Origin of the sequence: Caballeronia udeis, from assembly GCF_001544555.2 — a bacterium.
GTDB classification, from domain to species: Bacteria; Pseudomonadota; Gammaproteobacteria; order Burkholderiales; family Burkholderiaceae; genus Caballeronia; species Caballeronia udeis.
Genome location: NZ_FCOK02000059.1, coordinates 1 through 57,671, shown reverse-complemented (window position 1 = coordinate 57,671; position 57,671 = coordinate 1). Strand labels below are relative to the sequence as shown.

General features: G+C 59.7%; 52 protein-coding genes. 34 read left to right on the top strand and 18 right to left on the bottom strand.

Annotated features, from left to right (window positions below):
• Positions 1 to 37 precede the first annotated feature (37 nt).
• The 4 genes from AWB69_RS31830 to AWB69_RS31815 form a co-directional block, all read right to left on the bottom strand.
• Positions 38 to 682 carry an N-carbamoylsarcosine amidohydrolase gene (locus AWB69_RS31830; protein WP_062090799.1) on the bottom strand — a complete coding sequence of 215 codons (645 nt, stop codon included), beginning with the start codon at positions 680 to 682 and terminating at the stop codon, positions 38 to 40.
• 25 nt (positions 683 to 707) lie between these two features.
• Positions 708 to 1,742 carry a M29 family metallopeptidase gene (locus tag AWB69_RS31825; protein ID WP_062090798.1) on the bottom strand — a complete coding sequence of 345 codons (1,035 nt, stop codon included), beginning with the start codon at positions 1,740 to 1,742 and terminating at the stop codon, positions 708 to 710.
• A 54-nt stretch (positions 1,743 to 1,796) separates the two neighbouring features.
• On the bottom strand, positions 1,797 to 2,624 hold the full coding sequence (locus tag AWB69_RS31820; RefSeq protein ID WP_062090797.1) for an alpha/beta fold hydrolase: 828 nt from the start codon (positions 2,622 to 2,624) through the stop codon (positions 1,797 to 1,799).
• 73 nt (positions 2,625 to 2,697) lie between these two features.
• Positions 2,698 to 3,450 carry a maleate cis-trans isomerase family protein gene (locus AWB69_RS31815; protein WP_062090796.1) on the bottom strand — a complete coding sequence of 251 codons (753 nt, stop codon included), beginning with the start codon at positions 3,448 to 3,450 and terminating at the stop codon, positions 2,698 to 2,700.
• A gap of 307 nt (positions 3,451 to 3,757) precedes the next feature.
• Here AWB69_RS31815 and AWB69_RS31810 point away from each other — a divergent pair, with 307 nt between their 5' ends.
• The 12 genes from AWB69_RS31810 (at position 3,758) to AWB69_RS31755 (ending at position 15,665) form a co-directional block, all read left to right on the top strand.
• Positions 3,758 to 4,918 (top strand): FAD-dependent monooxygenase, encoded by a 1,161-nt coding sequence (locus tag AWB69_RS31810; protein ID WP_062090795.1) that lies wholly within the window; start codon positions 3,758 to 3,760, stop codon positions 4,916 to 4,918.
• Between the two features lie 71 nt (positions 4,919 to 4,989).
• Positions 4,990 to 5,493, top strand: a complete 504-nt coding sequence (locus AWB69_RS31805; RefSeq protein ID WP_062090794.1) for a (2Fe-2S)-binding protein — start codon at positions 4,990 to 4,992, stop codon at positions 5,491 to 5,493.
• 37 nt (positions 5,494 to 5,530) lie between these two features.
• Positions 5,531 to 8,323 (top strand): cytochrome c, encoded by a 2,793-nt coding sequence (locus AWB69_RS31800; RefSeq protein ID WP_231937303.1) that lies wholly within the window; start codon positions 5,531 to 5,533, stop codon positions 8,321 to 8,323.
• A 98-nt stretch (positions 8,324 to 8,421) separates the two neighbouring features.
• Positions 8,422 to 8,904, top strand: coding sequence for a MarR family winged helix-turn-helix transcriptional regulator (locus AWB69_RS31795; RefSeq protein ID WP_062090793.1), 483 nt, complete (start codon positions 8,422 to 8,424; stop codon positions 8,902 to 8,904).
• Positions 8,905 to 9,302: 398 nt separating this feature from the next.
• Positions 9,303 to 11,225: an ABC transporter permease gene (locus AWB69_RS31790; RefSeq protein WP_062090792.1), complete on the top strand. Its 1,923-nt coding sequence runs from the start codon at positions 9,303 to 9,305 to the stop codon at positions 11,223 to 11,225.
• Positions 11,222 to 12,007: an ABC transporter ATP-binding protein gene (locus tag AWB69_RS31785; RefSeq protein WP_062090791.1), complete on the top strand. Its 786-nt coding sequence runs from the start codon at positions 11,222 to 11,224 to the stop codon at positions 12,005 to 12,007. The genes AWB69_RS31790 and AWB69_RS31785 overlap by 4 nt, the downstream gene beginning before the upstream one ends.
• On the top strand, positions 12,007 to 12,735 hold the full coding sequence (locus tag AWB69_RS31780) for an ABC transporter ATP-binding protein (RefSeq protein WP_062090790.1): 729 nt from the start codon (positions 12,007 to 12,009) through the stop codon (positions 12,733 to 12,735). Before AWB69_RS31785 ends, AWB69_RS31780 begins: the two co-directional genes overlap by 1 nt.
• 126 nt (positions 12,736 to 12,861) lie before the next feature.
• Positions 12,862 to 14,079, top strand: coding sequence for an ABC transporter substrate-binding protein (locus AWB69_RS31775; RefSeq protein ID WP_062090789.1), 1,218 nt, complete (start codon positions 12,862 to 12,864; stop codon positions 14,077 to 14,079).
• 189 nt (positions 14,080 to 14,268) lie between these two features.
• Entirely contained in the window at positions 14,269 to 14,580 is a 312-nt protein-coding gene (locus AWB69_RS31770) for a plasmid mobilization protein (protein WP_062090788.1), read from the top strand.
• A gap of 64 nt (positions 14,581 to 14,644) precedes the next feature.
• Complete coding sequence (locus AWB69_RS31765) at positions 14,645 to 14,935, top strand: nucleotidyltransferase family protein (protein WP_062090787.1); 291 nt, start codon at positions 14,645 to 14,647, stop codon at positions 14,933 to 14,935.
• Positions 14,936 to 15,006: 71 nt separating this feature from the next.
• Positions 15,007 to 15,327 (top strand): toxin-antitoxin system TumE family protein, encoded by a 321-nt coding sequence (locus tag AWB69_RS31760; protein WP_231937302.1) that lies wholly within the window; start codon positions 15,007 to 15,009, stop codon positions 15,325 to 15,327.
• Positions 15,324 to 15,665 (top strand): HVO_A0114 family putative DNA-binding protein, encoded by a 342-nt coding sequence (locus AWB69_RS31755; protein WP_062090786.1) that lies wholly within the window; start codon positions 15,324 to 15,326, stop codon positions 15,663 to 15,665. Before AWB69_RS31760 ends, AWB69_RS31755 begins: the two co-directional genes overlap by 4 nt.
• A 171-nt stretch (positions 15,666 to 15,836) precedes the next feature.
• On the opposite strand, the gene AWB69_RS31750 is transcribed toward AWB69_RS31755, so the two are convergent.
• Positions 15,837 to 16,400, bottom strand: a complete 564-nt coding sequence (locus AWB69_RS31750) for a lipid-binding SYLF domain-containing protein (protein WP_062090785.1) — start codon at positions 16,398 to 16,400, stop codon at positions 15,837 to 15,839.
• A gap of 647 nt (positions 16,401 to 17,047) precedes the next feature.
• Here AWB69_RS31750 and AWB69_RS31745 point away from each other — a divergent pair.
• From AWB69_RS31745 to AWB69_RS31725, 5 genes are all read left to right on the top strand, one after another.
• Positions 17,048 to 18,121: a LysR family transcriptional regulator gene (locus AWB69_RS31745; protein WP_062090784.1), complete on the top strand. Its 1,074-nt coding sequence runs from the start codon at positions 17,048 to 17,050 to the stop codon at positions 18,119 to 18,121.
• 98 nt (positions 18,122 to 18,219) lie between these two features.
• Positions 18,220 to 18,855, top strand: a complete 636-nt coding sequence (locus AWB69_RS31740) for a DUF4286 family protein (RefSeq protein WP_156529031.1) — start codon at positions 18,220 to 18,222, stop codon at positions 18,853 to 18,855.
• A 35-nt stretch (positions 18,856 to 18,890) separates the two neighbouring features.
• Positions 18,891 to 20,198 carry an MFS transporter gene (locus AWB69_RS31735; RefSeq protein WP_062090782.1) on the top strand — a complete coding sequence of 436 codons (1,308 nt, stop codon included), beginning with the start codon at positions 18,891 to 18,893 and terminating at the stop codon, positions 20,196 to 20,198.
• Positions 20,199 to 20,258: 60 nt separating this feature from the next.
• Entirely contained in the window at positions 20,259 to 20,960 is a 702-nt protein-coding gene (locus AWB69_RS31730) for a DUF2848 domain-containing protein (protein ID WP_062090781.1), read from the top strand.
• 19 nt (positions 20,961 to 20,979) lie between these two features.
• Complete coding sequence (locus AWB69_RS31725; RefSeq protein ID WP_062090780.1) at positions 20,980 to 22,332, top strand: amidase; 1,353 nt, start codon at positions 20,980 to 20,982, stop codon at positions 22,330 to 22,332.
• A 440-nt stretch (positions 22,333 to 22,772) separates the two neighbouring features.
• Here the strand turns inward: AWB69_RS31725 and AWB69_RS31720 are convergent, their stop codons facing one another.
• From AWB69_RS31720 to AWB69_RS31710, 3 genes are all read right to left on the bottom strand, one after another.
• Positions 22,773 to 23,927 carry a YncE family protein gene (locus AWB69_RS31720; protein ID WP_156529030.1) on the bottom strand — a complete coding sequence of 385 codons (1,155 nt, stop codon included), beginning with the start codon at positions 23,925 to 23,927 and terminating at the stop codon, positions 22,773 to 22,775.
• A gap of 410 nt (positions 23,928 to 24,337) precedes the next feature.
• Complete coding sequence (locus AWB69_RS31715) at positions 24,338 to 26,704, bottom strand: DNA polymerase II (RefSeq protein ID WP_062090778.1); 2,367 nt, start codon at positions 26,702 to 26,704, stop codon at positions 24,338 to 24,340.
• Between the two features lie 96 nt (positions 26,705 to 26,800).
• Complete coding sequence (locus AWB69_RS31710; RefSeq protein ID WP_062090777.1) at positions 26,801 to 28,165, bottom strand: LLM class flavin-dependent oxidoreductase; 1,365 nt, start codon at positions 28,163 to 28,165, stop codon at positions 26,801 to 26,803.
• Positions 28,166 to 28,548: 383 nt separating this feature from the next.
• Between AWB69_RS31710 and AWB69_RS31705 the strand changes: the two genes are divergently transcribed.
• On the top strand, positions 28,549 to 29,847 hold the full coding sequence (locus tag AWB69_RS31705) for an acyl-CoA dehydrogenase family protein (protein ID WP_082913669.1): 1,299 nt from the start codon (positions 28,549 to 28,551) through the stop codon (positions 29,845 to 29,847).
• A gap of 142 nt (positions 29,848 to 29,989) precedes the next feature.
• Here AWB69_RS31705 and AWB69_RS31700 read toward each other — a convergent pair whose 3' ends face one another.
• Positions 29,990 to 30,193, bottom strand: coding sequence for a cold-shock protein (locus AWB69_RS31700; RefSeq protein WP_031356584.1), 204 nt, complete (start codon positions 30,191 to 30,193; stop codon positions 29,990 to 29,992).
• Between the two features lie 95 nt (positions 30,194 to 30,288).
• Here AWB69_RS31700 and AWB69_RS49735 point away from each other — a divergent pair, with 95 nt between their 5' ends.
• Positions 30,289 to 30,471 (top strand): hypothetical protein, encoded by a 183-nt coding sequence (locus AWB69_RS49735; protein ID WP_156529029.1) that lies wholly within the window; start codon positions 30,289 to 30,291, stop codon positions 30,469 to 30,471.
• 437 nt (positions 30,472 to 30,908) lie between these two features.
• On the opposite strand, the gene AWB69_RS31690 is transcribed toward AWB69_RS49735, so the two are convergent.
• Together AWB69_RS31690 and AWB69_RS31685 are read right to left on the bottom strand one after the other, a co-directional pair.
• Complete coding sequence (locus tag AWB69_RS31690) at positions 30,909 to 32,294, bottom strand: MmgE/PrpD family protein (RefSeq protein WP_062090803.1); 1,386 nt, start codon at positions 32,292 to 32,294, stop codon at positions 30,909 to 30,911.
• A 74-nt stretch (positions 32,295 to 32,368) separates the two neighbouring features.
• Complete coding sequence (locus AWB69_RS31685; RefSeq protein WP_062090775.1) at positions 32,369 to 33,118, bottom strand: FCD domain-containing protein; 750 nt, start codon at positions 33,116 to 33,118, stop codon at positions 32,369 to 32,371.
• A 193-nt stretch (positions 33,119 to 33,311) separates the two neighbouring features.
• Here AWB69_RS31685 and AWB69_RS31680 point away from each other — a divergent pair, with 193 nt between their 5' ends.
• The 3 genes from AWB69_RS31680 to AWB69_RS31670 all read left to right on the top strand — a co-directional run bounded on the left by AWB69_RS31680 (position 33,312) and on the right by AWB69_RS31670 (position 36,976).
• On the top strand, positions 33,312 to 34,670 hold the full coding sequence (locus AWB69_RS31680) for an MmgE/PrpD family protein (RefSeq protein ID WP_062090774.1): 1,359 nt from the start codon (positions 33,312 to 33,314) through the stop codon (positions 34,668 to 34,670).
• Positions 34,671 to 34,925: 255 nt separating this feature from the next.
• Positions 34,926 to 36,227: an MFS transporter gene (locus AWB69_RS31675; protein WP_082913668.1), complete on the top strand. Its 1,302-nt coding sequence runs from the start codon at positions 34,926 to 34,928 to the stop codon at positions 36,225 to 36,227.
• A complete protein-coding gene (locus AWB69_RS31670) occupies positions 36,224 to 36,976 on the top strand; it encodes an SDR family NAD(P)-dependent oxidoreductase (protein ID WP_062090773.1) in 753 nt (250 codons plus the stop codon). Before AWB69_RS31675 ends, AWB69_RS31670 begins: the two co-directional genes overlap by 4 nt.
• Positions 36,977 to 37,226: 250 nt before the next feature.
• Here the strand turns inward: AWB69_RS31670 and AWB69_RS31665 are convergent, their stop codons facing one another.
• Positions 37,227 to 37,985, bottom strand: coding sequence for a GntR family transcriptional regulator (locus AWB69_RS31665; protein WP_156529028.1), 759 nt, complete (start codon positions 37,983 to 37,985; stop codon positions 37,227 to 37,229).
• A 69-nt stretch (positions 37,986 to 38,054) separates the two neighbouring features.
• On the opposite strand from AWB69_RS31665, the gene AWB69_RS31660 reads away from it, so the two are divergent.
• From AWB69_RS31660 to AWB69_RS31625, 8 genes are all read left to right on the top strand, one after another.
• Positions 38,055 to 38,300 carry a hypothetical protein gene (locus AWB69_RS31660; protein ID WP_156529027.1) on the top strand — a complete coding sequence of 82 codons (246 nt, stop codon included), beginning with the start codon at positions 38,055 to 38,057 and terminating at the stop codon, positions 38,298 to 38,300.
• Positions 38,301 to 38,485: 185 nt separating this feature from the next.
• Positions 38,486 to 40,426, top strand: coding sequence for a sensor histidine kinase (locus AWB69_RS31655; RefSeq protein WP_062090770.1), 1,941 nt, complete (start codon positions 38,486 to 38,488; stop codon positions 40,424 to 40,426).
• Between the two features lie 7 nt (positions 40,427 to 40,433).
• Complete coding sequence (locus AWB69_RS31650) at positions 40,434 to 41,777, top strand: sigma-54-dependent transcriptional regulator (RefSeq protein ID WP_062090769.1); 1,344 nt, start codon at positions 40,434 to 40,436, stop codon at positions 41,775 to 41,777.
• Between the two features lie 383 nt (positions 41,778 to 42,160).
• Positions 42,161 to 43,306 (top strand): porin, encoded by a 1,146-nt coding sequence (locus tag AWB69_RS31645; RefSeq protein ID WP_062090768.1) that lies wholly within the window; start codon positions 42,161 to 42,163, stop codon positions 43,304 to 43,306.
• A 173-nt stretch (positions 43,307 to 43,479) separates the two neighbouring features.
• Positions 43,480 to 44,625: a YncE family protein gene (locus tag AWB69_RS31640; RefSeq protein ID WP_156529026.1), complete on the top strand. Its 1,146-nt coding sequence runs from the start codon at positions 43,480 to 43,482 to the stop codon at positions 44,623 to 44,625.
• A gap of 23 nt (positions 44,626 to 44,648) precedes the next feature.
• Entirely contained in the window at positions 44,649 to 45,419 is a 771-nt protein-coding gene (locus tag AWB69_RS31635) for a molybdate ABC transporter substrate-binding protein (RefSeq protein ID WP_197500367.1), read from the top strand.
• A gap of 81 nt (positions 45,420 to 45,500) precedes the next feature.
• A complete protein-coding gene (locus AWB69_RS31630; RefSeq protein WP_062090765.1) occupies positions 45,501 to 46,547 on the top strand; it encodes a fumarylacetoacetate hydrolase family protein in 1,047 nt (348 codons plus the stop codon).
• 218 nt (positions 46,548 to 46,765) lie between these two features.
• Entirely contained in the window at positions 46,766 to 47,806 is a 1,041-nt protein-coding gene (locus AWB69_RS31625; protein WP_062090764.1) for an alpha/beta fold hydrolase, read from the top strand.
• Between the two features lie 266 nt (positions 47,807 to 48,072).
• Here AWB69_RS31625 and AWB69_RS31620 read toward each other — a convergent pair whose 3' ends face one another.
• A complete protein-coding gene (locus AWB69_RS31620; RefSeq protein ID WP_062090763.1) occupies positions 48,073 to 48,525 on the bottom strand; it encodes a cupin domain-containing protein in 453 nt (150 codons plus the stop codon).
• Positions 48,526 to 48,848: 323 nt separating this feature from the next.
• Complete coding sequence (locus AWB69_RS50910; RefSeq protein WP_075644026.1) at positions 48,849 to 49,097, bottom strand: Arm DNA-binding domain-containing protein; 249 nt, start codon at positions 49,095 to 49,097, stop codon at positions 48,849 to 48,851.
• 174 nt (positions 49,098 to 49,271) lie between these two features.
• On the opposite strand from AWB69_RS50910, the gene AWB69_RS31615 reads away from it, so the two are divergent.
• Positions 49,272 to 50,117 (top strand): protein-L-isoaspartate O-methyltransferase family protein, encoded by an 846-nt coding sequence (locus AWB69_RS31615; RefSeq protein ID WP_062090762.1) that lies wholly within the window; start codon positions 49,272 to 49,274, stop codon positions 50,115 to 50,117.
• A gap of 19 nt (positions 50,118 to 50,136) precedes the next feature.
• Here the strand turns inward: AWB69_RS31615 and AWB69_RS31610 are convergent, their stop codons facing one another.
• Positions 50,137 to 51,543 (bottom strand): FAD/NAD(P)-binding protein, encoded by a 1,407-nt coding sequence (locus AWB69_RS31610; protein WP_197500366.1) that lies wholly within the window; start codon positions 51,541 to 51,543, stop codon positions 50,137 to 50,139.
• 352 nt (positions 51,544 to 51,895) lie between these two features.
• Positions 51,896 to 52,018 (bottom strand): hypothetical protein, encoded by a 123-nt coding sequence (locus tag AWB69_RS50455; RefSeq protein ID WP_269447509.1) that lies wholly within the window; start codon positions 52,016 to 52,018, stop codon positions 51,896 to 51,898.
• Between the two features lie 138 nt (positions 52,019 to 52,156).
• Here AWB69_RS50455 and AWB69_RS31605 point away from each other — a divergent pair, with 138 nt between their 5' ends.
• Both AWB69_RS31605 and AWB69_RS31600 read left to right on the top strand, forming a co-directional pair.
• Complete coding sequence (locus tag AWB69_RS31605) at positions 52,157 to 53,344, top strand: type IV toxin-antitoxin system AbiEi family antitoxin (RefSeq protein ID WP_231937301.1); 1,188 nt, start codon at positions 52,157 to 52,159, stop codon at positions 53,342 to 53,344.
• Positions 53,345 to 54,199 carry a nucleotidyl transferase AbiEii/AbiGii toxin family protein gene (locus tag AWB69_RS31600; RefSeq protein WP_062090759.1) on the top strand — a complete coding sequence of 285 codons (855 nt, stop codon included), beginning with the start codon at positions 53,345 to 53,347 and terminating at the stop codon, positions 54,197 to 54,199.
• Between the two features lie 15 nt (positions 54,200 to 54,214).
• Here the strand turns inward: AWB69_RS31600 and AWB69_RS31595 are convergent, their stop codons facing one another.
• Entirely contained in the window at positions 54,215 to 55,594 is a 1,380-nt protein-coding gene (locus AWB69_RS31595; RefSeq protein WP_062090758.1) for an LLM class flavin-dependent oxidoreductase, read from the bottom strand.
• A 322-nt stretch (positions 55,595 to 55,916) separates the two neighbouring features.
• Between AWB69_RS31595 and AWB69_RS31590 the strand changes: the two genes are divergently transcribed.
• The gene (locus tag AWB69_RS31590) at positions 55,917 to 56,240 is read left to right on the top strand and encodes an HU family DNA-binding protein (RefSeq protein WP_269447508.1); all 324 of its coding nucleotides are present in this window, start codon (positions 55,917 to 55,919) and stop codon (positions 56,238 to 56,240) included.
• A gap of 106 nt (positions 56,241 to 56,346) precedes the next feature.
• Here AWB69_RS31590 and AWB69_RS31585 read toward each other — a convergent pair whose 3' ends face one another.
• Positions 56,347 to 57,525 carry a fumarylacetoacetate hydrolase family protein gene (locus AWB69_RS31585; protein WP_062090756.1) on the bottom strand — a complete coding sequence of 393 codons (1,179 nt, stop codon included), beginning with the start codon at positions 57,523 to 57,525 and terminating at the stop codon, positions 56,347 to 56,349.
• Between the last annotated feature and the right edge of the window lie 146 nt (positions 57,526 to 57,671).

Genomic DNA, 57,671 nt, shown 5'->3' with positions numbered 1-57,671 from the left:
AGGTTTGCTATCGAGCAGGCAGCGGCTGATCGAGCGCTCAGGCCCGGCGTTTTTCTATGGTCGAAAGCGCTTCGTCGAGCGTCATGACAGCGGCATATTTCTGTTGCATGTCGAAGAGATTCGCATCGTGCGGACCGATCGCCCGGTCGCCGACACAATCGGAAATAACCAGCGGACGGAAACCATGCGACATCGCATCCACCACGCTTGCGCGCACGCATCCGCTCGTCACCGCACCGGCCACGATCAACGTCTGCACCGCGCGCTGCGATAACCAGGGCGCGAGTTGCGTGCCGAAGAACGCGGACGGCACGGTCTTGCGCACGACCAGCTCGCCCCGTGCCGGCGTCAACTCAGGCACGATCGCACTGTTCGGATGGTCTTCGGTGAGCGTTGCCATGCCCGGCACTTTCAACGAAAACACGTTGTCGTCGCTGCCGTCGGCCGCGTACACAATGCGGCTGTGCGCAACGGGCCAGCCATGCCGGCGCGCGGCCGCAAGCAGATGCACCGTGCGTTCGATAGCCGGCGCAATGTTGCCGCCGCCGAAGGTCCTGGGGTCCGCGAAGCCCACTACGAAGTCAACAATCAGCAAGCCGATATTGCCTTGCACCGGCAACGGCGTGCCGAATCCCTGCTGTTTGTACACGCCGGATTCGGCGTGGCTCTGGATGTCGCTCATTCAGATTGCTCCAAGGGGTCAATATCTATCGGTCCATCACCACGCCATCGCGGACCACGGCTTCTCCGTCGAGCATCACGTCGCAATGGCGCAGCGGGATGTCGATGTGACACGTGGTCGTGCGCTTGCCGCCTGCTTCGTTGTTCGGCCCAAGCGAAAACAGGAAGTTGCCTTCGAACGCGCGGGCATCCATGCCGATAGTCGCCTCGCGGTCGTAAAGGCCAAGCGTCGACCAGCGCGCGCGAGGCTGTAAACCCCAGCCGATATGCGAGATCGCATAACCTTCCGGATCGTTGAACGAGGCCATGTAGTCGCTTAGCAAGGCCGCGTCCACACCGCCGTCAATGCGCGTGGCGTAACCGTTCTCCACCGTCAGCGTGATCGGATCGTTCACGTACTTTTTCTGCGGCAGCAGGATGTCGCCGCGATCGATCACGATCTGGCCGCTCGCCTGGCCCTCGTTCGGGAACGTGAGTACAAAACCGCTTGGCCAGTGGTCCCAGCGGCCGGGTTCATCGACGAAACCGTACTCGGAAATAGCGGGGAACTCGCCCAGCGGACACACGAGTTCCGTGCCCGCTTTTGACTTGATACGCATTTCACGCGACGCCTTGATCCGCTCGGCCGCCGCCCGCACGCGCGTGCGATCGGCTTCGGTCGGCACGAGGCGCGCGAGCACTTCGGGCGGTTCGACCGCCAGCAGGATCTTCGTGCCGGTCGCGAGGATCTCGTGCTGCTCGGGCGAGAACAACAAGGTCATCAGGTCGAGCACGAGATCGCTCGCCTTCAACGCGGCGATAGCGGCCAGGTTGCCGGTGAGAGGCGTGGTGCCGAGATACGCGAGCGAGTCGCGGCTCAAGGCCTTTTCGCCGTTTACCGGCAGCAGGTCGAGGCGGTTGACGATCGCGCCCATGGACTGGGTGGCGATCAGTGCGCTTGAAAGCGTTTGCGGATGCGTGGACGCGCTGGTGAGGATGGTGACGGTCTGACCGGCTTGCAGCTTCGACAACGTCAGTACCTGCTTCCATGCGGCGATCATTTCGTAATCGCTGATTGGCATGTTGACTCCTGAAGAATGAGTGTCAGTGTCGGCTCGTTGTTCGCGCTTGGCGCGTTAAACGAGCTTTGCGCCGAGGAAATCGCCGAAGGCTTCATAGAAGCCGGCTTCGTTGTCCCACGGAATCATGTGGCCGGCATCGGGCACGCGGGTATGCAGCAGTCCGGGGCAAAGCGTCTGCATCTCCTGCACGTCCTCGTCCAGCACCACGTCGCCGCGCGCGGCGGTGATCAGCAGCGAAGGCACGCGAACGAGCGGCAGGTCGGCGTGGATGTCGTCAGTATGGAAACCCTCGAACGACGTCAGCATGCCGCGTTCATCGCAGGTATGCAGCCATTGTGCGCGCAGGCGCAACTGCTCTTCGGTCCAGGTCGGACAGAAGGCGCGCATGCCGTCGGCGTCGATGCCTTTCAAAGCCAGGCGAATCGAATCGACGTACCACGGCAGCTTCGCCGGATAGGCGCGGCGGCCGGGGCCGGACACGGGCGGATCGACCAGCACCGTTCGCGTCAGGCCCTTCGGCGCGCTGCGTGCAGCACGAATTGCAATGCGGGCACCCATGGAATGGCCGACGAGCGCATAGTGTTCAAGGCCGAGTGCTTCAGCGAGCGCGATGACGTCGGCGGCCTGGGCGTCGAGGCTGTAGTCGAGCGTCGGCGATGCTTCCGACAAACCGCGGCCGCGCACATCGAGCACGTAGGTATCGAACTGGCGGCCAAGCGTCTCGCCGACAAACCCCCAGGTGACGGCGGGGCTGGTAATGCCCGGAATCAGGATCACGGCGGGGCGGCCGGCGCGCACGCCCTCCGTGCCGCCGTAGCGCAGGTAATGCTGGCGGATGCCGTTGGCGTTGACGTTCGCGCCGTAGAGAAAAGTTGAGTTCATCGCGGAGTCCGTGGATGGATCGAAAGCTGTCAGTAATCGATTAATAAGCGATTAACAAGCGACCAATGAGCAATCAATAAGCGCCGGACAGCAGCGCGCCTGCACCCGGGACCACGCACTCGAGATCCAGCTCACGCAGCATGGCGTAGGTCGTGGCAATCGCAGCGGTAATGACCGGCTTGCCTGTCATCGCCTCGACTTGCGGCACTGCGGCAAGCGATGGCATTTGCACGCAGGCCGACAAGACGATGGCATCGACGTCCTGATAGGGCAGGGTTTTCACGATTTCCGGCAACAGGCGCGGGTCGTGGCGGCCGACATCCAGATTGTCGGGAATTTCGAGCGCCCGGTAGGCGACGACTTCAAAACCCTCATTGCGGATGTAGTCCACAACCAGCTCGGTCAGCGGTTTCATATAGGGAGCAACCACCACGATGCGCTTGGCCTTGATGACTTTCAATGCGTCGACAAGCGCGCCCGCGCTGGTGATGACCGGCGCTGCGCCGCCGTTCTCAACCGTACGCTCGTGCAGCCGCTTTTGCGACACGCGGTGGTAGCCGTGTCCCATCGCCATGATTGCTACCAGGCACGCATAACCGAGCACGTCCACGCGCGCGTCGCTGAGTTCCAGCGCGCAACGGTCCGATTCGGCGTCCATGGCCGCCAGTTCCTCCTTGACCACTTTCTTCATGCGCATGCGGCTGGAGTGGAACGTGAAGCGCTCCGGGCGGATGGTCTGGCGGGCGAGCAGCATGGCCGGGATTTCGGTTTCCATCGTCGTGTTCGAGCTCGGCACGATCTGGCCGATGCGCAAGGTCTTCGTCATCTGGTCGACTCCGTATGTCGTTGGCCACCCGTGGCGGCTTGGTTGGATGTGGCAATTTGATTCGATAAAGTCTAGTGTACACATTGGAATTTAACAAGATTCAGAAAACATTTTTTAATGGTGCGCGCATGCTTTATATTGGTGAAAACCCTTATAAAATGCACATATAAAGGGATAAATCACACCTGATCCGACTCATTGCAAATTTTCTTTACTCAAAAAAATTCAATGTGTACACTCGATATAGATTCATTTAACAGGCTCGGCTGAACAACTTTCGGCGAGCGCCAGACATGGAGAGATCATCATGAGCAAACCCCGTATCGCGATTGTTGGCGCGGGCCTTGGTGGAACGGCAGCAGCGGCGCTGATGCAGCGCGCTGGTTATTCGGTTCGCCTGTACGAGCAGGCTCCGGCGTTTTCGCGTCTCGGCGCGGGCATTCACCTCGGTCCCAACGTGATGAAGATCATGCGCCGCATGGATTGCGAGGACGCGCTGAACGTCATGGGTTCGCACCCGGACTACTGGTACAGCCGCGACTGGAAAACGGGCGAAGCCATCGCGCAGATTCCGCTGGGCGAGTTCGCGCTGAAAGAATACGGCGCGTCGTATCTGACCGTGCATCGCGGTGACTTCCATGCGCTGATGACCGAGGCGGTCGCGCCCGGCACGATCGAGTTCAACAAGTGCCTGAGCGGGATTGAAGAGGTGGACAACGAAGTGCGGCTGACCTTTGCCGACGGCAGTGTCGAGACCGCGGACATTGTGATTGGCGCGGACGGCGTGAACTCGAAGATCCGCGACCACCTGCTTGGCGCGGAACCGCCGCGTTATACGGGTTATGTCGCGCATCGCGCTGTATTTCCGGCGTCGCTGCTCGGCACCGATCCTTTCGATCTGTGTGTAAAGTGGTGGTCGGAAGATCGCCACATGATGGTGTATTACGTGACGTCCAAGCGCGATGAAATCTACTACGTGACCGGCGTTCCGCAGGCTGAGTGGCCGGCTGGGCAGTCGGTGGCGCCCAGCAGCCGCGACGAAATGCGCGAAGCGTTCGCGGGCTATCATCCGTCGGTGCAAAAGCTGATCGACGCCACGCCGGAAGTCACGAAGTGGCCGTTGCTGGAACGCGATCCGCTGCCGTTGTGGAGCCGCGGCCGCCTGGTGTTGCTCGGCGACGCATGCCATCCGATGAAACCGCATATGGCGCAGGGCGCGGCCATGGCGATCGAGGATGCAGCCATGCTGACTCGTTGCCTGGACGAAGTGGGCGCAACCGATTACTCGGACGCATTTGCGCTGTATGAAGCGAATCGGGCGGAGCGTGCGTCGAAGGTGCAACTGGTTTCGCACAACAACACGTGGCTGCGCACCAACGAAGATCCGGCATGGGTGTTTGCTTACGACGTGTTCAACGAGCCGTTGAAGTCGCCCTCGGCCAAGCAGGCTTCTGCCGCTGCCGCTTGATATTTCGACCCGGCCGCCGCGGCAGTGCCAGAAAGCACTGCCGCGAGCGGTCTTGATTCGATGACTTGAAAATGAGCGTGTCCGCCTCCGCAACACCGGTTTCCGAGCCGTTGACGCTGACTGTCAACGGCAGCACCCGCACGGTCGATGTGACCCGCGACACGCCCTTGCTGTATGTGCTGCGCAACGACTTCGAACTGAACGGGCCGAAGTACGGCTGTGGCCTCGGTCAGTGCGGGGCCTGCACGGTGCTGCTGGACGGCGGTCCCGCACGTTCATGCGTTGTACCGGTGGCGGCGGCTATTGGACGCGAGACGCTCACGCTCGAAGGGCTTGGGACGCTGGACGCGCTGCACCCGATCCAGCGGGCTTTTATCGACGAACAAGCGGCGCAATGCGGCTACTGTCTCAATGGCATGATCATGAGCGCGAAGGCGCTGCTCGATCGGAACCCAACGCCTGATGACGACGATATCCGTGAAGCGCTGCGCTTCAACCTGTGCCGTTGCGGCACGCACATTGAAATCATGAAGGCAGTGCATCGCGCTGCCGACTATCTGAAACGCGAACAATAACGCTGATTCAATGGGCCCCTGTAATGGACCGCATGTAATGGATGCTGTGCGCGAAGGAAGTCCTGACGGACCCGTGCTGATGCCCGGGCCGATGCTTCACGCGTGCGTGCTGGGAGACGTCGACGGTGCACTGCTCGAGCTTGGGGCGCGGTTGGACGTGCAGGCAGGCGCGCGTTGGGTGGTGGTGGGAAACGTGGCCGCGTTCGTGGCCGAGCGCTTCGAGCTGGCACGCGACGCTGCTTGCCGGCTGGTGTTATCGGCGGGTCCTCAGGATACCGGCGGTTCTGCGTCATTACCGGTGCAACACTCCGGCTTGCAGCAGGAAGCGCATTACGTATGGCCGATTCCGGCCGGCAGGTTCGTCCCGTGCGAGGCGATTGCACGTAACGAAGCCGGCAGCATCGCGATCTGGAGCAGTGCTCCCGCGACACTGGATCTTCTGACGAATCTCGCCGGCGTCACGGGCTTGCCGCCCGACCGATTTACGCTGCATTCACTCGCTGACAATGCTGACCACGCCGATCCGCTGGTCGCCGCGCATGCCGCGCTTGCTGCGGTCGTGTTGATGGCGGAGACCGGCCGGGCGATCTGCGTTGGCGGTTACATGGCGGCATCGAAGGTCAGGGAGGCGGAAGTTTGCGTCGCGGCGTCGCTGGATGGCGAAGGCGCGCTGCTCGACTGGCGCTACATCGCGCGAACGCCGGGTTTAACCGGCGGCGAAGCAGTTGCACAAGATCCCGGTCCTTATTCTTCGTCCCGTTCAACGTCGCTTGTTGACGATCCCGCTGCGCTGATTCCCGGCTCGGCGCATACCTTCGCGCGTGAATCTTTCGTCGATGAAATCGCGTGCGGCCAGCATCGTGATCCGGTTTCGTTTCGTCTCGATCATCTCGATCCGGTGGAGTACGGAGGCGCGAGGGAACTGATCGACACGGTGGCGCAGCGCGCCGCGTGGAACGCCGGTAAGCAGGATCATAAGCAGGATCGCAAGACGCGCCGCGCTGACAACAATGTCGCGCACGGCCGCGGTTTCGCGTTCGACGAGCACGACGCGTCATCCGGCGATAACCCGACGCCCGGCTATTCGGCGTGGATCGTCGATCTCGATGTGAACCGCCTGACTGGCGACGTCGCGCTCAAGCGCGTGGTGGCGGGGCGAGCAAGCGGACGGCGCAGGATTGGCCGGATGAATGGCATTCCGGCCCGGCAGATCGCTGCCGCGGCTTCGCGCGCCCTGGGCCTGCAACTTACCGCACGGCCCTCGCATGACGAGACACCGGGTGCGCAAGCCGTATCGCACGAACTGGCTCCCACGCCGGCGGCATCCGGCGAAGTCGCTACGCAGACCATGGCCGGCGATCGTCTGGAAATCGATGTATCACCCGCCGCCGCGGCTATCGCGAATGCGCTTTACGACGCGACCGGCGTACGTTTCCGGGCGCCGCCGTTCACGCCCGAGCGCGTGCTTGCGGCGCTTGGCGGAACCGCTGCGTACGACGCATCGAACGGCACGATCGGCAACAGACTGCGGCGCGCAAAACGCTCGCTATGGACCGCGGTCGCGGCCGGTGGTCTGGGCAGCCTGATCGGGCTGGCCTGCACGGCGTGGCCCCTGCGTGCGCCGATCGAAGCGATCGCGCGGCCCGCTGCATCGACCTGGTCCGACGCCACCATTGCGCGCGGCCGCCAGATTGCCGAGTTCGGAGATTGCGCGGTCTGCCATACGGCGCCCGGCGGCGCGGTCAATGCAGGTGGTCTTGGCCTTGAAACGCCTTTCGGCATGGTCTACACGACCAACCTGACGCCCGATCCCAGGACGGGCATTGGCAACTGGTCGTTCGCGGCATTTGACCGGGCGATGCGCCAGGGTATTTCACGCGACGGTCGTCATCTATATCCCGCGTTCCCCTACACCGCGTTCACGAAGATGAGCGAGGCCGACATGACCGCGCTGTACGCGTATTTGATGTCGCAGCCGGCGGTTGAAAATACGCCACCCGCTACGCGCCTGCCGTTCCCGCTGAATCAGCGCGCGCTGGTGGCCGGATGGAACGCGCTTTACCTGAAGCAGGGCGAGTTCAAGCCCGACCCGACGCGCTCGGCAATATGGAATCGCGGCGCGTATCTCGTGGATGGCGCCGGACATTGCAGCGCGTGCCATTCGCCACGCAATGCATTCGGGGCGGAGAAGGGCGGGCGTTTGTACCTGACAGGCGGCAGCGCTGAAGGCTGGGTGGCGCCTTCGCTCGTCGCCAATTCGAAAGCGCCGGTGCGCTGGACCGAGCAGGCGCTGTACGACTATCTCAAGACCGGTTTCTCGCATGAGCATGGTGTTGCGGCGGGCCCGATGGCGCCGGTCGTCGCAAGCTTGTCGACACTGCCTGAAGAGGACGTGCGCGCGATGGCGCATTACCTGGCGTCGCTGTCGCCACAGCCGGTTGAAACGCCATCGCCGAAGCCCGCCCACGACGCCGCCACGAGCGCCGTGACCCTGCAGGGACTCGACAGCGGCCGGCGGATTTTTGAGGGCGCATGCGCGGTCTGTCATGCCGCGACTGGCGGCGTCGGCAACTTCGGGGTGCGTCCGCTGCTCTCGCTGAACACCAGCGTGAGCGAAGCCACGCCGGACAACTTGCTGAACGTCATCCAGAATGGCATTGATGCCCCCGCTACCGACGCGCTGGGTTACATGCCGGGCTTCAAGGATTCGTTCGACGACCGTCAGATAGCCGATCTCGTGTCTTATATCCGCGCTACCTTTGCACCGAATGAAACGTCGTGGAAAGACCTGGCCCAGGCGTCGGCGCGCATTCGAAAGAACGCGCATTAGCGGCAGGCTGAATGTTGCTTCGGCTCCTTTGACGAATGGCGCTGCCCGCTGCGGGCGAGCGCCTGTCCCCATTCCACCCTACCGGCATCCGAACTATCATGGCGCCTTCGAAGCTTCCTTCAGGTTTATCGCAAGCTGCACAGGACGTTGTGTCCCGCTATGAGGTGTCGGAGCAGATCGGGCATCTTCTTCGCAAGGCGTATCAGCGCCACCTCGCCATTTTCAGCCAGGCTATCGACGACCCTCAACTGACCGCCGTGCAGTTTGCGGTATTGAGCGCCAGCCGAAGGCTCGGGCCGTCTTCAATGAGCGACCTGGGCAAGGCGACCGCAATCGACGCAGCCACGGTGCGCGGCATAATTGAACGTCTGAGGGCGCGCGATCTGATCGAACTGCAGACGAATCCGGACGACCGCAGGAAGGTCACGGTCCAACTGACGCGAGCCGGTGAAAGCCTGGTCGAACAGATCACGCCTACCGCCTTGCGCATCAGCGAGTTGACCATGGGTGAGCTTAACGAAGCGGAGCGCGTGGCCGTGCTGTATTTGCTGCGCAAGTTGAGCGCGCCAGATTCCGAATAAGCGCGGTCTGTATCCGGTGCGTTTTTCCGGCGCGGGTCATAGTTGTTAATTAGCCGCTTCATCTGGTGCAACGCCATTCGCCACCCCGTCGCATTGCACCAATAGCGGGACCTTCGCACCGGAAAAGCGATTATGACGTGTACGCTGATTTTATAAGGTGCAGCACAACAAGCGATATTGTATGGCTGCTAGATTTCAGTCAGTCGTAAAACCCGGCAAAACAAGGATAAAAGACTCTGATACCTAGTACAAGTCACTAGCTATAAAGTGGGCATGGTCATTGCATGGAAGACTAGAATTAGAGTGTGTACATTTGTATCGGTAAGCAGGGATGGCGCTGTGAAAGGCAGCCTTGCCGACGCGAATACCTTGATGAAATCCGAGCGATAGAGGCGTCGATGCTTTCGAATCTGGCTGTACAACTCATCAACGGACTAGCGGACGCGTGCGCCATGTTTCTTGTCGCGTCCGGTTTGTCGTTGATCTTCGGCGTGACGCGAATCGTCAATTTTGCGCACGGCTCGTTCTACATGCTTGGCGTGTATGTGGCCTGCAGTATCGCCAGCCGGTTCGGTTCGACCGTCGCCGGTTTCTGGCTTTCGATGCTTGCGGCAGCGCTCGTCGTTGCCGTGCTCGGTGCGCTGGTTGAAGTGGTCGTGCTTCGGCGCATCTATCAGGCGCCGGAGTTATTCCACTTGCTGGCAACGTTTGCGCTGGTGCTGATCTTTCGCGACGCCGCGCTGTACATCTGGGGCCCGGAAGATTTGTTCGGACCGCGCGCTCCGCTGCTTGGCGGCGCAGTCACTCTGCTCGGTCACGCGCTGCCCACCTATGACCTTGCATTGATCGTGATCGGTCCCGTGGTGCTGGGCATCCTCTGGTTCGGTCTGACCAAAACGCGCTGGGGCACGCTCGTGCGCGCGGCGACCGGTGACCGGGAAATGCTGGGTGCGCTCGGCATCAACCAGGCGTGGCTGTTCACGGGCGTATTTTTTATCGGCGCATTCCTCGCAGGTCTTGGCGGCGCGCTTCAGGTGCCGCGCATGTCGGCGAACCTGTCGCTTGATATCGATACGATCGGCAATGCGTTCGTCGTGGTGGTGGTCGGCGGCATGGGCTCGATTCCGGGCGCGTTCGTGGCGGCGCTGCTGATCGCGGAGATCAAGGCGCTATGCATTGGCATAGGCGACGTAACCATTGGCGGCGTGGTGTTTTCGCTGAGCAAGTTCACGCTGGTGGCCGAGTTCGTGGTGATGGCCATCGTGCTGGTCGTGCGTCCGTGGGGGTTGCTTGGCCGCGCACAGGCCGCCGTTCGCACCATGGCCGCCGCTGAAACACCGCTACGTCTCGCCGATACGCGGCTGAAGATATTCGCGGGCGTCGTGCTGACGGTGCTTGTGCTGGCACCTCTGCTTTCAGGCGTGTTTCCCTACATGCCGGTGTTGCTGGTCGAGATCCTGATCGCGGTTTTGTTCGCGACGAGCCTGCATTTCATCATGGGGCCGGGCGGCATGCATTCGTTCGGTCATGCCGCGTATTTCGGTTTGGGTGCGTACGGGGCCGCGTTATTCCTGAAGGTCCTGAACCTGCCAATGGAGGCCGCGCTTGTGCTCGGCCCGCTGCTTGCGGGCGTCGGGGCGATCGTGTTCGGGTGGTTCTGCGTGCGTTTGTCGGGCGTTTATCTCGCGATGCTGACGCTGGCCTTCGCGCAGATCGTGTGGTCGATCGTGTTCCAGTGGGACGCGGTGACGGGCGGCAGCAATGGCATTCTCAATCTATGGCCGTCGAGCTGGCTTAGCTCGACAGTGGCGTACTACTACGTGACCCTGGTGTTCGCGGTCCTGGGTGTCTGGCTCCTCAGGCGAATGTTGTTCTCACCGCTCGGTTACGCCATGCGTGCCTCGCGCGATTCCACCTTGCGCGCCGAAGCAATCGGTATTGATGTAAAGCGCGTGCAGTGGGTGGCGTTCATCATCGCGTCATTATTCTGCGGCCTCGCGGGATCGCTGTATGCGTTCTCGAAGGGGTCGATCTCGCCTGAGGTGATCAGCGTCGGGCGTTCGGTCGACGGTCTCGTCATGGTGCTGCTCGGTGGCTTGCAGACGCTCACCGGGCCGATTGTCGGCGCGGCGGTGTTCACATGGCTCCAGGATACGGTCGCGCGTCAGACGGACTACTGGGAGGCTCTGCTGGGCGCGGCGATCCTGGTATTGGTGATCGCGTTCCCGCAGGGGATCGTGGGATTTGTGCGGGACAAGCTGGGTTCGCACAAGAATTCCGATGGCAGCGTGGCCTCGCAACCTGCCAAGGAGGCGCTGTGACCCTTCTGCGCGTCTCTCATCTTGCGAAGTCGTTCGGCGGCGTCAAAGCGGTCGATGACGTTTCCTTCGATCTGCACGCGGGCCAGTTGCTCGCGCTGATCGGTCCGAACGGTGCCGGCAAGTCGACCTGCTTCAACATGCTCAACGGGCAGTTGAGACCGAGTTCGGGCTCCATCCTTTTCGATGACCACGAGATCGCCGGCAAACGTCCACGCGATATCTGGCGTCTTGGCGTTGGCCGGACCTTCCAGATTGCCGCGACTTTCAATTCGATGACGGTGATTGAAAACGTGCAGATGGCGCTTGTTTCGCGGGACCGCCAGCTATTCAACTTGTGGAAACCGGCATCGTCCATTCACGCCGATGAAGCGATTGCGTTGCTCGAACAGGTCGGCATGGCGGCGCATGCGAAGCGCGCTTGCGGCGTGCTGGCTTATGGCGATGTGAAGCGCGTCGAACTGGCCATTGCACTTGCCAACAAACCGAAACTGTTGCTGATGGACGAACCGACGGCGGGCATGGCGCCCAAGGAGCGCAACGACCTGATGGCGCTGACCAAGCAACTGGTGATCGACCACAAGCTCGGTGTGCTGTTCACGGAGCACAGCATGGACGTGGTGTTTGCCTACGCCGACAAGCTGATCGTGCTCGCACGCGGCAAGCTGATTGGCGAGGGGGATGCAGAAACCGTCCGCAACGATCCCCGTGTGCGCGAGGTGTATTTCGGCACGGGGAAATCTTTCACGCCGCGTGCATCGCTCGCGGCCGACGGAGTCGCCTGATGAACGCGGCTACTCAAGACAAGACCATGTTGAATGTCTCCGGCCTGAACGCGTTCTATGGCCGCGCGCAAATCCTGTACGACGTTGAACTCGAAGTGGGTCGCGGCGAAGTGGTCGCGCTGATGGGCCGCAATGGCGAGGGCAAGTCGACCACGATGAAAGCGCTGATGGGCATGCTGCCCTCGCGGCAGGGAGCGATCAATTTCTGCGGGCATGACATTGCCCGGTTGCCGCCGTATCGTATTGCACGGCTCGGCATGGGCTTCGTACCGGAAGACCGGCGCGTGTTCGGCGACCTGACGGTCATGGAGAATCTCGATACCGGCCGTCAGCCGCCGCGCGACGACGCGCCCCGCTGGACGCCGGAAAAGCTGTTTCGCCTGTTCCCGAATCTTGGCGAGATGCCGAATCGTCCCGGCAGCCAGATGAGCGGTGGCGAGCAGCAGATGCTGACTGTTTCGCGTACGCTCATGGGCAATCCCACGCTGGTTTTGCTGGATGAACCATCGGAGGGCGTGGCGCCGATCATCGTTGAACAGATGGCGAACATGATTCTCGAGTTGAAGCGCGAAGGGCTGTCCATCCTGCTGTCCGAGCAGAACATGCATTTCGCCGAACTCGTCAGCGACCGCGCCTACGTGCTCGAAAAAGGGCAGATCCGGTTTAGCGGCACGATAGATGAGCTCGCCCGCGACGAAGCCGTGCGGCGGGCGTACCTAAGTGTTTAAGCTGTCCAAGCTGTTTAATCGCGTTCAGCCAGGCAAAGATCGACCAGGGGTATTCTTCAATCCACCTTAGCCATTAGCCACCTCACTTGGCACTCAACCTAGCCGCTTTACCCGGAGAGAAAAACTATGACCACGCGTGTTGGATCGTTGCTGCGCTTAACCGCCTTCATGGTTGCGCCCCTGGCCGCCGCTTTGGTGTCGGCAGGCGCCGCCGCCCAGACCATCAAGATTGGCGAGATCAACAGTTATAAAGCGCAGCCCGCGTTCCTCGGTCCGTACAAGAACGGCTGGAACATGGCGCTTGACGAGGTCAACGCGGCGGGCGGCATCGACGGCAAGAAGCTCGAAGTCATCTCGCGCGACGACAACGGCAACCCGGGCGATACGGTTCGGGTTGCGCAGGAGTTGGTCACGGGCGAACAGGTCTCGCTGTTGTTCGGCGGCTTTTTGTCGAACACAGGGTTGGCGCTTGCCGACTACGCGAAGCAACGCAAGGTTTTCTTCCTGGCTGCTGAACCGCTGACCGACAAGATCGTCTGGCAGGACGGCAACAAGTACACATACCGGCTGCGGCCGTCGACCTATATGCAGGTCGCGATGCTCGTGCCCGAAGCCGCCAAGCTGCACAAGAAGCGCTGGGCGGTGGTTTATCCGAACTATGAATACGGCCAGTCGGCAGTGGCGACGTTCAAGCGGTTGCTGAAAGCGGCGCAGCCGGACGTCGAGTTCGTTGCGGACCAGGCGGCACCCCTTGGCAAGCTGGATGCCGGTGCGGTTACGCAAGCGCTCGCGGACGCGAAGCCCGATGCCATTTTCAATGTTGAGTTCGCTGCCGATCTCGGCAAGTTCGTGCGTGAGGGCAATACGCGTGGCTTGTTCAAGGATGTTTCCGTCGTGTCGCTGCTGACGGGCGAGCCTGAATATCTCGATCCGCTCGGATCCGAGGCGCCGGTCGGCTGGATCGTGACGGGGTATCCGTGGTACTCGATCGATACCCCTGCTAACCGCAAATTCGTCGCGGCCTATGAGACGAAATATCACGACTATCCGCGGGTGGGATCGGTGGTGGGTTACTCGGCGTTGATGTCGATTGCGAACGGCTTGAAGAAGGCCAAGTCGACCGATCCGGACAAGCTTGCTGCGGCGTTCAAGGGCTTGAAGGTCGATACGCCGTTTGGTCCCATCACGTACCGCGCGCAGGACAACCAGTCGACGATGGGCGCGTATGTGGGTACGACGGCGTTGAAGGACGGCAAGGGCATCATGACGAACTATAAGTACATCGATGGTGCGAGCGTCCAGCCATCGGATGCGGAAGTGGCGAAGCTGCGCGCAGCAGATTAAGTCGATGCGCTGTGTTGTGTGAGAACGGCCCGCGGAAGCGGGCCGTTCTCGTTGGTGGGGCGGGCGAGGGACTTGGTTCGGAACGTTGCTGGCATCGATCGAATCGGTTGAAACGGTAAAAACCACTTGACCGCTACCGGAAACAGCCTGATATGTACGTCTCAGGTTGACGTACATGGGAGTGTAGGAATGGCTGGTGAAACGGAACGGATTGTTGTCCGGGTAACACCGGTTCAAAAGCGGGCGATTGCGAGTACCGCCAAGGACCTCGGGCTTAACGTCAGCGAATCGATGCGTCAGGTGGTGCAGGACGTCACGCCATCAGACGATGAAGAAAATATCAACGCACTGATCTCGCGCGTGAATGTGTCCACGCAGGAAGCGAACGACGCACTCGATGATGCGTTGTCATTCGTTGCAGAATCGAACAAGCGCATCGCGGCAATGACGAGGGTTGGCTCACGCAGGCGGTATTCGCATGGGACGAAGATCACGCAGTAACGTGATTTTTCTGTCTTGGCCTTCAGCCCCCCGATGGAACTTAAACAGCGTAGGAGTTTGTTCGATGAAGCTATCCATTGCACTTGATGCACACCGCGCGGAAATCCGACTGATTGTCGAGGCAAACCGAGCCGTCAATGCGCGCGTATTTGGCTCCGCCTTGCGCGGGGAAGATACTGAAGACAGTGATCTGGATATCCTGGTTGACCCGGAACCGGGCATGACCCTGTTGAATATCGGCTCGATCCGGCGTCAACTGGCACAGTTGCTAGGCGTCTCGGTAGACGTACACACTCCCAATGCACTTCCCGAAAAATTTCGTGATGCCGTGGTTGCCGAGGCGGTGCCGGTATGAGTCGTGACAAACAACGCTCGCAGGACGCTACACGGCGACGCTGTGATCCGTAACAAAGTGTGTTGGAGTAATTGACAACACTCAACGCTGTTGTCATAATGTCCAACATGAAAGCCACCTTGTTACTCAAAGAGCGTCACGCAGTCAACGAGCAGGCTTTTGCCGAATTACTTGTCTGGAAGGTGCCTGGGCCGTTGCGTGGCAGCGCTCACCTGTTCAAATACAGCCTTGCCTATATCGTCGTAGGCGAGTGCGTTTTGCGGTACGACAACGAGCGCGGCAAGGGGGATCACCGCCACATTGGCGACGTTGAAACCCCTTACTCTTTTTCGACACCTGCGCAGCTCCTCGCGGATTTTTGGGCTGACGTAGACAACTGGAGCCCGTCATGAAAACCGTCACGCTGGGCGTCGCTTCGCGCGAAGCCGTCAACAAGCGCTTTTTGGCAGCATTCGAGGGTAAGACGCAAGGCGCATACATCACGTTCGAATCGCCGGAACTGCTGTTCCAGACGCTTACGCAAATGCGTTGGAACATCATCAAAGCCATCACGGGGGCCGGGCCGCTATCGATTCGTGAGATTGCCCGTCGCGTGGGGCGAGACGTGAAGGCCGTGCATCGAGACGTGCATGCGTTGCTTGACGCCGGAGTGATCGAGCGTAACGCAGATGGCATGATCGTCTTCCCTTACGAGGCCGTCCACGTCGATTTCATGCTGCAGGCAGCGTAAGAAGACGAAATCTTCCGGACACGGTGTTCGCGCACTCGACCGGGAACGAGTAGGCGCCGAACTTCGGCGCCTGCAACTTGCAGATGTATGAACGCGGGTATCTGGCGGCTGTGAGGTACGCGCCCAATGAACCACAAGTTTCACCCGCAGATCATCTGCACAACCAACCGCTCACGGACTAAGCTTCGAGATTTTCTGGCCCTGGATTCCTACTCCGGCCATCAGCCCCTGCTGGCCATAAATGAACGCATACACGTCCGATTTCAGCGTGGTCGATGTCAGCGACCGGGCCGTGCCGGAATCCACTACAACAACACTTGGACCTGCTCCAATCGACCACCCGCCGCTAGTCTGCAGATAGTTGATTGCGGAATCGCTTGTGAGGAACATGGCTTCCTGAAACGACTGTGCGCCGGCCTGCAGACCATACGAAACGGACGTTGCGTTGTAGTAGCCCATCACTCTTCCATCCGCACCGAACATCACGCCGTTTCCTTCCTCGGCCCCAACGATCAAACCGGCCTTGAGTATCTCCGGAAACACGAGCACCGCCTTCGCTCGGGCCTGGAGCAACTTTGCATTGGGTGTGGTGCTGTACAACTGCTGTAACGCTGCGCGTGCTTTTGCTTCCAGGTCGGGGTCAACTGCGCTGGACGGCGGTATTTGCGAAGTGGAGCAGGAGGTCGCAAGCAGCAGGAGCAGGTTAACGAGGATGAGTCTGATGCATCTGGCCATGAGGTCAACTCCGCTTGCAGATCGGCCGTATCCGGTTGAATACAGCCCTGGGGTGGTTCGTCCGGGGTTCGGTACAGATGAGTTTTATCGGTGGTATTGCGATTAATTTTTTGATTTCAAACGTATTCTTCCGCGTGAGAGTGTGAATAAATCGAAGAAATAATTGAGGGCGATTTTGTTGTTTGAAACGATTTAATGATTAATGCTCGTGTTTGCAATAATAAAAATTAGCAAGCGACGCCCATTAACAAAACGTTTTGAAACGGTAAACGTGTTTAACGCCCGAGGCTTGCAGGACGGCGCTGCGACTCACATAACAGGCTCTGGATAATCGATCAATTCAATCTGCCGGGGCTCGACGAGCACGCTTATCTGTTCTTGCTTTATTCAACTTGAGGTTTCATAAGGCACGAGGTTATATCAAGCATTGTCATTTGGCAAAGCATCAGATGCACAGAAAATTATAGAAATAATGGCTAAATTTATTTCGAAATTTAAATTCTCCCTATTTCGCGTCTATTTCACCAAAACGTATATATAAACGCCTCGTTCCATTGCAAGCCTCTCCGCGGCCAGATCGCGCGCTGATCTGGCCATGCGTTACGACGCGTTACCATGCCGGTTCGTCCCGACTTGCGACCTTTGCCGTGAACATCCGCTTCCTCGAAACCTTTGTCTGGCTCGCCAAACTGCAGAACTTCCGTCTCACGGCCGAGAAATTGCACACCACGCAAGCAGCGGTCTCAAGCCGGATAGCATCGCTTGAAGAGAGCTTCGACGTCCGCCTGTTCGACCGTAACTCGCGCTCCGCCACGCTGACTCCGGCGGGCCGCAAGATGCTGGCCTATGCGGAGCGCATCGTGCGCCTTGGCGAGGAGATGCGCCGGGAAGTCGACGACGCCGACGCAGACGCGGGCCTCATCCGCATCGGCGTGATCGAATCGATCGTGCACAGCTGGTTCCCGGCGCTGATGGCGCTGGTGCGCGAGCGTTATCCCCGGCTCGAAATAGAAGTCACCAGCGACACGACGATTCACCTCGCGAACCTGCTGCGCGGCGGTGAGATCGAGTTGATCCTGCAGACCGATGCAATCGCCGGCCCCGACTTCACGAATCTGCCGCTCTGCGAATTCCCGGTGCGCTGGGTAGCCAGTCCCAAGCTCGGGCTCTCAGGCCGGACCCTCGATCTCGTGGATCTCGCGGACTTTCCTATCGTCAGCTTTTCGCGTCACTCCGGTCCGCACGCAACGCTTGAGCAACTCTTCGCACTGGCGGTCGAGCGACCCGCGCGGATCAACTGCATCACGTCGGTGGCAGCTATGATTCGGCTGGTTGCGGACGGTTTCGGAGTCGCTGCGCTGCCGCCCGCGATCATCCAGCGCGAGTTGCGCGAGGGGACGCTCGAAGTCCTCGACGTGAGCGCCGAGTTCCCCGCGCTGCCGCTGATGGCGACCTGCCGGGCGCACAGTCATCCGCTCGCCGCGCGTATTGCCGATCTGGCACGGCAAGCCGCGAGCGAATTCGAAGCAGCGCTCCGCGCTGAGCCGGCACCGGCTGCGAATGCCGAGGCTAAGCCGGTGGCATCGCCAAAACGCGGTGCGCGCAAGACTGGCAGCGCGCAGACGTTGCCGCCGGCGGTCAATGCCGGCAAGCCGGGCCGCACGCGTAAATCCGCGCAAAGCAAGTCATCGGAAAGCAAGTCGCGGGAAAGCAAGTCATAAGGAAACTTGTTCGCGCCGTATTTGTTTTCTTGTTGGACCGAAGTACCCGCTGCTCGCGACACTGTTCCCATTACGAATCCACTTTCGCCAGGGAACGACTGATGAGCACATCACAACCGCAGGGACAGCTTTGCATCTGGACGGATACCGACCCTGATCCGGTGCAGGAAGCGGATTTCAATGCGTGGTACGACCGCGAGCACATGCAGGAACGCGTCGCGATTCCGGGCTTTCGCTACGCACGCCGCTTCAAGGCGACCGACGGCTGCCCGCGCCGCTACCTCGCGCTCTATGTGACCGAGTCGCTCGACGTTTTTCGCAGTGACGCTTATCAGCGCGCATTCACTCAGCAAACCCCGTGGTCCCTCGGCAACTTTGCGCGGATGACCAACACGCAGCGACGCGTGGGCGAACTGACGCTTGAAAAGGGCGACGGCGAGGGCGCATTTCTCGCGCTGTTCGTGCTGCCGCCCGAACGCGTTGAAGCCGCGTTGTTGAAGCCGCGCTTTGAAGCAGGCCTGCGTCAGGCGGGCATTCATGCCGCACGGCTGTTTTGCACGGCGCCTGCGCTGTCGGTGTCGCTGACGGCATCGAAGGAACCGGTATTGCCCGCTGCCGATGCGCTCGTGCTGATCGAAGGCAGTGACGCCGAGGCCACTCGCGCGCTTGCTGAATCACTCGCGGACGGCGCTGAAGTCCGTACGTTCCAGATGCTCTGGCGCATTTCGGCCTGACCCTGACCCCACGTTTTGATCATCCGAGGTTCCCGATGAATACACTTGCCCGGCAATCCGATCTTGGTTCGCCGCACGTCGGCCGCGGTCGTCTGGCGACGGCGAGCATGGTCGGCACGTCGCTGGAGTGGTACGACTTCACGATCTACAACACGCTCGCCGCACTGGTTTTCAATCACCTGTTCTTCCCCTCCGTCGATCCGCTCGCAGGCACCATTCTCGCGTTCTCGACCTACGCGGTGGGGTATATCTCGCGGCCTCTCGGCGGTGTGATCTTCGGCAATCTGGGCGACCGCATTGGCCGTCGCGCTGTCTTGATGCTCACCCTCGTGCTGATGGGTATCACCACGGCGCTGATGGGTTTCCTGCCGACCTACGCGGCCATCGGCATCTATAGTCCGATCCTGCTCGTCGCGCTGCGCTTCGTGCAGGGCATCGCGCTTGGCGGCGAGTGGGCCGGGGCCGTGTTGTTATCGATCGAACATGGCGATCAGAACAAGCGCGGCCTGAGCGCTTCGTGGACGCAGGTCGGGCCTTCGTTCGGCACGCTGCTCGGCACCGGTCTCATCGCGCTTATCACGCTCGTGGTCTCCCCGGACGACTTCCTCGCCTGGGGTTGGCGGTTGCCTTTTGTCGCCAGCATGCTGCTGGTGGTTTTTGGCCTGTGGGTGCGCCGCGGTGTCGATGAAACGCCGCAATTCGAGCAACTCAGCCACGCCCATGCAACGGCCAAGGTGCCCGTGGTTGAAGTGCTCACGCAGCACTGGCGGCGTCTCCTGATTGCAGGCGGTTCGCGAATCGGATCGGACGTGTTGTACGCGTTGCTGGTCGTGTTCACGCTGACCTACGTCACGACCGTGCTGCATCTTTCGCGCACGACGGCGCTGACCGCCGTGCTGATTGGTACCGCGTGCAATGCGCTGAGCGTGCCGTTCTTCGGGGCGCTGTCGGATCGGTTCGGGCGTCGGCCGGTCTATCTCGCCGGTGCGTTTGCCGCGCTGGTATGGGCGTTTGTTTTCTTCGTGCTCGTCGATAGCGCGCAACCGTGGCAGATCGTGCTCGCCGTCGTAGTGGGGCTCGTCATCCATGCAGTGATGTATGGGCCGCAAGCGGCGTTCGTGACCGAGCAGTTTCCCACTCGCGTGCGTTATGCCGGATCGTCGCTCGCCTATACGCTGGCCGGTATTCTTGGCGGCGGCTTCGCGCCGCTCATCATCGTGAGCCTGTTCAAGCACTACAACAGTTCGCTGGCGGTGTCGGTGTATGTGGCGCTTGCGGTGATTGTCACCGGCATCTCGCTGATCGTCGCGCGTGAGACTGCGCGAAGGCCGCTGGAAAACTAACGCGCTACCTGTCGTCCCGGCGCGCATTGCCGCGCCGCGCTCATCTAATCAAGCCTCCCAATGACTACGCTTTCCTTCAATGTATTTCCCCTCGGCGCAGCGCCTGTGTCGACTACGTCCAACATAGATGACCTCGTGATTGCGGGCTGGGCAGGGCGCGACCCTGCGGCGATCCGGGCGCATATCGATGAACTCGCGGCGCTCGGTGTAGCACCGCCATCGACCACGCCCTGTTTCTATCGCCTGGCCGCTGGCCTGCTCACGCAGGACGAGACCATCACCGTGCTCGGTGCACGCTCGGGTGGCGAGGTTGAATGTGTGCTGCTCGATAGCCCGCTCGGTACGCTGGTCGCTATTGGTTCCGATCATACGGACCGCGAAGTAGAGGCGTATGGCGTGGCGGTATCGAAGCAGGTTTGTGCAAAACCGCTTAGCCGCGATGCCTGGCTTTATGCCGATGTCGCCGCGCATTGGGATCAGTTGACAATGCGCTCATGGCTAAGCGGTGCCGACGGCGAGCGCCGCGTTTATCAATCGGGGGTGGTGAACGGCCTGCTTGAACCGGCTGATTTGTGGAGCAGGTTCGCGGGAGCCCCGGCACTCCGCGCGAAGAGCGCGATGTTCGGCGGCACGCTTGCCGTGCACGGCGCAATCGCGGCGATGTCCTCGGGCGATGTCTTCGAACTCGAGCTCCACGATCCCGTGCTCGAGCGCACTTTGCAACATCGGTATTCGGTGGCTTCGCTGCCGGTCGTCGCCTGACTTTTACTGGATATCATCCATGACGCTCTTCGCTCCCAAGACACCGCTCGCAGAACTCGCCGCCATGCTCGACGCAGGCACCACGACGAGTCGCGAACTCACTGAAACCGCGTTGGAACGCATTGCTGCCGATGGCGGCAACGGCGGCGCCGCGTTCTGTTTCGTCGATGCCGACGGCGCTCGCCGCCAGGCCGATGCCCTCGATGCACTCCGCCGCGCCGGCACGCGTCTCTCGCCGCTTGCCGGTGTGCCGATATCAGTAAAGGATCTCTTCGACGTACAAGGCCAGCCGACCCGCGCCGGTTCCCGCGTCCTCGCCGATGCTCCTCCAGCCCGCGCCGATGCACCCGCGATCGCCCGGTTAAGGCAAGCCGGCGCGGTGCTGATCGGGCGCACCAACATGAGCGAGTTCGCATTCTCCGGGCTGGGCCTGAATCCACACTACGGCACGCCTGCGTCACCGTGGCGCCGCAGCGAGAGGCATGTGGCGGGAGGGTCGTCGTCGGGAGCGGCGGCTTCGGTGGCCGATGGATTGGCGGCAGCAGGCCTTGGCAGCGACACGGGCGGGTCCCTGCGAATTCCCGCCGCGTTTTGCGGGCTCACGGGTTTTAAACCGAGCGCGGGACGTGTGCCTACCGAGGGAGTTGTGCCGTTGTCGCCTACGCTGGATGTGGTCGGTGCCATTGCACCAAGCGTCGTGTGCTGCGCGATGGTGGACGGGGTGCTCTCGGGAGCATCGTTCGATGCAAGAAGGCCGCTAGCGGGCGCACGGTTCGCGGTGCTGCGCAACTACGTGATGGACGGTATCGAGCCGGAAGTTGCGCGAACTTATGAAGCCGCGTTGGACAAGCTTGCTCGAGCCGGCGCCTTGCTGACTGAAGTCCGTTTTGCGCCGCTCGATTCGCTCCCCGCGATCAACACGTTCGGCTTCTCGCCGATAGAAGCGTTTGCCGCTCATCGCTCGCGGCTGGGTACTCAAGCTGATATGTACGACCGGCGCGTGCTGGCTCGGATCAGGCGCGGCGAGGCGGCATCGGCGGCGGATTACCTTGATCTGCTGGCGACGCGGCGTGCGACCATCGTGGCGGCTCGGCAGTTCTTTGCCGGTTTCGATGCGTTTGTCATGCCCACGGTTCCTATTGCGCCACCTGCGATTGCCGCCCTCGAAGCCGATGACGCCGCTTTCGCCGCAGCCAACGCGCTGGTGCTGCGCAATCCAAGCGTGGTGAATTTTCTCGATGGCTGCGCGGTTTCAATGCCTTGTCATCGCGAGGGAGAAACGCCGGTGGGGTTGAGCATCGGCGGGTTTCATGGTGAGGATGAAGCGATTCTCGCGCTGGCGGGCGCGGTGGAAAACGCGCTGAGGGTTTGAGAGGAGGGGGATGGCGCGTACGGCTCTTGCTGCCTGGCTGGCTCGCGCCGTTCATAACGAAGCAAGAGCCTAAGCCTCATTTAAATCAACACGTTGCTGCAACTCACCCGAACTTGTCCACAGCCTTGCCAACAATTTCTGTGGACAACTTCATCCCGCTACGCGCGTCTGTTGAAAGCCTCGGAAGGCGTACGTTTCAAGTGACTCGGAACAGCCGCGATGATTGCACACATGAAGCGTGAGAAGGTGGACAAGACGAACCCAGAGATTGCTGCAGGACCCGCGCGTAGTGCAGGCCGTCGAGCAGTCGCTGATGCTCGACAGTGCAAACGATGAGGTCAAAGCGATGCTGTGGACAGGTGACATTGGTCACCTGCCCAGCCACGCATCAACCTGGAAACGCCGGACCGGCCGTTCCAGGCAACCTTGTGGATATGTATCTATCGGCAGATGGGATTTGTACTGACCAACTTGAAGCTGACTTGGGGATACACGGACGAGGGACCGGAAACGGTGGGTACCCAATCGGCCTTGGCGGATACCAGATCGCTGGCCGGATCGAGCGACATAATGGATGGAACGGACGTACCATTCCCCGCAGCGGGAGATTGCGCCGCAACTATGCGCATGCCGTCCCGAGTGATCGAAAACGAGCTAGCTTGCAGGAGAGACGCTATTTTCGTTGTGGTCACAGAATATGTCTCCATGTCAACGATGAACATTTGGCCCCCAGGTCCGCCCCAGCTTGGCATGTATAGTTTTTTGCCATCAGCGGTCAACTGCACATCGCCGTAGAACGTGGTCGGGAAGACGACACGTTTCACCAGCGTGAGTTCGCTGTGACCTGCGTTGGGTTGCAGCACGAGTAGCTCAGCGTTATAGCCATTCGCGGATGGCCCATTTACCTTTACATACACCGTTTTTCCATCCGGGCTGACGACGATCTGGTAAAGGGTTCCATCTGTCCACTTGGACGCGCCAGCTTTCACATTGACGATGCCCTGGAGCACGCCGCTTGCGGTATTGATGATCGCTATATTCCCCTCCTGGTGAGGAACATAGAGCCAGGCGCCGTCAGGAGAAAGTGTGCCTCCCCAAGGAGTACGGCCCGTTTTGATAACACCCAACTGTCTCGTCAGATCACCGCTGAGCATGAGCACGGAATCACCTTCCGTGAGCGAGATAAATGCTCTACTTCCATCCGGCGAGAAATTGAGTCCCGTTATTCTGCCGCTGTAACCACTCGGCAATGGGATATCGACAGAGCGCGTGATCATGTCCGTTTCCGTGCTGATCACATCGATCGTACGTTTGTCTTTCGACGCGTCTTCGCTGTCTCTTTGCATGAAGACACGGGACTGGGCGGGATCAACGCCCAGAACATAAGGAGAGGTCGCGTTGGGTAAATCGATCTTCTTGATCAATTTGAAAGACGTCGCGTCAATCTTCACAACCTCGTGGCTTTTGTTCGATGCTGCGTAGATGAATGTGCCGATTTGCGTATCGGCAAACGTTTTAGCCCCCTGTAAGGCAAGAGCCAATCCGAAGCTAATTTTCCCCACATTCAGTACGGCTTTTTTAAGATTGCGTTTCAACTTATAAGCCTCTAGATCAAGTAAATAAGATTACATTTGGCTATCTGGTTGACTAAATGTCAAGGAATCGTTTGTTCATTTTTGTCGCACTCCATATAAATTACTTCGTAACCCATATTAACTTGAGTCGGATTTTTGATTGACCCCTCATGGCCGATCTATAGCACTAAGAAAATTCTTAAATTATCTGTCGCTTGCTGACGTGCACCCTTGAGCGATCCACTACCTCTATCTGCGGGATGACGACCTATGGCTGGCGCGCAAGCAGGCAAGCATGCGCCGAAGCGGATAAAACCGGCGCCCGTGGTTGCATCCACCTGACAGGCGCTAGCGAGATGACCAACCTGTGTTACACCGCGCAATGAATTTCCCCACAGCCTTGCCAACAATTTCTGTGGGTATCCTCACCGCTAAAACAACTCGTGCTGACCGGAAACCAGCGCCTGAAACTCGCTTCGCAAAAGCGGCAGGATAGCGTCGGCAATAGGCTGCAACTGCCGTGTCAGGTAGTGATCGTAGTCAATGGCCGACCGCAGGGTTTCAAGCGGTTCCGGTCCCGCGCTGGTCATCACATAGTTGATCCAGCCGCCGCGTTGATACTGCAACGGCCGGCCGCGCTCGCGGTTGAATTCATCGGCCATGCGAGCCGCTCGGACATGCGGCGGCACGTTGCGCTCATACGCATCCAGCGGCCGCCGAAGGCGCTTTCTATACACGAGCAGTTCATCAAATTCGCCGCTAAGCGTTCGTCGCACGTAGTCACGAACATAGTCCTGATACGGCTCACCTTTGAAGATTCGCAAATAGAGTTCCCGCTGGAACCGCTGCGCAAGTGGCGTCCAATCGCTGCGAACAGTTTCGAGTCCCTTGTAGACCACCTCTTCGCCGCCGTCGGGCAGAAGGCTAAGACCGGCGTAACGCTTCTTGCTGCCTTCTTCCGCGCCACGAATCGTGGGCATGAAAAAACGCCGGTAGTGTCGTTCGAATTGCAGCTCAAGCGCGCTCTCCAGCCCGAAGCGTTCCCGTACATGATCTTGCCACCATGCATTCACATGCTTGACGAGCTGCCCGCCAATACGCGCCGCTTCTTCCTCGCTGCGAGCCTGCTTCAACCAGACGAATGTGGAATCCGTATCGCCATAAATCACTTCGTATCCTTCGGCTTCAATCAGCTCACGCGTCTTGCGCATGATTTCATGCCCGCGCATGGTGATGGATGACGCAAGGCGAGGGTCGAAGAAGCGGCAGCCCGTGGAACCCAGCACGCCATAGAACGCGTTCATGATGATCTTCAACGCTTGCGAGAGCGGCTTGTTGTGCTCGCGCTTGGCTTCCTCGCGTCCTTTCCAGACCTGCTCGACGATGGCCGGCAAACTATGACGCGTGCGTGAGAAGCGCGCGCCGAGAAAACCCGGCACCGAGTGCTGATCGTCGGGATGCCGCAGACCGTCCACCAGCCCGACGGGATCGATAAGGAAGGTGCGAATGATCGATGGGTACAGGCTTTTATAGTCGAGGACCAGCACGGAGTCGTAAAGGCCCGGACGCGAATTCATCACGAATCCGCCGGGGCTTGCCGCCCCGGCGACATCGCCCAGATTGGGCGCGACGAACCCTTGCCGATGCATCCGCGGCATATACAAGTGCGTAAAAGCAGCCACTGATCCACCGCTGCGGTCCGCAGGCAGACCCGTGACGGTTGCGCGCTCGAGCAGGAAGGGCAGCAGTTCCGTCTTCGCAAAGACCCGCGTCACCAGCTCGCAATCCTTCAGGTTGTAGCGTGCGAGAGCGGGCTTGTCTTCGTCGAAACGACGCTGGATTTCGTCCATCCGCTGGTAAGGGTTGTCGATGGCCTTGCCTTCACCCAGTACGGTCTGTGCAACATATTCGAGGCTGAATGAAGGGAAGGTCCACGTTGCTGACCTGAGCGCTTCAATACCATCGATCAGCAATCGTCCCGCCGCGCCCGCGAAGAAATGGTTTTGAGTGAGGCCGTGCTGCCGCCATTCCATCACGCTCCCGCCACGACCCAGCCGCAGTGGAACCTGGTACTGCTGCGAGTGCTCCTGCAATACGCGCAAATCGAACTGAACCAGGTTCCAGCCGATGATCGCGTCGGGATCATACTTCTCAAGCCACGCGTTGAGTTTTTCCAGCAGGAGAGGGCGGCTTTCGCAGTATTCAAGCTTGAAGTCGATGTCGCTGCTGTCCCCGTTGGGCGGTCCCAGCATATAAACCTGACGCTCGCCGCAGCCTTCGAGCGCGATGGAATATAGCTCGGCCTTCGCGCTGGTTTCTATGTCGAGCGACACCAGTTTCAACTTCGGCCGATAACCCGACGCGGGTTTCAACTCGCTGTTCAGAAGCGGACCGTCTCCATGAGACTCGCCGGTGAACACGACCGGCGCCGTGATGAAGCGCTCCATCATGTAGCGGTCCGGCGGAAAGACATCGGCTTCGTAGACATCGACGCCGCCCTGCTTCAAGCGCCTTTCCAACCCCGTCAGTTGCCGATACTGCTTGCTATAGAGGCCCAAGACCGGCCGATGGCTGAAGTCAACCAGATCCAGCGGGCGGAGTTCCACCTGCTTCTCGCGCTGTAGGACGGTTTCGGCGCGCTCGCGTTGCTCGGCTGGAATGAATGCCACCGAATCCTGCGGGCGCAGCCGCAGGTGGCGGGGACCCTCATCCGTCGCCAGCCAGAATTCGACCTCCGTCCCATCGGCGGTGTCCCGCCAGTGACGCGTCAGAATAAAACCTTGTTGATGCCCGCTCAGATGCCCGCCTTGGAAAATGTTTCCTTTCCAAGGATTTTAGTGGGTGCGCGGGTTCCGCGTGAGATTTGCCTCTATGCAGGGCTGGCCCCAATCCGCTCAGGCGGCTACCGCGCTGGCCTTCTCCGCCGAGTAACGGTTAACGGGCTGCGCAAGACCAAGATTCGCGCGCAGCGTCCGGCCCTCATACTCCGTGCGAAACAATCCACGGCGACGCAACTCCGGCAGTACCAGTTCGATGAAATCCGTCAGGCTGCCCGGCAGAACCGCGGGCATGATGTTGTAGCCGTCGGCGCCATGGTGGACGAAGCGTTCTTCCAGTTGATCCGCGATCTGCTCAGGCGTCCCGACCACTTGCCAATGTCCGCGTGCGCCCGCCACGCGCAGATAAAGCTGCCGAATCGTCAGGTTTTCGCGCCGTGCCAATTCAAGCGTGAGCAGTTGACGGCTCTTGCTCGCGTTTGTCTCTGGCAGCTCGGGAATCGGGCCATCGAGCGGGTAAGCCGACAGGTCGAAGCCACCGGTGAGACCCGAGACCAATGCGAGACCTACCGCCGGGTCAATCAGCGATTGCAGATGCTCGAACTTCTCGCGGGCCTCGCTTTCAGTCCGCCCGACAATGGGCATCACGCCGGGCATGATCTTCAGCTCATCCGGATGACGCCCGTGCTGGTCGAGGCGGCCTTTGACATCGGCATAAAAATCGATCGCGTCCTGAAGGGTTTGCTGCGCCGTGAAGATAACCTCGGCGGTGCGTGCGGCCAACGCCCGGCCGGCTTCCGATGATCCCGCCTGCACGACTACCGGCTGACCTTGCGGAGAGCGCGCGACGTTCAACGGCCCCTTGACCTGGAAGAAACGTCCTTTGTGATCGAGGACATGGCGTTTGGTGGGATCGAAGAAGCGGCCTTTCTCCTTGTCGCGCAAGAATGCATCGTCCTCCCAACTATCCCAGAGACGATCGACCACTTCCGCGAACTCGGTCGCCCGTTCATAGCGCTCCCCATGATCGAAATGCTTCTCGCGATTGAAGTTCTTCGCTTCGTGTTCATTCGACGAAGTAACGAGGTTCCATCCCGCGCGACCGCCGCTGATATGGTCGAGCGACGCAAACTTGCGGGCGATGTGATACGGCTCGTTGAAGCTGGTCGACGCCGTGCCGACCAGGCCAATGGTTTCTGTCACGGCAGCCAGTGCGGACAGCAGCGTGATGGGCTCGAACTGCGCGATGTAGCTGTGCGCGGTACGGCTCAGGAAGTCCAGGTTATCGCCACGGGTGCCCACGCCATCGGCGAGAAACACGAGATCGAATTTCGCTGCTTGCGCCGCTTGGGCGAGCTGCACGTAGTGCCGGAAATTCACGCCGGCGTCGGCCTGTGCGTCCGCGTGACGCCACGCGGCAATGTGATGTCCTGCGGGATAAAGAAAAGCGCCTAGGCGCAATTGTCCGGTTCGCTTGGCCATGGAGTGTGGGTTCGGGTTACTTCGTGAAAGGGGGCATCGTCAGGCATGAGCCCGATGATCCAGGTGCATGCTCAGGCGCTTTTGCGCCACAAGCGCTGGTTCTCGGGACGTGCCAGACCGAGATGCTCGCTTTGGATTCTTGACCGGACAGCCGTGTAACGCGACCAATAAATCCGCCGATCGATATACGTCAGAGCACTAAGGCAATAAACCGCATTCACCGCGCGGCATGAGGAACCAGCGAAGAACCAGCGAAGAACGACTTAAGAACAAGCCTGCAAAACCCGGCAAGCGCATATCGTTAGCACCTATCGTTCGTTGCCGGCGGCTTGGCGTGGCACTTATCCTCATCGTTCGCACCTGTGCAAATTGTGGAGAAGTGAATGACGACGTCAGCACCGGCGGACGCTGCGCTCGAAGCGCGTTTCGCGGAGATATTCGAGCAGATCGGCAAAGGCACCATAGAACGCGAGCAAGGCCGTGAACTCGCTCGCGATGCCGTCCAGAGTTTGAAAGACAGCGGTTTTACCGCCTTGCGGGTACCGCGCGAATATGGCGGCAGCGGCGTCTCGCTGCCGCAGTATTTCCGTCTGCTGACGCGTCTGGGCGAAGCCGATTCGAACCTGCCGCAGATCATTCGCGCGCATTCCGGTTTCATCGAGCAGCAACTCGAATCCGGCGATGACGCAACCCGCGAGCGCTGGCTGGGTCGTGTCGCGAAAGGGGAGACAATTGGCGCGGCTACATCGGAGCGCACCGGCTCCACGCACAACAGCGTGACCGTCACGCCCGACGCAGACGCGGGCTTTGTTCTCCTGAACGGGGAGAAGTACTACAGCACGGGTACGCTCTATTCGGAATGGATCAACGTAGCTGCGCACGACGCGCAGACCGATCTCCACGTGCTGGTTCGAAGCGATGCGCCGGGTGTCGCGCGTACCGACGACTGGGACGGTTTCGGCCAGCGCCTGACCGCTAGCGGTACAACACGTTTTGATAACGTGCGGGTTCCCGTCGATCAGATCCTGTCGCGCTACAAGGCCTCGGAGCCGCGTCGCAATTCGTTGCTTACCGCGTTCTACCAGGCCGTGCATCTGGCTACGCTTGCAGGTATCGCACGCGCGGTTTTGCGCGACGGCGTGGCCTTCGTTCAGGGCCGTACACGCACGTTCGGCGTAGCGGGGCAGTCGAGCCCGCGTGACAATCCGCTCGTGCATCGCGTAGTGGGGCGCCTGGCGAGTCTCGCGTATTCGGCTGAAGCGCTGGTTGAGTCAGTAGCCTCGGCGCTCGACCGGGTGCATCGGGCGCGCAACGCTGGCGTGGCGACGACGGCGGACTACATTGCCGTCGATATCGAAGCCTATCAGGCGCAGCAAATTGTGCTGGAGCAAGTGCTTGAGGCAGCCACGCTGCTATTCGAAGTGGGCGGGGCGTCGGCCACGAGCGAAGCACGCCGGCTTGATCGACATTGGCGTAACGCACGCGTCATTGCATCGCATAATCCGGCGATCCAGCGGGAGGCTGCCATCGGCAATTATCATTTGAATGGGACTGCGCCCGAGGAGCGATTCAGCCTGTCGCATTCCGCCGCGGATACGGCCGTGCCCGCCTTCAAACAAGGCGCGGTACAGGGTGGAAAAACGGTGGTGCAAGACGATACATTCGCCAGGACTGGCAGATAGATAGGGATAGAGCGAAGCGCGGAGTCTTTGACCGTGTGTTGGCACGCAAAAACCCTGCTACGGGGCGTGGCCAAGGATGGCCGCGCCCCGTTTTCATCCGCGGGACGGATGAAAACCGGCCGCCGTGACGGCCGGATAAAACTTAGGCCGGCACGATGTTCGATGCCTGCTTGCCCTTGGGCCCCTGTTTTACCTCAAACGTTACCTTCTGATTTTCCTGAAGGCTCTTGAAGCCTTCTGCCTTGATTTCCGAAAAGTGTGCGAACAGATCTTCGCCGCCGTCATCGGGTGTGATGAAGCCGAAGCCTTTTGCATCGTTGAACCATTTGACCGTACCGGTTGCCATGAGCGTATCCAAAATTTAGAGCTAACGAGTGAGAATAAAACCAGAGCGCCGAGCCGCGTCGCATTGCAATGTTGTGACAAGACTTCTCTAAGTCCATGAGCGCGTCCGTAACAATAGTTGCTGCGGCGCTATGCGCTTTTGGAATTATGGCGAATCAATTGTACGCCGTGCCAATAATTATTGAAGCTTTCCAAACCGGAAAAGCAGAAATGGCTGCGGAATATGAAATTCAGGCGCGGAGCGAAGTGGCACTCAGCCCAAATAATGGACGTGGTTAAAGGTCTTATCGCGCTTATCGATGGCCTGTCCGGCAAACGGGTTCTCCCCATTGGGGCCGCAGGCGATCACCGGTATGGCGGAATTTCCCTTAACGAATGCGAAATGCAAGTCATTTACCGTACCGGCAATTCGGCGCTGTTAGCTCGGAAGTAAATTTTATCCGACAGAAATTCAATTGCAGCGTTGCGACCGGACGACTTTACCGGTTCAATGAAAAACCGAACCTGTTGCGGCAACAAAAAGCGCTATTGGACGGCTTTATCAAGCAGCCTGCGAGCCGTGAGCAGATCTTGACGCCGGGGACGAACGCATTGCCACGATAAGTGGCATCAGTGAAGCCGGCAGTGAAGCCGGCAATGCCGAAGTGCAGCAAAACTCCGCTTCCCAATCATCCGAAGGTAAGGGGGCGTTGTGAGCGTCACCCGTATCGATCGGGTTATTGCCGGAACCGTACGATCGAGCCGACTGCCGGCTCGTCGAACACCGTCTCGCACCATACGCGCGCCTCGTCGGCGAGTGCTGCGCTCCAGCCGCCGTGCTGCGCGTTGTCGGTGAATTTGGCCGCGAGTTCGGAACGCGACAGCGGTTCGCGCGTACCGCCGCGCATATGCGGCTGATGCACTTCCTGAACTGTGCCGTCGTTGAGCGTCGCGCGCAGATGGCCGGTGAAATTGGCCGGATACTCGTTGTCCGGATCGATCACGTAGCGGATCTTGCCGGCCAGCGCGAGCACCGCCGGATCGTGAATGCGCGTTTCGGTGAACTGGCTGAAGCCCGCCTTGCGATCAAAGAAACCCACGGCCATGCAGAAAGGTGTGCTGAATTTGGCGGCGTAAGCGGTCGGCGGCCGATGCTTGACGGCGAGCTCTTCCCACAAGCGATGCACCGTGCCTTCGCCGACTTCGCACACGATGTCGTGAATCTGGTCCGCTTGCACGCCACGCTCCGCGAGTGCGACGGCGCAATCGATATACGGCTGGGTCATCGTGCCGCACGCGTAGGGTTTGAACGCGATCGTCTCCATGATCCACGACGAGCCGAGCGTATCGAGCAGTGGAGAGAAATCGGGCGTGCGAGAGGGTGCGAACGCCTTGAAGAAGCCATGCTTGCCTTCGAGCACGGTGCGCGGGCCGTCGAAGCCGCCACGCGCCATCAGCGCAGCGCGAATGCCTGACTGCGCGGCCCATCCAGCGTGCATCCGCTTGGTCGACGTTCCTTCGGCCAGATACTCGATGATCCCCGCTGCCATGCTGCCCGCGATACCGAGCGCCGAGCTCGCCTGTTGCGCATTCAGACGCAGCGCAGCCGCGACGCCACCCGCTGCCGCGAGTGCGCCGATCACGGCGGTCGGATGGAAACCGGCGGTGTGGATCGCGCGCGGAGCGACGAGACTCAGTCGGCACATCAGTTCCGCGCCGACCGCGATGCCGCGCAACAATGCGTCGCCACCGAGTCCTTCGCGTTCGCACGCCGCAAGCACCGCAGGCACGACCACCGCACCCGAATGCACCGGACCGCCCTCGAAGGTGTCGTCGTAGTCTTCACCGTGCGCGGCGGTGCCGTTGATCAGTGCCGCATCGAATGCACTGAAACTATTCGCGTGGCCGAGCGCCGTGCAGGCGCCACCCGGATCGGTGGCCTGCAGCGTAGCGTGGATGTAGTCTTCGTCGCGGCCGGAGATGCACAAACCCGTCACATCGAGCAACAACAGACGGGCGATCTCGACCGTCTGAGCAGGCAACGCCGACGCTTGGGCACCGGCAATCCAGGCACCGAGTTTTTCGCCGACGATTCCGTGTCCTTCTGGTTTTTCAACGCTCATACGGGTGACCACTCCGAGTCGGTAATGAAATGCGTGCGTCTCCGTGTCACGCGCGTGCAAAGCGCGCTCCTTGGCTAGCGCCGATTGTCAGCAAGGGTGATTCGCGTCGACTCAGCGGCAACGACACCGGCAGCGGCTGCGGCTGCGGCGTCTTCCGCACTGTGCGCGCTGATCGCGCGCTGGAATCCCGCCTGCACGTGCTGACGCATCGCTATCGCAACGGCTTCGGGATCGCGGCGCGCGAGCGCGTCGAGAATCCGCCGGTGTTCGGTGTGCGACGCCTGTGAGCTGCCGACAATCGAAAAACCGCGTCGGCGCAGCAGATGCATTCGGTTGACCACCTGCCGGTACAGACCGAGCATTGTCGCGTTGCCCGACAGTTCGACCAGCCGGTCGTGGAACGCGATATTCAACGTGAAGTAATTGTTCAGCTCGCCGTGGATAGAGCTGGCTTCGAGCTGATCGAGCATCGCGTGCAGTTCCTGCAACTGCGCGTCGGTGATCTTCAACGCCAACTGGCGGCCGGCCATCTCGTCGAGCCCCGCGCGCACTTCGTAGAGTTCGGCGGCTTCGGTATCGGAAATCTCGCGGATGTAGACGCCGCGATTCTTTTCCAGCAACACGAGACCCGCTTCCTCGAGCGCGCGAAACGCTTCGCGCACCGGACTGCGGCTGATCTTCAAATGCTCGGCGAGATCCATCTCATTGAGCTTCATGCCGGCCTCAAGCTCGCCAGTCTTGATCCGACGGAGGATTTCATCCTGCACGAGACCGGACAGCGTGACTGAACGAAGCAACTCGAGCGAAGTGATGGAACGGGGCATGGGCGGGCCTGCATCTGGAAAGCGCACAGTGTACTACGCACATTGCATCTTGAAGATTGTCGACAACATACTATCTACAATACCCTCGCGCAACTGGAATCTTCCACTATTTGCGTATTGTCGACAATATGTACAATGCAATCTCGCACGCTACCGCTCCCCTTTCCATGCCTTCATTACCATTTACGATCCGATGACCCAAGCCGATCGCGTCACCCAAACCCTTGCGCGCTACCTTGTCAACGCGCGCGCCGACAACCTGCCGCAAGCCGTGCGCGACCATGCGGTGCGTACTTTCGTCAACTGGATGGGCTGTGCGGTCGGCGCGTCGCGGCATGAAGCAGTCGAGATCGCGATCGCGGCGCTCGCTCCGTTTGGCGGTCCTGCGCAGGCAACGGTACTCGGCCGCGCGGTGAAGGTTGACGTGCTGAGCGCCGCGCTCTTCAACGGCATCAGCTCGCACGTCTTCGACTTCGACGATACGCATCTGAAGACGGTGATTCATCCTGCGGGGCCGGTGGCGTCCGCGATTCTCGCGCTGGCTGAGTATCGTCCGGTCAGCGGCAAGGAGTTCATTCACGCGCTGGCGCTCGGCATCGAAACCGAATGCCGGATCGGCAACGCGGTCTATCCCGATCACTACGATATCGGCTGGCACATCACCGGCACGGCGGGCGTGTTCGGCGCGGCTGCTGCTGCGGGCAAGCTGCTCGGGCTCGACGAACAGCAGATGACCTGGGCCCTCGGGCTCGCGGCGACACAGCCGGTCGGCTTGCGCGAGATGTTCGGCACGATGACCAAGAGCTTCCATCCGGGTCGCGCGGCGCAGAACGGCCTGCTGTCGGCGTTGCTGGCGGCGCGTGGTTATACGAGTTCGGAGCAGGGCATCGAAGCGAAACGCGGCTGGGCGAACGTGATGAGTACGCATCGCAACTACGCCGAAATCACGGAAGGGCTCGGTGAACGTCATGAAAGTCTGTTGAATTCGTACAAGCCGTTTGCGTGCGGCATCGTGATCCATCCGGCGATCGACGGCTGCATCCAACTGCGCAACGAACATGCACTCGAGGCGGGCGCCATTGCGTCGGTGCTGCTGAAGGCGCATCCGCTGGTGCTCGAACTGACCGGCAAGCGCACGCCGAAGACCGGGCTCGACGGCAAGTTCAGCGTCTATCACTCGGCGGCAGTGGCGATCATCGACGGTCGTGCGGGTGAGCATCAATACAGTGATGCGGCCGTCCACGACACCGCGACAGTGCAACTGCGCGACAAGGTTACCGCCGAGGTCGATCCCGCGATGCCTGCCGACGCAGTTCACATCACGATCACGCTGACGAGCGGCGAGCGGCTCGAGAAGCATGTCGAGCACGCAATCGGCAGCATCGAGCGGCCGATGACCCATGACGATCTGGCCGCCAAGTTCACTGATCTGGTCGAACCGATTCTGGGCGGTGAACACGCCGCAAGCTTGCTTGAAGCCGGATGGAAGATGGGATCGCTGGAGAACATTGCCACGCTGGCCGATCTGGCACGCCCTGTCGAGAAGACGTAATACGCTGCTTGCAGTATCGATGGCGCGCGATCGCGGCGATGTTCGGTTCCTATCCGCCGGCGATCACCGCCGTCTCGCTGATCTATCTGGTCGGTCTATTTTGCGTGAAGTGGGCACGGGAAACAGCCTGTCAGGCATTGCAGAAATAATCCTACGCATTCCGAATTAAGACGATCGCGCTTCGGAAGAGAATCGGCGGCAATCGACACTGAAGGAGCAAACCATGCACCATGGCAACCGGCAGGGCGGTTCACGATGAAATCGAAAGCAGGCATGTTCACCGGTACCACGGGCAGAGTGTTTCTGCTGATCTGCGCGATGTATTTCATCGAGTACGTCGACCGGGTGAATCTCTCCATCGCGGCGCCGCTGCTGAAGTCGGAGATGCATCTGTCAAACACGCAGCTTGGCATCGCATTCTCGGCGTTCGGTTATTGCTACGCGATCTTTCAGGTGATCAATGGCTATCTTGGTGACCGGATCGGACCGCGCCGGATGCTGGCGTTCTCGGGCATCCTGTGGGCACTCGGCACACTCGCGACCGGTGTGACCGGCGGCCTCGCGACGCTGGTGCTCTCGCGCGCGCTGGTCGGTCTCGGCGAAGCCGGCACCATTCCGAACGCCACGCGCGCGATGGCCAACTGGGTCCCGGTGGCAAGACGTGGCTTCGCACAGGGCTTCACGCACTCAGCCGCGCGCTCGGCGGCCGCCGTTACGCCGCCGCTACTCGTGCTGATGATTCCGCTGCTCGGCTGGCGGGGCGCATTTATCGCGCTCGGTTGCGTCAGCGCGGTCTGGGTGATTGCATGGGCGCTGTATTTTCGCGACGACCCGCGCGCGCATCCGTCGATCACCGCCGCCGAAGTCGATGCATTGCCGCCGTATGCCGGCCCGCGCCATCGCACGTCGGTGCCATGGTGGCCGCTGATTCGACGCATCATGCCGGTCACGCTGGTGTTCTTTTGTCACGCGTGGACGTTGTGGCTCTATTTGAGCTGGCTGCCAAGCTTCTTCGTCGGCGTGTATGGCATCGATCTGAAGACCACGGCGCTGTTTACGTCGGGCGTGTTTCTCGCCGGGGTGATCGGCGATACGGCGGGCGGCTTGCTGACCGACGCGATCTATCGACGCACCGGCAATCTGAACAACGCGCGCCGCAACGTAATCATCATGGGCTTCGCGGGCTCGCTGCTGTTTCTCGCATGCGTACTGTTCGTGCGCGACCGAACCGTCATCGTGCTGTGTCTTGCTGCGGCGTTGTTCTGTCTCGAATCGACCGAAGGACCGATCTGGGCCGTGCCGATGGATATCGCGCCGGCCTATGCGGGCGTTGCGAGTGGCTTCGTCAGCACGGCGGCCGGTCTCGCGGCGGTCGTGTCACCGGTCGCGTTCGGCCTGATCACCGACATGACGGGCAGCTATCGCTTGCCATTCGTAATGTCGATTGCGCTGCTGCTGGTCGGCATTGCGCTGTCATTCTGGATTCGTCCCGACCGGCCGCTGCAAGGCAGCGCAGAATCGAAGTTATCTACGGAATCCCTGGGAGTGCATTCATGAAAGCAGAAATCAGCGGCGTCGCGGTCGTCACCGGGGCGGCGCGCAACATCGGCCGCGAGATCGCGTTGGAACTCGCGGCGGCGGGCAATGCGGTGATCGTCAATGCGCGCACTTCCGCTGCCGAGGCCGCCGAAGTCGTGCGTGCGATCGAAACAGCGGGGGGGCGCGCGGCCGCGCATCTGGCCGACGTCAGCGAACCGGCGGGCGCGCAAAGCCTGGTGGAAGCCGCGATTCACCATTTCGGGCAGATCGACATTCTCATCAACAACGCCGCCGTGCGTCGCGAAGTGCCGTTTGAGGAACTGGATTTCCCGCGCTGGCGCGAAGTGATGTCGGTGATTCTCGACGGCGCGTATCTCTGCGCGCACGCAGCATTGCCTTATTTGCGGCAATCGAAGGCCGGTGCGATCGTCAATATCGGCGGCATGTCCGCGCATGCGGGTTCGGCGGGACGCGCGCACGTCATCGCGGCGAAGGCGGGCCTGGTGGGTTTGACGCGAGCACTGGCGCACGATCTGGGTCCGGACGGCATCACGGTCAATTGCGTGGTGCCCGGCTTGATCGCGACCGTGCGCGGCGGCTCGGCTGGCAACAGCGAACCTGCGCACCACGCTGAACGCACCACGTTGCTCGGCCGGCGCGGCCAGCCCGACGAAGTCGCGAGCCTCGTGCAGTTTCTGTGCGGCCCGACAGCACGCTATGTGACCGGCCAGGCGATTCATGCGAACGGCGGGGCTTTTCTAGGCTGACCGTTCTGACTGCGGCACCGCACACGTCACCCGCGCCGCTGTCGACCCGCTTCACGTCAAACCCGGGGTCGCGGTCTTCGTTGGAGGACTGCTTATACAGTGACGAAAATGTATTTAGTATTTCTATATATATGTGAGTTTTTCGCGCAAGTAAATCATGAAGAGCTGCCGATCAGATGGACTGCCGGGGCGTTTCTCTGCGGATGAAAAATTAATGCGCCGGGTGATATTCAATCAAAAGGGTGAAGGGTTAGCCTACAGTTTCCTTCAACACCTCAGTTGCAGCTTCGCAAGCGCCGCGCAGTTGCTCGCGCATCAGGTCTTGCACACTTGCATCGCCCGCCGCAATTGCATCCTTGATCTTTACCGCCTGGTCGAACGACATGCGCATCCGTCCCCCCCGCGACATGGCTATACGCCGCAGGCGCCGAACCGGCCCGATCAGGCTTGCATGCGTAGCCTGCAAAGCACGATTGTCGGCAAGCGTCATCACGATGGAATAAAAACGATCGAGCGCATCCACATAAGCGGTGACGTCTTCGGCGACTACACCCTTGCGCATTTCTTCGATCACATCTTCCAGTTGCGCCCGCCCCAGTGCGGTGATGTTCTGCGCGCACAGTTGCACGGCAAGACACTCGAGCGCCGCGCGCACGGTGTAGATCTCTGCCACGTCGCGCAGCGTCACCGAGCGTACGAACGCGCCCACTCGCGCTACAACCGTCACAAGCCCCTCGCGTTCGAGTTGCGCGAACGCCTCACGCATTGGTGTCCGGCTGACGTTCAACTGCTTCGCCAACTGCACCTCCGAGAGCCGGCTTCCCGGTGCGAGCACGCCTTCCACGATCGCTTCCCGCAGAGCAGGCACCACCACGCCGTCGCTGAGCGAGTCGCTGGATGCATCGGCCGTGTGCATCCGTGCGTGATATTTGCGGCCGATGGCATCGAGCACCTGGTCCGGCCCTTCGACGGTTTCTCCCGCCAGCGTGCCTTTCGTTGCAGAGGCCATTGACATTCCATTATTCAGTGAATACGCTGTATACAATAACTATAAAATAATTATATAGCAGGAGGCGACTTGCATAACACATCTTTGCCGCACCCGGCCACGATCGACCGGGCCGGCACGGTTCTGACTTTCACTCTCAATCATGCCGGCACCGGCAATGCAGTCATCGGGTCGCGGTCGGCGCGATGGCACGGTGAAGCGACCATGCCGGCAGCGCGCGTCTTGCGCATTCCGGATTCGGCGACGTCTCCTGCACACATGGCGAACGCGCCGCCAACGACGCAGAACCTATCCGCCGCGAAGTCTCGCGCCTGATCAAGTTAAAGCGCTGTCGCGGTGAATGGCGCGGCGTTTATCGGTGCGGAGCGGATATGCGTGTGCGGGCGGTTCTCCGCGCCATTGCTTATATCACCCAGTGGGCGATGCCCCGTGCGGCCGCCCGGAGAACGAGCGATCCGGCTTGCTGCATTGTTGCGTCGCTGCATTAGCGAGAGCTGCCTATGTCACGCGGTGGCGTTAATCCCGGGTTGGAAGGAGGCGATCGGCCGGTGCGCAGCTGGCTCGGCCAGCACGTGCATGCTCTGCAATGGTTGAAGAGATATGCCGGAGTCGTGCTGCTCATTGCTGCGGGTATCTACTGGTCTTATCAATACGCCGAGCAACTCGGCATCGAGACTATTCGGCGCGCGGCGGTCCATCGCATCGATATCTACGACACTGCACTAAAGAGCGAATTGGCACGTTATGCCTACTTGCCGTCGCTCGTGAACCTCAATCCGGAAGTGGTGCGACTGTTGGTCGAGCCCAACAATGCCGCGCTCACCGGGCGGGTCAATCAATATTTAGCCGCGGTCAATCGGGGGGCGCACTCGGATACGCTGTACATCATGGATGTACAGGGCAACACGCTGGCGTCGAGTAACTGGGACCAGCCCTACAGTTTCGTCGGAATTAACTACGGCTACAGACCTTATTTTCAGAACGCGCTCTCGACGGGCAGTGGCACGTTCTACGGCCTGGGGGCCGCAAGCAAGGAAGCTGGCTACTTCTATGCCGAGCGAATCTACGCCAGCGGAAAGGTCGTTGGCATCGCGACCGTCAAGATCAACCTCAGCAAGATCGAGCAAATTTGGCAGCGTGCGGGCGATACGGCAACGCTCAGCGATATGCACGGCGTTATTTTTCTATCGACTCAGGACCGCTGGAGGTTCAAGTCACTCAGCGTCTTATCGGCGCAAGCGCGCGCGGCGATCATTGCCAACCATCAATATGATGCTCCGGGCGCACTGGAACCAGTCGGCTTGATCATGCAAGAGCCGGCAGGGGACACGGCCAATATATCCAGGTTCGCGCCTAAGGCCAGTCCGGGCCCACACGCCCCGGCTTTTCTAAGATCCCGCTTTTTGCTGTTGAGCCGCCCGGTGCCTGATACAAGCTGGACGATAAGCACGCTGTCCGACATCACGCCGGCAGAAGTATCGGCAGCGAACGTCGCCCTTGGGGTCGGGTTGGGGATGACGTTGGTGATGGTTTTCATTTTGTATCTTTTGCAGCGGCGGCGGATCGTCGCGCAGGAACTTGCGGCCAAGGAAAACCTGCACCACATGAATGAGGAACTTGAACGCAAGGTGGCGCGCCGAACCGATGCGTTGAATCGAATCAACAAGACGTTGAAGATTGAGATTTCGGAACGCCGGCGTGCAGAAGCCGTACTCAAATCGACATTGCAGGAGTTGGTGCAGGCCGGAAAAATGGCTGCGCTTGGGCAGATGTCCGCAAGCATCACACATGAACTGAACCAGCCTTTGGCAGCGCTACGGACGTTGTCGTCGAACGCGTTGATGTTCATGCAGCGGCTTGAATTCGACGAGGCGCGTCAAAACCTGCGGGTCATTTGCGACATGACCGAACGCATGGGAAAAATCACCAGCCAGCTCAAACGCTTTGCGCGCAAATCGCCCACTTACCTCGAACGGGTCCTGATCGGCTCAGCCATTTCCAACGCCATCTTCCTGCTTGATGCCCGGATTCGCAGCGGCAATGTCGAGTTAGTGCGCGAAGAGCCAGAAGATAGTGTGTACGCGATCGCGGAACCTAACCGGCTTGAGCAGGTATTTATCAATCTGATTAGTAATGCACTGGATGCGATGACCGAAATCGACATCGACGGCCCGGCTCGGGCGCGCGTGCTGACAATTATCGTCTGTGACGAAGCGGATCACGTTTCGATCGGCGTGCGCGATACCGGCACGGGCATATCGGACGAGGTACGAAATCACTTGTTCGAGCCGTTTTTTACGACTAAAGACAAGGGCGAAGGGTTGGGATTGGGTTTGACGATTTCGATCGGCATCATCCAGGAGTTCGGAGGAACCCTGGTCGCCCAAAACAGACCAGACGGCACTGAATTCACCGTCAGGCTAAAACGGACCACACTGTGAGAAGACGATGTCTAAAAATCTGAAAGTGCTGTTTGTGGAAGATGACGCGGCGGTGCGCCTCGGCGGCACGCAAGCACTTCGTTTGAGCGGCCTGGAGGTTCAGTCGTTCGAGCGGGCCGAACATGCCCTGCGTTATATCGAGTTTGGCTTCCCCGGTATTCTGGTCAGCGACCTCCGGTTGCCCGGCATGAGCGGCCTCGCATTATTAGAGCATACGGTCGGAACTGACGCATCGCTGCCGGTCATCCTCGTGACTGGTCACGGCGATATCCCGATGGCGGTCGACGCGATGCGCCGGGGTGCTTATGATTTTGTCGAGAAACCATACTCGTCGGAACAACTCGTCGACGTATCTCAGCGCGCGCTCGAAAAACGTCGCCTGACGCTTGAACTCGCATCCGTTCGTCAGGCACTTGCGCATCGGGACAATATAGAAGCAAGGATTCTCGGACGTTCTCCAGCGATCGAGCGCCTGCGCCGAATGATCCTGGAACTTGCCGACGCCGACGCGAATGCACTGATTCTCGGCGAAACAGGAACGGGCAAGGAGTTGGTCGCCCGTTCACTGCACGATTACGGGCATCGAAAGGCAAAGAATTTCGCGGCGATCAATTGCGCGGGTATTCCCGAGCTATTGTTCGAGAGCGAAGTGTTCGGCCATGAGGCTGGTTCCTTCACCGGCGCGATCAAGCGGCGTATCGGAAAAATTGAGTATGCCCGGGGAGGCACGCTGTTTCTGGACGAGATTGAAACAATGCAGATGTCGTTGCAAGTAAAACTGCTGCGCTTGCTCCAGGAGAAAAAGTTCGAGCGTGTCGGCTCCAATGATCTGCTTGAGATGGACTGCAGGATCGTCGCGGGATCCAAGGCGGATCTGTTGGCGTTGTCTTCAACAAACCACTTTCGCGATGACTTGTACTACCGGCTAGGCGTTATGGTCCTCGAGATTCCTCCGCTGCGGGAACGCCGGGAGGATATCCCCCTCCTGTTCGAGCACTTCGTCGTTCGGGCTGCGGCTGAATACAACAGGCCGATACCGGACATCTCGCCAGCGCAAATGCACGACCTGATGTCGCGACCTTGGGGAGGGAACGTAAGGGAACTACGTAACGTGGCCGAGCGTTTCACGTTAGGTATGCCGACGCGCGTCGAGGCAGCCAGCAGCGACGACAATACGGAGAAACCCTCGCTTGAGACCAAACTCAATCTGTTCGAGCGCCAGCTGATCGAAGAGGCGTTGCGCGGATGTTCGGGTCGCACGGCTATCGCGTGCGAGCGTTTGGGGGTACCCAAAAAAACTCTGTACGACAAGATACGTCGCTTGGGTATCAGCACCGACGAGTTCAAATGAATTGGTCTGGATCAGGGTCTGGAAGAGCTCGACCCTATTTCCAGCCATCAAATGGCCGCTTTTCTGGTTTTCCGCAATAAGACCGAATGAACAAACGGCAAATGCACCTCAAATCAACAGCTTAGTAGTCGAACAGACTGGCACGCTGCTTGCGTAATTGGTGATGACAATTACGATGACAACGGAGGCCCTTGTATGACTGCGCGTGAGAGCGTATCAACGTAGCCGAATCCCTTGCTTTCCCGCCTCTTGAAGCGCTTAGCCGGCTGTTCTGGTCCACCAGGCACCGCAGCGTTTTGCGCTGGCACTTATTCACAGATTAAATCGGTGTACTAAGTTACCGGATTTATGGATTCCTATACCTATAATATTTTGGAGATTTCATGAGACGCCTCGCAATATCGGGTTTTACCCTGACCATGCTGTCCGCAGCTTCTGTCGCCCAAGCCCAAAGCAGTGTCACGCTCTACGGCGAGATTGATAACGCATTGGCGTACTACAACAATGTGGGTCACGCCTCCCTGGTCACGATGCAGGGTGCTGACCTGACCACCAACCAGTGGGGCATTAAAGGCAAGGAGGACCTGGGTGGTGGTTTTCAGGCGATTTTCAACCTGGAAAACGGCTTTGACATCAACACAGGCAAGTTGAGGCAGGGTGGCCGCGAGTTTGGAAAGAATGCATGGGTGGGCCTGTCGAGCACCACCTTGGGCACGATCACGATCGGTCGCCAGTTGGATCCGACGGTTGATCTTGTTCAACCCTTTACGGGCGACGGGTACGGTCCCGCGTTTACGACTCCTGGCGATGCTGACAACAACGACAATACCTTCCGGGTTGACAATTCGATCAAGTACACGAGCCCGACTTATGGCGGCCTGCAGTATGAATTGATGTACGGCTTGGGCGGCGTGGCGGGCAGCATATCGTCGCAGGAACTTTCCTCGGCTGCTGTGTCGTACACCCACGGCGGCTTGGGACTGGCCGCTGGCTACATCTTCGCCAAGAATGACGGTCCCGGTGGCTTGGGCACGGCCGACCAGACTCAGAACAACTCCGTCACGCCGCTCTTTGGCAGCGTCCCGTTTGTAGGCTCACGGCTGATCGCCCACGTTGCAGCTCAGTATGCTATCGGTCCGTTTACCGCTAACGTGCGCTACAGCAATGCGGAGTGGAAGCCCTATACAAGCTTCGCGGCATTCAACCGTACTGAAAACTTCAATACCGGAGCCACCTCCCTCGACTACCAGGTGACGCCAGCGCTTGTGGTGAACGTCGGCTACACCTTTACGAAGTCAAGCGGGGCTTCTTCGGCGACGTACAACACCGTTGCGGCAGGCACGGAATACTCCTTGTCCAAGCGTACGACCGTCTACGCAATCGGCGGTTACTCGCATGCACACGGCACCACCTTCAGCGCAGACGGCAATAGCATCGTCGCTGCCGGCGGTTCTGTGGGTGACCTCGAATCCAGCTCAAGCACGCCAAATCAGGTCGCTTTTATCATGGGCATTACCCACAAGTTCTGACGACGCATGCAAAAGCCGCGAGTGTTTTGATAGCCACTGCCGCGGCGTCTCAGACTGCACACTCGTCTTGAACAAATTATCCGGCTGGCAAATGGAACCTGAGATTCACGAATACCTTGCAGGCAACCGGCGAAGGAAGCGGGTTCTTTCGATGCCTCCGCCAGGTACCACCCGTGCAAAAAACATCGGCTGTTAAACCTGAAACAAGCAATGGCAGTAATACAAAAAGGATGGAGATGATGTCACACAAGCTAAAGTCGCTCGCGCTGCTCGGCAGCCTGTTTTCTTGTGTCCTGACCGGCCATGTCGGCGCCGCTGAACTCAAGATGATTTCCAAAGTGCAGATTCCGGGCGCGGCCCTGGATTCGTTCGACATCAGTTATGTCGATCAGAAGACAAATCGGTATTACCTGGCCGACCGAAGCAACAAGGCCGTTGATATTGTCGACGGAACGACAGAGAAGGTAATTGGCCAGGTCCCCGGTTTTGTCGGCTTCGACAAGGACAACGACACGGCAGGGCCTAATGGCGTCCTGGTCATTGGCAATGAAGCCTGGGCCGGCGATGGGGATAGCTCGGTCAAGGTCATCGACCTCAAGTCCCAGAAAATCGTCGATACGATCAAGACTGGCGGGAAAAACCGCGCTGACGAAATGGCGTACGATCCCAAGCACCATATCTTTATTGTCACCAACGATGCGGACGATCCTCCCTTCGTGACGCTGATCTCGACCAAGCCAGGACATAAGATCCTCAAGAAGATCGTCTTCAAGGACGCGACCGATGGAATCGAGCAGCCGATCTATTACGCGCCAAAAAGCATCTTCCTGATGACGGTTCCGGAAATCAAGGGCGACAAGTCAACGGGCGGAATCGCCATGATCGATCCGCTCAAGGGCGAAGTCACGAAAATCATGAAGGTTTCCGGCTGCACACCTGCCGGGCTGGCACGCGGGCCGGGAAAGAATCTGGTGATCGGTTGCAACGCCGGCGGAAAGAAGTCGACGCTCAAACCGGTTACGCTGATCGTCAACGGAGATAGCGGGGCAGTTGTCGCCTCGGTTCCCGATATGGGCGCAGCTGACGAAGTGGCTTATAGCGCTAAAAACGGGCAGTACTACATTAGCGGCCGGCAGATGCCGAATGGTCCGGTTCTGGGCGTGATCGACGCCAAGACCAACACGCTCTTGCAGAGCATCCCTACGGGAGGTAATGCCCACTCGGTTGCTACGAGCGACGTGAATGGACATGTGTTTGTACCGCTTCCTAAAACAGGTGGTCCGTGCGGTGGTTGCATCGGCGTCTACAGTACTCAATGAGGCTCATCGTGAGGACAGTTCTCGTGAAAATTAAAGCGGGATTTTTAGTCGGCGTGCTCCTCGCGGTGGTTCAGCCGGTTCACGCAGCGGATCTGGTAGTTTTTTCGGCGGCCGCGCTGAAAGGCGCTTTTGAGAAACTGCCAGAGCAATACTTTGCCGCGAGTGGCGACCATGTCCGCCTGATCTACGGCACCGCAGGCCAGGTGCACGATCGGGCGGTGTCGGGGGAGGCTTTCGATCTCGTCATTGTTCCTCCCACGCCGCTCGCCAATCTGGTCGAACGTCATCTGGTGCAGGAGGGGTCGCAAAAAGACCTCGCTCGCGTGCGACTCGGTATGGCGGTCAAGACCGGCACCGCTGCGCCCTCGATCGGGGACGACCAGGCGTTCGCGCATGTCTTGCTTGACGCTCCGTCGATCGGCATGGCTAACCCGGCAACCGGAGCGACGTCGGGCATCTATCTCGCCAAACTGATTGACCGCCTCGGGATTGGTGACCGGGTAGACGCCAAGATCAAGTACTACGCCGAAGGGCAGACTGCTATGGAGGCCATGGCGCGGGGCGAAGTATCCGTCGGACTAGGGCAGATCAGCGAAATCAAGCCCGTTCATGGCGTCACGCTCGTCGGGCCTATTCCAGAGGACCTGCAGCTCAAGACGACCTACGCAGTGGGTATCGGCGCCAACAGCGGGTCACCGGAGATGGCAAAAAAGCTGCTCTCTTATCTCACCGGACCGGCAGTGCAGGCGTCGTTGAAAGCGAATGGATTCGACCTTGTTTCACCGGCGAACTAGCTGGAGCCGGGCCTCGTTAGCCATACGCTGCCAGGCTTGCCAGGCACTATTATTCAGGTCTACTACTTCAAAGGAACGATCTTGGACAAATCGCGTCGCACCCTCCTTAAAATAGGCACGGGGCTCGCCCTCAGCTCGGCGGTAACCACTCGGGCTGGAGCGACTCCCGCAGCAATCAAGGTTCCCGCAGGGTCAGGACCGGCTGGCAATGCGTTGCGGTTGGTGACCTATCAACATGCTGCCGCAGAAGCGCCGCGCCTTGGTGTGGTGACAGCGCAGGGCATGGTAATCGACGTCGGCGCGAGCGCCCGCGAGTTAGGTATGACGCTGGCCTTCGACCCGGCGAGCATGGTCTCGTTGATAGACGCCGGGCCGGATGCCGTCGCACAGGCGCGTCGATGCGCGGCCTCCGGGCGAGCGCATGCGTCACTTGAGCGCGTGCGGCTACTTGCGCCGATCCCGGTGCCCGCCCGCAACGTCTACGCTGTCGGCTGGAACTATCTGGAGCATTTTGGCGAGAGTCTGACCGCGAAGCAGGCAGCTGCAGCTCTGCCGAAGCACCCGGTGTTCTTCACCAAGGGGACGCACACCATCAACGGTCCCTTTGACCCCATCCCCTTCGATCCATCGGTGTCCGTGAAGATCGATTGGGAGGGCGAATTGGCGGTCATTATTGGCAAGCGTGGCCGTAACATCACGGAAGCCGACGCGATGCAGTACGTGTTCGGCTATGCCGTGATCAACGACACGACCGCCCGCGACATGCAGGTCGATCATGGCGGCCAATGGTTCAAGGGCAAGAGCCTGGACGGTCATGGCCCGATTGGCCCCTGGATCATTCCCGCCAGCGACATCGACTACACCAACCTGCAACTGACCACGCGCGTGAACGGTGTGGTGAAGCAGCAAATCAACACCAGCCAGATGTATTTCAAGGTGCCGCGCATCATCGCCGAGCTGTCTCTGGGTCTGACGCTCGAGCCCGGCGACATCATCGCAACGGGGACACCATCGGGCATCGGCGCCGCTCGTAACCCGCCGGAGTTCCTGAAACCTGGCGACGTGATGGAAACCGAAATCGATCGGATTGGCGTGATCCGAAATGTGATTCGTCAGGTCACCAGCTAGGGGCAGGTGTCGCGAGGGAATAGGGGGAGAAGTCGCTGCCGGGGCAATTGACTTGTGCGGCGGCCTGATCGACGGGCCGACGTTGGCGTGGTGGATCGCAACGCTGTGCGTCTAGATTTTCGAGTCCATGAGGTCGACTTGGAAGTCGATGGCTTGTTTTATGAATCGGCAATACCAGAAAACCCTTCAATATAGTCGGACAGTCATAGGGAATCGGAATGAGTGATGTGAGTGATGTGAACGAGAAGCAGAACGTATTACAGCGACGTCGTTTTTTGCAAGGCGCAGCACTGACATTGGTCACGACGACGGTGATGCCGATAAGCGCGAGCGCTGCATCCACGCAGATCGTTGCCGAAGATCACTGGGCGCAAAAAGGCGCGGTGAAGTTGTACCTGTACCGCAAGCGCCTCGCAGACAGCACAAACGCGGGTGCGGCCCAGAAGCCGGTATTGTTCCTGGTACATGGCTCGTCGTTCTCGGGGCGGGGCGGGTTCGACCTGCAGGTACCCGGATTGGCGAACTACTCGTTCATGGACGAGTTCGCAAGATACGGCTTTGACGTCTGGACCATGGACCATGAGAATTACGGCCGTTCGTCCAAGACCGAATCGAACTCCAATATCAGATCGGGCGTCGACGACTTGAAAGCCGCGCTCCCGATTGTCGAGCACGTTACCGGACAGAAGAAGGTCATGTTCTACGGCCAGTCTTCTGGCTCGATCCGTCTGGGTGTCTTTGCAATGGAAGAGCCGGAGCGAGTCGATCGCATGGTGCTCGATGCGTTCACCTATACCGGCGAGGGCGCGCCCGAGATCATGAAGCGGCGCGCGAACATTGCAAGCCTCACGGCCAGCAACTTCCGGCCGAGCTCGCAAGCGAGCTTCGACGCCATTTTTTCGCGCGATGACCCGTCGACAGTCGACCCGGCAGTACCGAAAGCCTTGGGTGACTACGAGCTGAAGCTGACGAACCGGACGCCGAACGGAACCTATGTCGACATGGCGATCCACATGCCGATGGTCGACCCCAAAAGGCTTCAGTGTTCCGTTTGCATGACGAGAGCCGAACACGACGGCAATGCTACGGATGCCGAATTACTCGATTTCTTCTCGCAACTGCCGAACAAGGACAAACAATTCTGTGAGATCAAGGGTGTCGCCCATGTCGCGGTGCTTGGCATCAACCGCCACCGTATCTGGCACGTCATGCATGCCTTCTTCACGATGCCTCCGCAACGCACCGCCGCAAGCGAGTGACTTGCACCGTCTGGCTGCCTGACCGTTACCAGGATTGACGGATTTCAATCGGTTGCTGCTACCTTAAAGGAGCCGACTGCCGTGAAAAGCGCACGTGTTTAGTCGGGCATCGATCCAGCCGCGGCTGCCGATTGCTCGACGAGAGCGGCATTCTGATGTGTCACGTGCCTTCAAACGACACGTGCAGTTCCAGATGCTCGCCCGTTCTGCTCAGCGATGATACGACGACGCGTCATGGTGCAACTGCTCCGTTGTAATCAGCGCAATTAGAGCGGCAAAGGCGTAACGCTCGACCAGTCAGGTAGGGCATCAAGATCCGAGCGCATCGTAACGCTTTCCTGTTCGTTGGGATCCGTTCGGGCGATCACCGCGACGCAAGGCTCATCCGCGCTCGCGTTGTACGGAACATGCGGCACCCCTGCGGGGATGTAGAAGAAATCTCCGGCCCGAACCACCACATGCTGCTCTAATCGGTCGCCATACCAGCACCCCGAGACGCCGCTCAGTTGATAGATGGCCGTCTCATGTTCGGCGTGGAGATGCGCTTTGGCACGGGCACCCGGCGGAATTGTTGCAAGCTGAAGATGCATATGCTTCGAGCCTACGCTTTCAGCTGAAATACCTACAGCATAGGTCAGCCCTTGCTTCCCCTGGAACTGTGGGCCAGCTTGCACCAGTTGGCAGGTGGGTGTGTCAGGCTTGCGTGCGCTAATGTTCATTGCTTCTCCAGACAATGAGCGCCGACGTCGGCGAAATGGCGGGTATACGACGGCAGAATACACCCGCGCACGGTCCGAAGACGGTCGTCCTTTATGTGGTCATGTACCGTGTATCCCGATGATCGTATGTATTGCCTGGGGGGCGTTGTCTGGGGCCAAAAAAGGCGATCGCTGATCTGCCTAAAGCACCCGAGACACTTCGATATAGTGCCGAGGCGTCCAGGTCGTTTTCTTTTTGCCAAGCCACTTTTCGCAAACGACTTTGAAAGTCTCGCGGCCGGCCTCGATTGTGTTAACCAGTTCCCTCGATTGTGTTAACCAGTTCAATACGTCGTGCATGCGACGGATGGGTGCCTTTCTTTACCAGCGCGCGCTGCCTTTAGATTTACTTCTGGATACTCGCCGACTGCGAACACGTTCTCCTTTCCGTTAAGCTCGTAGCGGTATCGCCAAAGCTTCGAACCATTTGGTTTCACTTCAATATAGAGCCCATTGGCATTGGTGATTTTGATAGGCTTGGTAGATGCCTTGGCCTGGCGGATCTTGACGTCGGTGAGCGGCGTAGAAGACAACCGGATATAGAAGGCTTAGTCTTAACCTGATACCCGGTTTTCATAGGATGGAGACGGTTTCCGGCGGATTTCGGTGGACGATTGTTTGGGCGGAATCGCAGTTCTGGAAAGGAACGCAGGCATTTTTTCGGACGTTAGAGAACCACTGCGGACTTGTTGATTTGGTGAATTGTCATGCGTAAGGAAAAGGCGAGGGTCGAGGAAGCCAGGAAGTCCTACGCCCGGCTCATGGCCGCCGCGAGCAAATCCGACGATCCAAGGCTTGAGCGCGTTTTCGAACTCGTGCCTCGTGAGGCGTTCCTGCCGCCTGGCCCGTGGAAGATCATGGTGGACAACGAGTACTTTGACACCCCCAGCGCGGACCCTGTCTATCTTTACCAGAACGCCCTGGTTGCGCTCGATGCAAGTAAGGGAATCAACAATGGCGAGCCGTTCCTGCATGCCGCATGGCTTGGCGCGGCCGCGCCGCAACGCGGCAATACGGTGTGCCATATCGGCGCGGGTTCGGGTTATTACACCGCCATTCTTTCGGTGCTCGCGCTGCCGGGCGGCCGCGTGGAAGCGTTCGAAATCGAACCCGCCCTGGCCGAGGCGGCACGCAGGAATTTGCAGGCATTCGAGAGCGTGACGGTGACGCAGGGCGACGCTACCAAGCTGCCTTTGCCCGCGTCGGATCTTATTTATGTGAACGCAGGCGTCCTGGCGCCGCCGCGTTCCTGGCTTCAGGCGCTGCGTCCGCGTGGCCACCTGATTTTTCCGTGGCGCCCGTCGGATGAAGTCGGACTAACCTTGTTGATCACGAGAACAGACGCGGGTTTTGAAGCGAAACCGCTGATGAACTCGTGGTTTATCGCATGCGTTGGTGGCGCATCGACCGCGGATGGGTTCGTGACACCGCCGACTCTCCACATGGCGTGGGCCGTGAGGTCGGCGTGGCTGACGTCAGAGCGTGTACCCGACGCGACCGCGGTGGTCGCATACGAGCATGTGTGGTTTTCTTCATCTGCCTTGCACGGATGAGTTCATCCACGGGGACGCGTCAAGGCGATGTATAGGCGAGCAGGCTGCCGTCCTGAAGCACTCGTTCGAGATGGCGCGCGATGTCGGGTGCACCGGTCATTTCACCGAAGCTTCCGCGTGTCATCGGGCCGAACGCGAACAAGCCCGGTGACACTTCGCCGGCCGCATTCCTGAGCTGGCTCCGAAGGTTGGTGTCGAGTCCGATCCGCACCGCATCCAGCCGCGCGAGCCCACCCTCCAGCAGCGACTTCACGAGCGGATTGCAGTCTATATCGCGTGCTGGTCCCGTGCAGAAAACCACCGCATCGAAATCGTGTGCTTCAAGCGTGCCACCCGGACACCGAAGGCTTGCTCTCAGGCGCCCCGCCACGCAGCTGATCGCGGCGATACCCGCCGTGGTGACGCTCATCTGACCGCTCTCGATGGCGCGCTCGACAGCACTATGAATCTGCGGCGCAATGCGAAAGCGATGCACGTCCCAGAACGGCAGCAGCTTCTTCACCACGCGCCATTGTTCGCGAGCGGGCAATGCGCTCCAGATTCGCGGAAGATCGAAACGCAGGGCGTCGGCAGCGGGTTGCCAACCGATGCGGGCCTCGTCGCGCGCAATCCGCTGCCTGAGCTTGCGCACCAGTTCGCGGGCGCTGGCGGGCGGGGCGGAGTGGTCGAGGAAATCGGCGGCATCGGAGAAAAGTCCATGCGGCCGGGCGCGCAAACCCCGTCGCGAGATCGCCGTGATGCGCCCGGTATGCGCGCGTTCGATCAGCGTGACGGCCACGTCCGCCATCGTCAGGCCGGTGCCGACCAGCAGCACGGACGCGTCCGGCGGGATCGCGCGCAACGCGTCCGGCGCCCACGGATGCGTGACCAGTCGCGGATCGCGCAACGCCTGTTCGTCGATGACCCCGGGTGGTTCCGAAGGCGTATGACCGAAACACAGCGCAACGCGATGTGTTTCCAGATGCGAACCATCGCCGAGTGCCACCGCATAGCCTGATTCGGTCTCGCGCACGCCGGTGGCAGTGGCTCGCCGATGTTTTACACGCACATGCGAGGCGGCGTTGGCCACAACATCGTCCAGGGTCGCGGCGACATACTCGCCGTATCGAGCGCGCGACACATAGGAGTTGCCCTGGCCGTCGCTGCTACCTGGATCCATTGCGTCGTGAGCCTTGAGCCAGCGGGTCGCGTGCGTGGAGTCGCCGGCGAACAGGCTCATCCGGTCGCTCGGTACGTTGATCCGGTGCAGCGGGTCCGACGTTCCATAGGCAATACCCCGGCCGAGTTCAGCCGACGGTTCCACAATGGTGAAGTCGAGATCGACGCCAGCCGGGCAGGCACGAATGGCATGGATAACGAATGCGACGCCGGTGAAGCCGCCACCGATCACGACGATGTTCAACGGGGTATGTCCGGAAGTGTTCAAGAGAGTGCTCATCATGCTGGAGCGTCGAGGATACCTCAGCCAATACGTCTGGTGAACGGTGCGTAAAGTTTGAAATTCGCTAAGCTTGTAAGGATTCGTGGGATTGAATCCGGGGAGACGTTGGTATGACGCGAGTGCAGCGATGGTGTGATGGCAATGGGAAAGCGGGAAGGAGGATTGCCGTTGTTTATTTATATCGGCATGCTAATTGTTGGTGAGAAAAATAGAATCGTCCTGGGTGTGCATTGCACTCGCGCACCTGGCAGGAATGGTCCTGCCAGCCGAGGTGGTTTCGAGGGGATAGTTCTTGCCGTAGGGAGCCTTGATGAATTGCGCCATCAACTTGCGGGCATCAGTACGTTGCACCAGCGTTGGGCCGTTTCGTCAATGCACCCTTCGCATCGAGCAGCGCATTGAGTTTCTGGCGGGCGTCGGGTTGCTGCAGCACCGCGATGCGCGCCGTGAGCCGATTCATCAGTTCATCCAGGGTGCTGCGTTCTCGCAAGCTGGTTTGGTAAGCCATTTATCGCAACAACGGGTGATTTTTCAAATAAATCAGTAGTTTAGCTGGATTTTTACCTATCTGGATAGAAAGTGTGTTCATCTTTTTACGTTGTTCAGTAAAAATGAACAAAATAAATACTTGAACAAACTCTCTCTTCCTGTTCATACTACCCATCTGTTCAACTATTCTGAACATCCGCCGGCAATGAACAAAAGCGCCGTGTCAAGGTCACCCTTAAACCCTCAAGTCAGCCCTCACGTAGCCGACTTGATCCGCGGCGCGATCCATGCAGCCGGAAAGCGGACGTCGATTAATTTGAGCTCGATCGATCCGCCATCCGCCACGCGCCACGGTGCGAGCAATCACGCACGCATCACGCTCGATGTGAACGGCGTCGTCCAACAGTACGATGTCGAAACCAGATTGAGAATAAAGACGCGGGCAGAGCTTGAAACAATCGGTCAATGGGGTCGCATGTCCGTTATTCCGACTCTGCTTGTCGTGCCTCACCTGACTCCGGCGCTGGCGGAGGAATGCGTGAAGCGTGGCTTGCAGTTCATCGACCTCGCCGGGAACATGCATCTCCACGCGCCGGGTCAATACATGCTTGTCATCGGCCGTGGATCTGGCGAAGCGGTCAAGCGCCTTAAGCACGCCACCGGGCGGACGGTCACTTCCGCGAGCGCATCCGCGTTGCGAATGATTTTCGCGCTCCTGTGCGAGCCATCGCTTCTCAACCGCTCATATCGCGAGATTGCTTCGGCAGCGGGTATTGCACTGGGTACGGTCGGCCCTGTGCTGGAAGACCTGCGTGAACGCCGTCTTCTGACAGGTAAGGATGAGCGCCACGGTCGTCGCTTCCTTGATCCCGAGACATTACGGGACGAGTGGGTGACTAACTATCCGCTGCGGCTTCTATCCAAGCTTAATGCTCAACGCTTCACTGCACAGGATTCGTCATGGTGGGAAAACGCTGAGATTCCCGCCGGACAGGCATGGTGGGGCGCCGAGATAGCCGCCTCCAGGCTGACGCGGCAATTACGCCCGATCACTCAGACGCTCTACGTTGAACCTGACGCCCGGCAGGATGTCACTCTTGCGCTCGCAAAGCGTCATCGGTTGCGTGCTGATCCATCCGGTCCAATTGAAATCCTCGACGCGTTTTGGAACCTCGGCGAAACCAGTCGCGATCAGGATACGGCACCGGCATTGCTTGTCTACGCTGACTTGATACGGACGCGAGAACCCAGGAACCTGGAAGCTGCGGCATTGATTCGAGAAAACTGGACCCTCTAGATGAGTATCGTTTTTCTGAAGACCCCGCTGCCGCTGGAACAACGCACGCTGTTACGCGTGATGGATCGCATCGCCCGATCGTTGGATCTGCGGTACTTCGTGGTGGGCGCCACGGCTCGCGACATCCTGATGTACCACCTGCATGGATTTCCGGTTAATCGCGCGAGTCCGGACATCGACTTCGCGATGGCTATCAAAAGCTGGGAAGCATTCAATGTGGTCAAGGAGTCGCTGCTCAACGAGCGAGGCTTTCGGCCGGATCCGAAGATCATTCACCGGCTCCACTATTCGCCGCCGACGGGGGATGGCTTTCCCGTGGATCTCGTGCCTTTCGGTGGCGTGGAGGTGTCTTCTACAACCGTCGCGTGGCCCCCGGACATGAAGGTCGTGATGAACGTCGCGGGTTACGCCGAAGCTCTCGCAAGCGCTGTCAGCGTCAGTATCGAAGAACAGCTCGTCATTCCGGTAGCATCCATTCCCGGGCTCGCCATTACCAAGCTCATTGCGTGGCTTGACCGTGGTCACCTCCACGCTAAAGACGCTGTCGACTTGCTCTATCTGCTCGAAAACTATGCGGACGCGGGGAACGCTGATCGTTTGTATGGTGCAGAACTTTTCTTGCTGGCGGCGTGTGACTATGCCTTCGAACGTGCAGGTCCAAGACTGCTGGGGCGCGATATGACGGCAATCATGTCGGCGCAGTGTAGAAGCCAGATTGCCGCCATCCTGACTACTCCCGCGGTGCGGGACCGGTTGATCGTGAACATGCTTCAAGGTGCGTTTCAGCAAGACAACGCCTATAGCCGGCTCGACGATTATCTTGCCGAGTTCGAGGCAGGGCTGGCGCCAGCGTAACGCCAGCCGCTGCCATCACCCCGCGTGGTTCCTGCGAAACGACGCGCCCGTATGCTCGTCCGGCAGCTTCGCGCCGCGGTTGAACAACTTCTCGCGCAGGGTGCCATCGGCGTAAGCGGTCTTGTACACGCCACGTGCCTGCAACTCGGGAATCACCAGGTCGATGAAGTCCTCATCACTTTCAGGCGTTACTGTACGCGTCAGATTAAAGCCGTCGACACCGGTTTCATCCATCCACGATTCCAGCGCGTCAGCCACCTGCACTGGATTACCGACGATAGTCGTGAACCGCCCGCCGAGTTTCAACTGATCGAGCAGGCGCCGCACGGTCCAGCCGGATTTCCCGTCCGTCACGCGCTGCACCGACGACTCTATGCCGCGGCTCTTGTGACCACCAGGCGGTTCGAGTTCGTCGTCCAGATCGAACTTCGAATAGTCGATACCGCTGCCCGCCGCAAAGTGCGCCAGTCCCGCTTCGGCGCTCGCATGGCTCGCGTACTCGGCGAACTTCTCCTCAGCTTCAGCCGTGGTGCGTCCCACCACGACGGTGATGCCCATGAAGACCTTGAGACCGGCCGGGTCACGGCCTGCCTCGGCCGCTTGCTTGCGCAATGCATCGACGAGTTTGCGTGTACCTTCCTTGCTCTGGCTCGACACGAATACGCACTCGGCATGACGGATCGCGAACGCCTGACCCCGACCCGACGAACCCGCCTGGAACAACACAGGCGTGCGTTGCGGCGAGGGCTCGGACAAGTGATAACCCTCTACGTCGTAGTAGCGGCCGTGATGGTTGACCTTGTGGACTTTCCGCGGATCGGCGAACACGCGTGCGTTGCGGTCGCGCAAGACGGCGTCGTCTTCCCAACTGCCTTCCCATAGCTTGTACGTGACGTCGAGATATTCGTCGGCACGGTCGTAGCGTTCGTCGTGGGCAATCTGCTCCGTGAGGCCCATCGCACGCGCGGCGCTGTCGAGATAACCGGTCACGATGTTCCAGCCGATCCGCCCCTCGGTCAGATGATCGAGCGTGGAGAAACGCCGGGCCAGAAGATAGGGCGCTTCGTAAGTGAGGTTCACCGTGACGCCGAAACCAAGATGTTGAGTAACGGCCGCCATGGCGGACACCAGCATCAGGGGATCGTTGACCGGCAACTGCACGGATTCCTTGAGCGTCAGGTCGACCGATTCCTGATAAACGTCATACGCCCCCACGATATCCGCGATAAAAAGTCCGTCGAATAGTCCGCGCTCAAGCAATTTTGCAAGATCCGTCCAGTATGAAAGCTTTCGGTAATCTTTCGACTGGTCTCGCGGATGTGCCCACAAACCATGATTGATATGGCCGACACAGTTCATATTGAACGCGTTCAGGAGGATCTTTTTCTTGCTCATGGGAGTGGCGTGCAAAGGGCGGGACGGAAGAAGGGGGAGCGAATGAAGGCTGCGAAAACCGCCTACATAAAGCGGTTTTGGCCGCATTTCAGCGATGAAGGCAGCAAGAATGCTTGCATAGCTTCAGTGCATTGCAAACTATTGAATTCGCATTTGCATTCCATGATGCTTGGATTTATCACGCAGCATGACGGCCCGAGGAGCGAAATCGCAGACGTCGACCGGAGCAAATCCGCAGCAAACTCCGAACCAGCTCGCGACAAATTTGCAAGAAAACGGATTTGCCTCCAGCGAGCGTGTCCGGTAAGGTGACGCTTCCGCCTTGCAATCGCATGGGCAGTGCGTTGTACCCATCTTTGAGAAAACAGAAATGAACAAGCAAGAACTCGTTGACGCCGTGGCGTCCGCCACCGGCACGAGCAAAGCCGCAGCCGCTGAAGCTATTGATGCGTTTATCTCTACTGTCACGCAAGCCGTTGTCAACGGCGAAAGCGTTCAGTTCGTCGGTTTCGGCACCTTCAGCACCGGTGCACGCGCCGCACGCACGGGCCGCAATCCCAAGACCGGCGACACCATCCAGATCGCTGCTGCAAAGACGGTCAAGTTTACGGCCGGTAAAGCGTTCAAAGATCTCGTCAATCAGTAAGAATGACGGATGCGTCCTTGCAGCGGTGCCGGGCAAGGACGCAGTCGGACGGCTATCAGCTTCGTCAGACGAATGCGCCGTGTCGATTCAAAGCATTGATTCCGCTTCAGGAAGCGCGTTTGCTTTCCAGCAGGCCTCGCGCCACCAGGTTGCCATAAAGCGCCCGTACCCCGAACGTCCAGGGCGTAATTTCCGTCGATAAACGCACGGTGTTCACGATCGCGCCCAGCGATGGCGTAGAGATCGTCACCACGTCGCCCAGATGATGCGTGAAGCCGCCACCGGGCGTGTCGCGATCCTTGATCGGCGAGAACATGGTGCCGAGGAACAACATGAAACCGTCCGGATACTGATGATGCGCGCCATGCGTCTGCGCAACCAGGTCGGCCGGATCGCGGCTGATCTCGCGCATGTGGCTGATGCCATCAAGCACGAAACCATCGTCAGCGCCTTCAATGCGCAGCGACACGCTGGCTTCGCGCACGGTGTCGAGAGTGAATGCACTGTCGAACAAGCGCACGAACGGACCGATCGCGCATGAACCGTTGTTGTCCTTAGCCTTGCCGAGCAGCAACGCGGAGCGGCCTTCAATGTCGCGCAGGTTCACGTCGTTGCCGAGCGTTGCACCCACGATGGTGCCCGCGCTGTTCACCGCCAGCACGATTTCCGGTTCGGGATTGTTCCACTTCGAAGTCGGATACAAACCGACATCCGCACCAAATCCAACCGAGGACATGGGTTGCGATTTGGAAAATACTTCGGCATCCGGACCAATTCCGACTTCCATGTATTGCGACCACGCGCCGCGCCGTTCGAGTTCGGCCTTCAGCTTTTCCGCTGCTCCAGAGCCGGGTTTTATCTTCGACAGATCCGCGCCGATCAACTCGTTGATCATCGCGCGGGTCTCTTGCGCCTTGCTGGCGTCGCCGCCTGCGTGTTCTTCAATCACGCGTTCGAGCAGACTCACCGCAAACGTCACGCCGCATGCCTTGACCGCCTGCACGTCGCAGGGAGCGAGCAAATGCATCGCCTGTGTGGATGAATCGAGCGACGCGCGGATCAGCGCATCGACAGACCCAAGCGATTCACCCGGGGCATGACGCGCGATCTCCACCGCATCGGCACGATCAAAGAGATCTGCGGTGGTGGCGACCGTTGATGTGACGTCGACGACTTCGCCGCGCCGCACGACGATCACGGACGGTCCGTCTACAGGAGCGGGCCGCCAGACGCGGCCGATCAGCAGCGCGTCGTCAAGGTCGGAGGGAAGGTAAGCGTGAGGCATGTTGAATGTCTCCAGAAGGTTAGTGGCCGGCGTCCGTACGCCTCAGTGGTTGTGCCGCGATTCGCCGCGCGTCTCGACGATGTTCAGGTACAGCGTGGCCGGTTCGAGGCACGCGCCGCTGCCGTGCTGTCCGACCATGCTGCGGT

Coding starts and splice junctions, on each gene's coding strand:
- AWB69_RS31830 (WP_062090799.1), bottom strand. CDS start 682: ATGAGCGACATCCAGAGCCACGCCGAATCCGGCGTGTACAAACAGCAG.
- AWB69_RS31825 (WP_062090798.1), bottom strand. CDS start 1,742: ATGCCAATCAGCGATTACGAAATGATCGCCGCATGGAAGCAGGTACTG.
- AWB69_RS31820 (WP_062090797.1), bottom strand. CDS start 2,624: ATGAACTCAACTTTTCTCTACGGCGCGAACGTCAACGCCAACGGCATC.
- AWB69_RS31815 (WP_062090796.1), bottom strand. CDS start 3,450: ATGACGAAGACCTTGCGCATCGGCCAGATCGTGCCGAGCTCGAACACG.
- AWB69_RS31810 (WP_062090795.1), top strand. CDS start 3,758: ATGAGCAAACCCCGTATCGCGATTGTTGGCGCGGGCCTTGGTGGAACG.
- AWB69_RS31805 (WP_062090794.1), top strand. CDS start 4,990: ATGAGCGTGTCCGCCTCCGCAACACCGGTTTCCGAGCCGTTGACGCTG.
- AWB69_RS31800 (WP_231937303.1), top strand. CDS start 5,531: ATGGATGCTGTGCGCGAAGGAAGTCCTGACGGACCCGTGCTGATGCCC.
- AWB69_RS31795 (WP_062090793.1), top strand. CDS start 8,422: ATGGCGCCTTCGAAGCTTCCTTCAGGTTTATCGCAAGCTGCACAGGAC.
- AWB69_RS31790 (WP_062090792.1), top strand. CDS start 9,303: ATGCTTTCGAATCTGGCTGTACAACTCATCAACGGACTAGCGGACGCG.
- AWB69_RS31780 (WP_062090790.1), top strand. CDS start 12,007: ATGAACGCGGCTACTCAAGACAAGACCATGTTGAATGTCTCCGGCCTG.
- AWB69_RS31775 (WP_062090789.1), top strand. CDS start 12,862: ATGACCACGCGTGTTGGATCGTTGCTGCGCTTAACCGCCTTCATGGTT.
- AWB69_RS31770 (WP_062090788.1), top strand. CDS start 14,269: ATGGCTGGTGAAACGGAACGGATTGTTGTCCGGGTAACACCGGTTCAA.
- AWB69_RS31765 (WP_062090787.1), top strand. CDS start 14,645: ATGAAGCTATCCATTGCACTTGATGCACACCGCGCGGAAATCCGACTG.
- AWB69_RS31755 (WP_062090786.1), top strand. CDS start 15,324: ATGAAAACCGTCACGCTGGGCGTCGCTTCGCGCGAAGCCGTCAACAAG.
- AWB69_RS31750 (WP_062090785.1), bottom strand. CDS start 16,400: ATGGCCAGATGCATCAGACTCATCCTCGTTAACCTGCTCCTGCTGCTT.
- AWB69_RS31735 (WP_062090782.1), top strand. CDS start 18,891: ATGAATACACTTGCCCGGCAATCCGATCTTGGTTCGCCGCACGTCGGC.
- AWB69_RS31730 (WP_062090781.1), top strand. CDS start 20,259: ATGACTACGCTTTCCTTCAATGTATTTCCCCTCGGCGCAGCGCCTGTG.
- AWB69_RS31725 (WP_062090780.1), top strand. CDS start 20,980: ATGACGCTCTTCGCTCCCAAGACACCGCTCGCAGAACTCGCCGCCATG.
- AWB69_RS31710 (WP_062090777.1), bottom strand. CDS start 28,165: ATGGCCAAGCGAACCGGACAATTGCGCCTAGGCGCTTTTCTTTATCCC.
- AWB69_RS31705 (WP_082913669.1), top strand. CDS start 28,549: ATGACGACGTCAGCACCGGCGGACGCTGCGCTCGAAGCGCGTTTCGCG.
- AWB69_RS31700 (WP_031356584.1), bottom strand. CDS start 30,193: ATGGCAACCGGTACGGTCAAATGGTTCAACGATGCAAAAGGCTTCGGC.
- AWB69_RS49735 (WP_156529029.1), top strand. CDS start 30,289: ATGAGCGCGTCCGTAACAATAGTTGCTGCGGCGCTATGCGCTTTTGGA.
- AWB69_RS31690 (WP_062090803.1), bottom strand. CDS start 32,294: ATGAGCGTTGAAAAACCAGAAGGACACGGAATCGTCGGCGAAAAACTC.
- AWB69_RS31685 (WP_062090775.1), bottom strand. CDS start 33,118: ATGCCCCGTTCCATCACTTCGCTCGAGTTGCTTCGTTCAGTCACGCTG.
- AWB69_RS31680 (WP_062090774.1), top strand. CDS start 33,312: ATGACCCAAGCCGATCGCGTCACCCAAACCCTTGCGCGCTACCTTGTC.
- AWB69_RS31675 (WP_082913668.1), top strand. CDS start 34,926: ATGAAATCGAAAGCAGGCATGTTCACCGGTACCACGGGCAGAGTGTTT.
- AWB69_RS31670 (WP_062090773.1), top strand. CDS start 36,224: ATGAAAGCAGAAATCAGCGGCGTCGCGGTCGTCACCGGGGCGGCGCGC.
- AWB69_RS31665 (WP_156529028.1), bottom strand. CDS start 37,985: ATGGCCTCTGCAACGAAAGGCACGCTGGCGGGAGAAACCGTCGAAGGG.
- AWB69_RS31655 (WP_062090770.1), top strand. CDS start 38,486: ATGTCACGCGGTGGCGTTAATCCCGGGTTGGAAGGAGGCGATCGGCCG.
- AWB69_RS31650 (WP_062090769.1), top strand. CDS start 40,434: ATGTCTAAAAATCTGAAAGTGCTGTTTGTGGAAGATGACGCGGCGGTG.
- AWB69_RS31645 (WP_062090768.1), top strand. CDS start 42,161: ATGAGACGCCTCGCAATATCGGGTTTTACCCTGACCATGCTGTCCGCA.
- AWB69_RS31625 (WP_062090764.1), top strand. CDS start 46,766: ATGAGTGATGTGAGTGATGTGAACGAGAAGCAGAACGTATTACAGCGA.
- AWB69_RS31620 (WP_062090763.1), bottom strand. CDS start 48,525: ATGAACATTAGCGCACGCAAGCCTGACACACCCACCTGCCAACTGGTG.
- AWB69_RS31615 (WP_062090762.1), top strand. CDS start 49,272: ATGCGTAAGGAAAAGGCGAGGGTCGAGGAAGCCAGGAAGTCCTACGCC.
- AWB69_RS50455 (WP_269447509.1), bottom strand. CDS start 52,018: ATGAATCGGCTCACGGCGCGCATCGCGGTGCTGCAGCAACCCGACGCC.
- AWB69_RS31600 (WP_062090759.1), top strand. CDS start 53,345: ATGAGTATCGTTTTTCTGAAGACCCCGCTGCCGCTGGAACAACGCACG.
- AWB69_RS31595 (WP_062090758.1), bottom strand. CDS start 55,594: ATGAGCAAGAAAAAGATCCTCCTGAACGCGTTCAATATGAACTGTGTC.
- AWB69_RS31585 (WP_062090756.1), bottom strand. CDS start 57,525: ATGCCTCACGCTTACCTTCCCTCCGACCTTGACGACGCGCTGCTGATC.